Consider the following 56,981-nt stretch of genomic DNA (forward strand, 5'->3'; position numbering starts at 1 on the left):
GCGCGCGATCTGCTCGGCGGGCGACAGCTGCGCCTGGGGGGCCTGGTCGGCAGCAGGGGCAACCGCTTCGGTGCGGCTGCCGCAGCCGGCCATGACCGCGGCTGCGGTCAGGACTGCCAGTGCGGCGCGCGTGGCGATCATCAGGGGCGTGCGCTGCATCACTTGTCGCTCCCGCTATCCAGCACCAGGCCCGGCGTGCTGGTGATCACGTCCCTGACCGCCTCGTAGTAGCGCACGTAGCCGGTGCAGCGGCAGATGTGGCCGTCCAGCGCCCGGGTGATGGTGGCCTCGACCTGGTCCTTCGGCACCGGCTTGCGCCTGAGTTGCTCCACCAGGATGGTGGCGCCGTTGACGAAGCCCGGCGTGCAGTAGCCGCACTGGAAGCTGAAATGTTCCAGGAACTTCTGCTGCACCGGCGTCAGCTCGACCACCTCGCCTTGCTCGTTGCGCTTGCCGTGGCCTTCCACGGTGCGCACCTTGCGGCCGTTGAACCAGTGCGCGCCGGTGATGCAGCTGCGCACTTCCTCGCTGGTGCCGTCGGGCTTGTCGTGGATCACCACGCAGGCGTGGCAGATGCCCTGGCCGCAGCCCAGGCGCGAGCCGGTCAGGTCCAGGTACTCATGCAGGAAATCGATCATCATCAGGCCTTCGGGCACGTCGACCGGACCGACTTCCTTGCCGTTGAGGTTGAGCGTGATGGGCTGGGTGGCGATGCTCATGCCAGTACCTCCTGGATCTTGGCCGCCGTCACCGGCAGGTCGGTGAAGCGGTGGCCGATGGCATGCGCGATGCCGTTGACGATGGCGCCCACCACCGGGATCATCACCACCTCGGCGATGCCCTTGGGCGGGTCGGTTTCGGTGACCGGCGGCAGCACCGTGCCGGTCTGTCTCCACACGGCCACGTCGCTGGCGCGCGGCAGGTGGTAGCGGTTGAAGTTCCAGGTGCCGTTGCCGGGGCCGTCCTCGTAGAGCGGCAGGTATTCATGCAGCGCGTGGCCGATGCCCATGGCGATGCCGCCCTGCAGCTGGCCGGACACCAGCTGCGGCGACAGCTGCGTGCCGCATTCCATGATCGAGTGGTGCGACAGGATTTCCACCTTGCCGCTGGCTGCGTGCACCGACAGCTCGACGAAGGTGCCGACCGCGCTGTAGTAGGTCACCGCGGCGTTGTTGCGCTGCGTGGGCGCGATATGGACCTTGCTGCGATCGAGCACATGCCAGCCGCCCGGGCTGCGCATGCGCGCCTTGCGCGCTGCATCGGCGCCGTCGCCGTAGCGCACCGACAGGCCGTCGACCGGTAGCCGCGCGGCGTGCCCGTTGATGTCGAAATCGGCCTCGCTCCATTGCCAGCGGTTGAAAGCGTGCACGGTGGCGCCGGTCACCAGCCCCAGCTCGTGCGCCTTGGCCGCGAGCTGCTCCAGCGGCAGCGCCTGCAGGCCGCCGGCGCTGAGCTTGCCGTCGACCCAGCGCGCGTCTTCCACGCGCACCACCAGCGAGGCCGCCTGGCCGCCGCCGATGCCCTGGCTCCAGATTGCCATCGCCGCCGGCCACAGCCCGTGCAGGAACACCACGCGCGCGGCTTCGCGCGTGCTGTGGGTGAAGTAGTAGGCCGAGTTGGTGGCGCTGGCGGGCGAGGCATAGGCCGGCGACCAGCGCGGATTGGCCGACAGCCTGTCCTGCTCGGCCTGGCTCATCAGGTAGGGATCGCCGGAGGCGGTCACCGGCAGGTCGGTCCAGTCGGTGACGGAAGTGCGCACCTCGCGCGCCGGCTTGCCCAGCCAGCGCGCCACCGCGGCGGCCTGCGACGTCGACATGCCGGTGCCGATCTCGGCGCCGGAGTGATGCAGCACGATGCTGCCGTCGGCCTTCAGCTCGACCTTGGCGAACGACGCTTCCGCGCCGGTGCCGAAGTCCTTCTGCACGCACGCAAAGCCCACGCCATAGCGGCGGCCCGGGTGGGCGGCTTCGTACTCCGCCTTCTTGCTGGCGCGGTTGGTCCACAGCGGATAGGCCTTCGCTGCCTCCAGCACCTCGTCGACGCGGATCGCCCCGGCGGGGATCGCGCCCTGCGTGTTCTTCATGCCCGAGCGCAGCGCGTTCTTCAGCCGGAACTCGATCGGGTCGAGCTTGAGCTGCTCGGCGAACTCGTCGACCATCATCTCGGTCGCGGCCATGCTCTGCAGCGTGCCGTAGCCGCGCGCCGAGCCCGCGTCGATGGCGCGCGACGCGATCGCGACCGCGGTCAGGTCGTTGTTCGGGAAGTAGTAGATCGATTGCGCCGCGGTGGCGCCCACCATCGCCACCGACGGCGAGAAATTGGAGCGCCCGCCGCCGTTGGCTTCGAGGTCGCCCTGGAAAGCCTGGAACAGGCCGGTGTTGCGGTCCACCGCGATGCGGTAGCGCATCCTGAAGGCGTGGCGCTTGATCGAGGTCTGGAACTGCTCGTAGCGGTCGTTGGCCAGCCGCACCGGCTTGCCGTCGGCGTACAGCGCCGTGACCAGGCCATAGAAGGGGAAGTTGTAGTGGTCCTTGGAGCCGTAGCCGACCGTGTAGCACGGGTGCAGAAACACCTGCTTCACCGGGAATGCGCCTTTGGCCTTCGCCAGCATCTCGGCCACGCTTTCGGCGACCTCGTTCGGCCCTTGCGTCGGCACCACCATGTGCAGCGCCTGCGCGGCGGCGTCGTACCAGCAGTTGGCGTTGTCGGGCTCGAGCGCGGCGGTATCGGCCGACTGCGAGTTGTATTCGCGCTCGAGCACCAGCCAGTCGTCGGACGGCCTTGCCAGCTGCGCGCGGATCCGTGCGGCGTGGTGCATGCCCTGTTCGCCGAGCTGGCCGTGGTCCTTGCCGTCCGGCCAGACCGGCTGGTGCTTGCGCATCATGCTGGGGAACACCGGCGCATGCTTCAGGCTGGAGAACACGTCGTCCGCATAGGGCGTGGCGCCGCCCACGCGCACGAAGCGGAAGGTGCCCCACGGGTCGCGTTCCAGCGGGCCGGTCTTCGCGCCGTAGCGGATCACGTCGTCGCGGAACTTGAGCTTGTCCTTGGCAAAGCGGAAGCGCGCGAAGTCGTGGTAGATCAGGATCGCCACCGCGTGCCCCAGGTAGGCCGGGGTCTTGCCGGCGGGCAGCAGCATGTCGTCGCCGTAGAAGGCGGGGAAGGCGACGCCGTCGCGGGCCAGGTCGTCGGCGGTGACGACGCGGTCGGGCTTGAGCCCGTCGCCGAGCACGCCCAGGTCGAAGCCCTCATAGATGCGGTCGGCCCGGGCCACGCGCAGGATGAAGGCGTGCGACTGCTGCCGCGGCCAGTGCGGCATGTCGCGCGAGCGGATATCGCGCGCAAACACCTTGGCGCCGGTGACCTTGGCGATGCCGTCGATGCGGAACCTGGGGGCGCCGGCCCTGGCGTCCCACTGCACGGGGGTCAGGATCTTGTCTTCGAACAAGGCCGCGAAAGCCTTGCCGCCGATGGGTGCGATATAGACCGACACCCCGGCCACGACGCTGGCTTTGAGGAAGGTGCGCCGTGAAGGGTTGAAGCTGGGCATGGATTTCCTTGGGGGTTGCGCAAGATTGCGCGGCAAGGGCAGCCATCCGCGGGCCAGCCCGGGGGCTGGCGCGGATACGGTTCAGGTGTTCAGGGGACGCGGCCGCGATGGTGCGGCCGCTGCAGGGCATGGCGTGCCGCCAGTCACTACGGCTGCGGCGCGGGTGAATCGGGGCGGGGCATGGTTGTCATGGTCCTGGCGCTGAACGGCTGCGCTGACCCCGCGATTGTCGCCGTGGCCTAGGGTTTACCTCAAGGCAGGGCGTTGAATAACGGTTATCATCCGGCGCGAATATTACCCGCCGGCCCTCCGTTCAGGCCCTGGGCCTTGCCGAGGCCGGATCGTAGGCCGCGCGCAGGTGCACGCGCGCGGGCAGCAGGGCGCCGGCCAGGTCGACGTGGTAGCTGCCGGCTTCCAGCCACGCCGCATCGGCCGGCCCGTCCGCGCGCGCCAGCAGCGCCATGCCGACCGGGCAGCCCAGCGTATGCCCGAACGCGGCGGAACTGAGCGATCCCACCGCGCGCACGCTGCCGTCGGGGCCGGTGCGCAGCACGGCTTCGCCGCCCCACAGCATGGCGTCGCTGGCGCCGTCGACCGTCACCACCACCATGCGCCGCCTGGGCGCGCCCGCCTGGCGCAGCCGCAGCAGCGCTTCACGCCCGCGGAAATCGATGCCGCTGGCCAGCTTGCAGGCGAACGACAGTCCCGCCTCGAACGGATCGACCGACGGCGACAGCTCGCGGCCCCAGGCGCGGTAGCCCTTTTCCAGCCGCAGCGACTCGATCGCGTAATAGCCGGCATTGACCAGCCCGAGCGCGCGGCCGGCCTCATGCAGGGTCTCGTACACGCCCACCGCGAACTCCACCGGCACGTACAGTTCCCAGCCCAGCTCGCCCACGTAGGTCAGGCGCGTCGCACGCACGGTGGCATAGCCGAGGTCGATCTCGCGCGAGCTGCCGAACGGAAAGCCTTCATTGGAGAAATCCGCGCGCGATACCTTCTGCAGCAGCTCGCGCGAGCGCGGTCCCATCACCGCCAGCACCGCGTACTGGCCGGTGACGTCGACGATGACGCAGCGCTGGTCGGCGGGGATCTGCCGTTCGATATAGCTGAAGTCGCGCGTGGTCTGCGCCGACCCGGTCACCACCAGGTACTGGTCGTGCGCCAGCCGCGTCACGGTCAGGTCGGACTCATAGGTGCCGCGCTCGTTGAGCATCGCGGTGTAGACGGTCTGGCCGGGCGGCACCGCCACGTCGTTGCTCATCACGTACTGCAGCACCGCCTCGGCGTCGGCGCCCTTGACCAGGTACTTGGAGAACGAGCTCATGTCGAACAGCGCCACGCCCTCGCGACAGGCGCGGTGCTCGGCGCCGCTCCACGGCAGCCAGTTCTGCTGGCCGAAGGCGTATTCGATCTGTGGCGATGCACGCGGCGGCGCGAAGAAGTTGGGCCGTTCCCAGCCCATCTTGCTGCCGAAGCCGGCGCCGGCATCGCGCAACTGCGCATACAGGGGAGAGCGGCGAAACGGCCGCGCGCTCTCCAGTTCGCGGTTCGGCCACGGCATCGCGTAATGCAGCCCGAGCGTTTCCTTGACGCGGTCGTGCAGCCAGCACTGGTTGCCGTTGAAGCCGGCGAAGCGGCGGATATCGACCGGCCACAGGTCCATGGTGGGCTCGCCCGCGACGATCCATTCGGCCAGCGCCATGCCGGCGCCGCCGGCCGAGGCGATGCCCATCGAGTTGAAGCCCGCGCCGACGTAGAAGTTGCGCAGCTCCGGTGCCTCGCCCAGGATGAAGTTGTTATCCGGCGTGAACGATTCCGGGCCGTTGTAGAACTGCTTGACCTGCGCGGTTTCCAGCGCCGGCACGCGCACCAGCGCGTTTTCCATCAGGATCTGGAACTGGTCCCAGTCATCGGGCAGCAGCTGGAACTCGAACGGCTCGGGGATGCCCTGCATGCCCCACGGCTTGGCGTCCGGCTCGAAGCCGCCCATCACCAGCCCGCCCACTTCCTCCTTGAAGTAGATAAAGCCGTCGGGGTCGCGCATCACCGGCAGGTCGGGATGCACGCCGGCAATGCGCTCGGTGACGATGTAGTAGTGCTCGGCCGAATGCAGCGGCACGGTCACGCCGCACATCTGCCCCACCTGGCGCGCCCACTGGCCGGCGCAATTGACCACGATCTCGGCTTCGATGCGGCCTTCGTCGCCGGCCTTGTTGCGCCAGCTGACGCCGGTGGCGCGGCCATCGCGGGTGTGGAGCGCGGTGGTCTTGGTGTCCTGCGCGACCACCGCGCCGCGTGAGCGCGCGCCACGTGCCAGCGCCTGCGTGAGGTCCGTCGGGTTGGCCTTGCCGTCGCCCGGCAGCCACACTGCGCCAAGCAGATCGTCGGTGCGCATCACTGGCCACAGTTCGCCGGCCTGGGACGCAGAGATGACTTCGCATTCAACACCATAGGCCCGCGCCACCGCCGCGGTGCGGCGCAGTTGCGTCATGCGCTCAGCCGTGCGCGCCACCGACAGCGACCCGCATTGCTTCCAGCCGGTGCCAAGGCCGGTCTCCGCTTCCAGCTCGCTGTAGAGGCGGGTTGAGTAGCGGATCAGCTTGGTCATGCTCTCCTGCGCGCGCAACTGGCCGACCAGGCCCGCTGCGTGCCAGGTCGTGCCGCACGAGAGCTGCCCTTGCTCAAGCAGAACCACGTCTTTCCAGCCCAGCTTGGTCAGGTGGTAGGCCACGCTGCAGCCGATGATGCCGCCGCCGATGATGACGACGCGGGAGTGGGAGGGCAGTGGGGGCATGTAGGGCACCTTGGGAACGATGATCAGCGTGTGGCTGAATCTTATTCCACAAAATGCCAAACAACAACGCAAAATGCAACAGTGGCGCTCGCGAGGCCGCGCGGCAGTGTCAACTAAAGCGCCGGAGGTCAGAAGGGCCCTTTCACCTCAGGATCGCCATGTCCGGCGAACAGCTTCAGGGTCAGGCGCTGCGCAAGGTTGCCATACGGCGGAAGGAACAAGCCGATAGGAAAGAAGCGATGCCGCTTGAACACGGTGCGCGCGTGCGACAGCTCGCGGAACCCCTCCTCGCCGTGATAATTGCCCATCCCTGACTGGCCGACGCCGCCAAAGGGCGCATCGTGGTTGACTACGTGCCAGGCCCAGTCGTTGATGGTGACCCCGCCGGAATGCGTGCGCGCCAGCAGCTTCTCGCGTTCAGGCTTGTCATGGCTGAAGCAGTACAGCGCCAGCGGGCGTGCTTGCCGCTGCACCATTTCGATTGCTTGCTCGTGCGTGTCGTAGGGCACCACGGGCAAGACGGGGCCGAAGATTTCCTCGCGCATCAGGCGCATCTGCGGCGTGCAATGCGTGACGATATGGAGTGGCATGCGCCGCCCGCTGCCAACCTCGCCGCAGGCGATCACCGTCGCGCCCTTGGCGCGTGCATCGTCCAGCAGGTCCAGTATCCGCGCCGCGTGGCGGTCGGTGGCCAGCGCTGTGTAGTCGGCGTTGGTGTCAGTCAGCTTGCCGAACAGTTTCCCGAAACTCTGCTGCAATGCGTCGACGAAGGCGTCCACCTGCTCTCGCGGCACCAATGCATAGTCAGGTGCCACGCAGATCTGCCCGCAGTTGATCCCCTTGCCATGGGCGATGCTTCTGGCGGCCTCGCGCACCGGATAGTCGCGCAACACGATGGCAGGCGACTTGCCGCCGAGTTCCAGCGTGACCGGCGTGAGATTGCGCGCTGCCTGGGCCATGACAATGCGGCCCACCGCCGGCGAGCCGGTGAAGACAATGTGGTTGAAGGGCAGGGCGGTGAAGACGGCGGGATCTTCCAGCTCCTCGCCAATCAGCGCAACATGGTCCTCGGCGAAGACCTCGCTCAGCATCTTCCTGAGCGTGGCGTTGGTGGCCGGAGTGGTCTCCGGCATCCTGATCATGACGCGGTTGCCTGCCGCCAGCGCTGTCACCAGCGGCCCGAGCGACAGGTAGACCGGGAAATTCCAGGTGGCGATAACCCCGACCACGCCCTTGGGCTGGTATCTCACCTGGAGGCTGTTGGTCGCAAACAGCAGTTCGGGCCTGCGTCGGCTCGGGCGCATCCAGCGGCGCAGGTGCGAGATCGCGTGCCGGATTTCGAGCGTGGTCGGCAGGACTTCCAACATCTTGGTTTCGGCCACGGCCCGCTCGCCGAAGTCGCGCGAAATTGCCTCGGCCAGCACGTCCTGGTAGCGCAGCAGTTGCCGTTTGAGTGCGTGCAGGTGGTTCCGTCTTGTGCCGGCGTCCGGGCAGGTGTCCTGCAGGAAGGCTTGCTGCTGGGCAGCGAATAGCGCTTCCACGCGGGCATGCTCAATGGCCTGGCTGGCCTGCTGATCTGTCAGCGCGCGGTCATTCATGCCGACCTCCGCTGTTCGGTGGCCTGCGGCAGCGCATCGGATCGGGTTTCCTCTTCGGCATAGGCGCGGCCGCCAAAGCGCAGCGCGGAATGTTCGCGACGAGACTGGCACAGCGGGTAGAACATCTGGATGAACCAGCGCTCCTGGCCAAAGATCAGATCGTCCTGCAAGCCGACCCTGGCCGGGTACTTGCGCGTGATGTGGGCGGTGCCGAACAGGATGTCCCAGAAGAACAGGAGATTGCCGAAGTTGCCCTTGTAATGCCCGATGCCGTCCTCGTTGGTCAGCGCGTGATGGGCCCAGTGCGTGGCAGGCGTCGAGATGGTCCGTTCCAGCAGCCACATCAGCGGGCGCAGCACACGGATCCTGTACAAGGGCTCGTCCCAGCGCCATGCGCTATGCGCCCCGAGAATCACGGCGATCTTGATGACGAAGTAGACGCCGTAGACCTTGGCAAAGCCGAGGTAAAGCAACACACCCGCGAACCAGAGACCCGGCATCATCAGGTAATAGAAGAAGTTGTTGCGGTACGTGATGCGGATGCTCATGTATTGCGCGGTGTGGTGCGCGCGGTGCAATGGCCACAACAACGGGGTATGCGAGATCCGATGCCACCAGTACTGGGTCAGGTCATCGCAAACAAGCAGGATCGCGGCCATGGCCCACCACGGCAGGTCCGCCCAGGCGCCACGCTGTTCCGGAATCAGCCACGTGCAGAGCACGTTCGTGGCGAGCAAGAGCAGCGGCTGCACCACCGCCAGCAAGCTCAGGAACATGGCCAGTTCCAGCCGGGTGTCGTCCTGTGTAGCGTGAACGCTATCTTTGTAGCGCCGTGTGACGATCTCCAGCCCGGCAAAGCCAAGCATGAGTGTCACGATCAATATGTTCTGTAGTTGCGGACTCATGTGGGTGTCTCCGATCTCGCTTATGGGCTGTATGACGCCAGCGTCCCGATGACTGTAGGCTTGCCGTGCTAATGCGTCCAATGCATACTTCGCAATGTTCTAATGCGTTGAGAGCATTGAAATGATGGACCTCCGCCGCCTCAGTCATGTCCTGGCGCTTGCCGATGAGTTGCATTTCGCGCGGGCGGCGGAGCGTGTTCACCTTAGCCAGCCAGCCTTCAGTCGCAGCATCCAGGCCATTGAAGGCGACCTTGGCATCCGCCTGTTCGATCGCGACATCGGAGACGTGCGGCCAACCCCGGCCGGCGAATTCGTGATCGCGCGGGCGCGGCGGCTGCTGTTCGAGGCACGCTGCCTGCAGCGCGATGTCGATCTCTATCGCGACAGTCAGTTGGGCGACACGGCCTTCGGCATCGGGCCCTTCCCGGCCGCGACCCTCTTGCCGTTGGTGCTGACCGAATTGCGCCGACTGCATCCGGAGGTTGCCTTGCGCGTGGAGGAGAGCAACTGGCAGCAGTTGCTGGAACGCCTGCGCGCCGAGGATATCGAGTTCTTCGTCGCCGATGTGCGCGACCTGCCCGATGACGCGGCGCTGGATATCCGTCCCCTGGGAAAGCAGCGCGGCGACCTCTACGGCCGCGCCGCGCATCCGCTTGCCGGACGTGAATGCTCATTGAAGGACGCCTGGGCGTACGGCATCGCGGCGACGAAGCTGCCAAGCCCGGTGCGAGCTGCGCTGGCAAGGTTGCTTGGTTTACCTGCGGGCCAGGAACCCGTCCTTGCGCTGGAATGCGATGACATTGCCGTGCTCCGGCGCGTGGCGTTGTCCACCGACACGGTGCTTGCCGCGACGCAGGTGTCGATGCGGGCAGATGTTGAGTCAGGCGCGCTGTTGCCGCTGCAAATCCGCGGGCTGCCCTCGCTGTATTCCGAAATGGGAGTGGTGAGCCTTCGCAACCGGACGCCATCGCCGATGGCGCAGAATGCCATCGCCTGCTTCACGCGGGTAGCCCGCGAAATGAACCGCTAGCTGACGCGGATCGCCACGGGAAAATGATCCCTACCGCGCCATCTGCAGCGTCACAATGCCCGCAAGCACCAGCGCTGTGGCAATCAGCCGGCGCCGGTCGAACGCCTCGCGCAGCAGGAAGTGCCCCAGCAGCGCGGCGAAGATCACGCTCGACTCGCGCAGCGCCGCCAGCTTGGCCACCGGCGCCAGCGTCATGGCCCACAGCATCAGCGCATACGAGCCCACGCGGTTGATGCCGCCGATGCCGGCACGCTTCCATTCGGTGCGCAGCAGCGCCAGCAGTGACGTGCCGCGGCGGGCAAAAGCGTAGCCGGGCATGAACACGTGTGACATCGCCTGCAGCCAGACGATGTAGGTCAGCACCTCGCCATGGCGCTTGACCGCGGTGCCGTCGATCACGGTGCCGCCCGCCAGGCAGGCCCCGGCCAGCAGCGCGAAGCCGAGCAGGTCGGGCGCCTGCCGGCGCCAGTGCACCAGGCTGACCAGCCCGCAGCAGATCAGCGCGATGCCGGCATAGCCGCCCGGGCCCAGCCGTTCGCTGCCGGTCAGCAACAGCAGCATCGCCACCATCATCGGCGCCGAGCCGCGCATCAGCGGATAGGCCTGGCTGAAGTCGCCGCGGTTGTAGGCGGCCACCAGCGACAGCTTGTAGACCACCTCCAGCGCCACCGTGGCCAGCAGGAACGGCCATACCTGCGGTGCCGGCACGGGCACCACGAACAGGAACGGCAGCGCCACCAGCAGGCAGAAGGTGTCGATCAGCGCCATCGACGACAGGCGGTCGCCGCCGATCTTGACGATGGCGTTCCACGACGCATGCATCAGTGCCGACAGCATCACGGCGGCAAAGGCGAGGCCGTGGAAATCCGGGGGGAGGGACATGAAGGGGTGGTTGGTTCTTGTGGTTTGCTGGGTCGAGGCGTTTCGCGAACCCGCTTGTTTTCTCCCCTCTCCCGCTTGCGGGAGAGGGGAGCTTGCTGCCAACGATTGCGGAAGCTCAGTCTATTAAGCCGCCTCTGCCAGCCGCCCCTGCATCTCGATCCCCATCTCCCTTAGCACCTCGCCGATTGCCGTCACCACGTTGCGCATCTCGTTGTCGTCGATCGCGCCGATGCAGCCCACGCGGAAGGTTTCCACCTGGGTCAGCTTGCCCGGATACAGGATGTAGCCGCGCTCGCGCACCTTGGCGTAGAAGCTCTTGAAGTCATAGCGCGCATCCGCCGGCGCGTGGAAGGTGACGATGATCGGGGCCTGCACCGCCGCCGGCAGGAAGGCGCGGAAGCCCAGCGCCGCCATGCCCTTTACCAGCGTGTCGCAGTTGCGGCGATAGCGCGCGCCGCGCACCGGCTGGCCGCCTTCTTCCAGGAACTGGTCCAGCGCTGCGCGGAACGCGGCCACTACGTGCGTCGGCGGGGTGAAGCGCCACTGCGTGGTCTTCTGCATGTAGACGTACTGGTCGTAGAGGTCCAGCGCCAGTGAGTGGCTGTTGCCCTGGCTGGCTTCCAGCACGTCCTTTCTCACCAGCACGAAGCCCATGCCGGGCACGCCCTCGATGCACTTGCCGGTGGCGGCCACCAGCGCGTCGAAGGGCATGGTGCGCGCATCGATCTCGATCGCGCCGAACGAGCTCATGGCATCGACGATCAGGCCCTTGCCCAGCCGCTGGCACAGCAGCGCGATGTCCTGCAGCGGGTTGAGCACGCCGGCGCCGGTCTCGCAGTGCACCTGCGCCACGTGCGTGATCGACGGATCGCGCCGCAGCGCTTCCTCGATCAGCGCGGCGCTGGCGGGCTGGTCTTCCGGGATCGGCAGCTCCACGCTGGCGCGGCCGAGCACCTTGCAGATCTTCAGGATGCGCTGGCAATAGGCGCCGTTCTGCGGCACCAGCACCTTGCCGTCGCGCGGCACCACGTTGGCGATGGCGGCTTCCACCGAGAAGGTGCCGCTGCCCTGCATCGGTACGCAGACATGGGTGCCTTCGCCGTGGACGATGCGCACCAGGTCGTCGCACAGGCTGCGCGTGATGGTGTTGAAGGCGGCGTCCCACGAGCCCCAGTCGCGCAGCATGGCTTGCTTGGTGGCGAGCGAGGTGGTCAGGGGGCCGGGGGTCAGAAGGATCGGGTCGTTGCCGCGAATCATGTTGAACTCCTGATTGGGAAGGCTTGGAAAGGGAAAGTCAGTCGTTGCCCTGGCGCCAGGCCTGGGTCTTGCAATCGAGCACGCGTTGCAGCAGGTAATAGAGCAGGCAGGCGCCGGCCGAAGTCAGCACCACCAGCGTGGCCATGGCCGCGGCCGGGCCGATGTCGCCGGACTCGTCCAGGTTGACGATCTCGACCGAGGCCAGCTTGGTGTCGGCGCCGTACAGGAACACCACCGCCGAGACCGTGGTCATCGCGTTGATGAACAGGTAGCGCGAGATCTCCAGGACGGCGGGCAGGCAGGCCGGCACCGTGACCTTGAAGAAGGTCTTGTAGAACGGCACCTTGAGCGATGCCGACACGGCCTCGAACTCGCTGTCGAGCTGCTTGAGCGCGGTCACCGCGGTCAGGTGGCACGATGCGTAGTAGTGGACGATGGTCACCAGCACCAGGATGCCCAGGGTCTGGTACAGCCCGTGCAGCGGATTGGCCTGCGGCACGAAGAAGAAGATGTAGCCCAGCCCCAGCACCAGCCCCGGCACGCCCATCGGCAGCACCGCCATCAGCCGCGCGAAGCCGCGCAGCCAGTCCATGCCGCGGGTCTTCTCCAGCAGGTAGGCGGTGGCGAAGATGAACACCGGCCCGATCACCGCGGCCAGGCCCGCCATGCGCAGGCTGTTCAGGTAGGAATCGACCACGCCGCCCTCGACCAGCCCGACCCGGTAGTGGTTCAGCGACAGCGAGAAGTTGTACGGCCACAGCTTGACGAAGGACGCGTACACCGCCATGCCCATCACCGCCAGCATCAGCGCCGCCATCAGCCAGCAGAACACCGCCATGGCCAGGTCGAAGCGCGGGCTGCGGCGCGGCACGTAGGGCACCGAGCGCGCCGACATCAGCGCCATCTGGCGGCGCTGCACGCGCGCGTCGACGCAGTAGGTCACGGCCACCGGCACCAGCAGCATCAGCGACACCACCGCGCCCTGCGAGAAGTCCTGCATGCCGATCACCAGCTTGTAGATGTCGGTCGCCAGCATATGGAAGTTGCCGCCGATCACCTTGGGGATGCCGAAGTCCGAGATCGCATAGGTGAACACCACCATGGCGGCGCTGACCAGCCCGTAGCGCGCGCCCGGCACGGTGATGGTGAAGAACTTGCGCACGGTCGAGGTGCCCAGCGCATCGGCGGCTTCATACAGCCGCGCATCCGTCAGCGACAGCGCTGTGATCAGGATCATCAGCGCATGCGGAAAGGTGGCGAATACCAGCGACGCGACGATGCCGAGCGGCCCGTAGATCTGCGTGCTGCCCATCCACGGCTTGAACAGGCCCTGGTTGCCGAACCAGAAGATGAAGGAGATGGCTGCCAGCAGCGAGGGCGCCAGCAGCGGGATCAGCGCCAGGTTGCGCAGCAGCCCCTTGCAGGCGATGCGGCTGCGCGTGAGCGCATAGGCAAAGCCGAACGCCAGCGGCACCGTGATGCAGGTGGCCAGCGCCGACACCCACAGGCTGTTCCAGACCGAGCGCAGCAGCGCGGGCGATTCGAAGTAGGCGCGGAAGTGGGCGATGCCGGCCAGGGTGCCGTCGCGGTTCTGCACGCTCTTGGCCAGGATCATCACGATCGGCGCCAGCACGAAGCAGGCCAGCGCCAGCGCGGCCAGCGCCAGCAGCACGTGGGCGAGGCGGTCGGTCCAGTGCGCGCGCACCGCGCTGGCGACCAGCGCCGGCGAGGCCGGCGATGCGGGCAGCGGGGGCTGCGCGCCGGGGTTGGCGGGCCCCGCCGGCGCGCTGGCCGAGGCGGGGGCTAGGGTATCGGTAGCCGGCAGGGAGGCAGACGTGGTGGCCGGCGCCGCAGTGAGGCTCATGCGCATGCGTGGCGGAAGATGCGGATACGGTCAGCGGGAATGGCCAGGCGCAGCCGGTCGCCGGTGTGCGGGCGCAGCTCGTGCAGGTCATTGAGCGAGAGGTCGGCATAGAGCGCGCCGCCGGCCGCGGCCGCGGCACCCGCTGCCGCGGGCCCGGCATCGGGCAGCCGCAGCGTCAGCCGCGAGAAGGCGCCGAGGAACTCGATCTTGTCGACGGTGGCTTCCAGCACGTTGGGGCCATGCTGTTCGATGCCGCGCACGCAGACATCTTCGGGGCGGAAGAACACCTGCACGTCCTCGTCGGGGCAGCAGCCGGCCGGCGCGGCGCAGCGCATGCGCACGCCGCCCAGGTGCAGCTCGCCGTCGCCGCAGACGCGCGCGCCCAGCATGTTGGTCTTGCCGACGAAGTCCGCCGCGAACGGCGTGGCCGGGCGCTGGTAGACCTGCGCCGGGGTGCCGACCTGCTCGATCGCGCCCTGGTTCATCACCACGATGCGGTCCGCCATCGACAGCGCCTCTTCCTGGTCGTGCGTGACCAGGATGGTGGTGATGTTCAGGCGCTGCTGCAGCGCGCGGATCTCGCTGCGCAGCCGCACCCGCACGCGCGCGTCGAGCGCCGACAGCGGCTCGTCCAGCAACAGCAGGCCGGGCGAGGTGGCCAGCGCGCGCGCGATCGCCACGCGCTGCTGCTGGCCGCCCGACAGCTGCGCCGGGTACTGGTTGCCGCGATCGGGCAGCCCCACCAGCGTCAGCAGTTCCGCCACGCGCGCGCGGCGCTGGTCGCGCGGCATGCGCCGGTTGACCAGGCCGTAGGCGACGTTGTCGGCCACGGTCAGGTTGGGGAACAGCGCATAGGACTGGAACACGATGCCGTAGTCGCGCTCCATCGGCGGCAGCGTGGAGATATCGCGCCCGCCCTGGTGGATGGTGCCGGCGTTCTGCGATTCCAGCCCCGCGATGATGCGCAGCAGCGTGGTCTTGCCGCAGCCCGACGGGCCCAGGAAGCACAGCAGCTCGCCCTGGCGCACGTCGAGGTCGATGTTGTGCAGGGCGACGAAGGCGCCGCTGCTGCCGCCGAAGCGCTTGTGGATGCCTTTCAGGCTGAGATAGGTCTCGGCCGTGGATGTGGAGGTCTGCATGGCGTGGGGCCTGGTGTGTTCTGTTGGGGGACCCCGGCGCCGCCCGCCAGCGAGGCGGGCCGGCGGCGCCGGTACAAAACGGCGCTCAGGCGCTCAGGGCTGCTTCTCCGACTTGCTGGCGTAGCGCTTCTGCCATTCGGTCAGCACCCGCTCGCGGTTTTTGGCGATATAGCCGAAATCGTTCTTGACCAGCATCTGCTCGTAGTTGGCCGGGATGGTCTCGACCTTTCTCGCCACGCCGGGGTAGGCGACGATGGCCCAGTCCCTGGCGAACAGCTGGTTGGCTTCCTTGCTGGCGAGCCAGTCCAGGTAGCGTTGCGCGGCCTCCATCTTCTTCGTGCCCTTGACGATGCCGGCGGCCTCGATGTCGTAGCCCAGGCCCTCCTTGGGAAAGATCATCTCGATCGGCGCGCCCGCGGCCAGGGTCTTGTGCGCGCGCAGCTCGAACGAGATGCCGATCGGGAACTCGCCCGAGCCGGCCTGCTTGCAGGGCTTGGAGCCGGAATGCGTGTATTGCGCGATGTTCTCGTGCAGCGCGTCCATGTACTTCCAGCCTTCCTGCTCGCCGTAGAGCTGCAGCCAGGCGGTCACGTCGAGGAAGCCGGTGCCGGACGAGGCCGGGTTGGGCATCACGATGGTGCCCTTGTAGACCGGCTTGGCCAGGTCCTTCCAGGTCTCGGGGCGGGGCAGGTTGCGCTTCTTGGCCTCGATGGTGTTGAAGCAGATGGTCGCGCCCCACACATCCAGTCCCACCCATGACGGCGGCGTGGCCTTGTCGCTGTAGTCGCGCGTCAGCTTCTCGAAGCCCTTGGGGGTGTAGGGCGCGAGCATCCCTTCCTGCTTGAGCAGTTCCAGGCTCGACGCCGCCAGCCCGGCGATCACGTCGGCCTGCGGGTTGGCTTTCTCGGCCAGCGCCTTGGCGGTGATCACGCCGGTGGAATCGCGCACGTACTTCAGTTCGATATCGGGCGCCACCTTGGCGAAGCCCTCGGCATAGGGCTTGAGGGTCTCGGTCTCCCACGCCGTATAGACGGTGAGCGTGGTTTTCTGGGCCAGCGCGGTGCCGGAGGCGGCTAGCGCAAGCAGGGTGGCGGCGGTGCGCAGGGTGGTGGTGAAGGACGGTTGCATGGGGACTCCTTCCGGCATTGTAGGTGGAGAAATGTGTCAATGTGGTGAATCTGTTGCAATGCCACGGGGCACGCTGCACAACATAGAATCACCGTAAAACCCTTGTACTACAACACTTGCAAGACATGTGCCAAACTTTTGGCGCTTGCTTCGTCACCCCTCTGACTGCGCCGATGTCTTGATTGTTGACAATATACAAACCGCTTGCTTTAATGGCAATAAGGATTTTCGATACTGCTGAATCCGTCACAAACGGGAGTGTTCATGTCACGCCAAGCCCCGCTGGCGAGCGAAATCACCATCCTGCAGAGCCAGTCGCTGACCACCCTGGTGCAGCGCGAGCTGGAGCTGCGGATCATGTCCGGCGAACTGGCGCCCGGCGCCAAGCTCAATGAGATCGAAGTCGCCGGGCAGCTCAATGTGTCGCGCGGTCCGGTGCGCGAGGCGTTCCGGGCGCTGGAGCAGGCAGGCCTGCTACGCACCGAGAAGAACCGCGGCGTGTACGTGCGCGCCATCTCGGTGGAGGAAGCCGATGAGATCTATGAACTGCGCGCGGTGCTGGACGAATTCATCGGCCGGCAGCTGGCCGCGCGCATCACGCCCGAGAGCCTGCGCGAACTGCGCGCCCTGGTGGAGGCGCTCGACGCGGCGAGCCAGGCGCGCGATGTCGATGAATACACGCGGCTGAACCTGGCCTTCCACGACCGCATGGTCGAGCTGGCCGGCAACCGCAAGCTGCTGGAGACCTACCGGCGCCTGGTCAAGGAACTGACGCTGTTCCGGCGCGAGGCGCTGTCGCGCAGCCACGCCGCCATGCCCGATTCCACCCGCGAGCACCGCGCCATCGTCTCGGCGATTGCCGCGCGCGACGGCGAACTGGCCGCGCGCCTGATGCGCGAGCACGTCGAGCGCGGCCGCGCGCGCATGCATGCCGCGGTGGCCCCGTCGGCGACCAGCGACGGCGCCGATGCCGCGGCTTGACACTGATCCGGCCTGACCCAATCCAATTCAGCTACCGCCTTACCGACCGCGATCCCGCACAGGAACCGACCATGCCCGATACCAACGCCCGCACCATTACCGTCAACCAGCGCAGCTATCGCTGGATGCAGCAACCCGTCGTGGTGGTCTGCGTCGACGGCTGCGAGTTCGATTACCTGGAAGCCGCCGCGGCCAGCGGCGGCGCGCCTTACCTGAAGCGGCTGCTGGAAGCAGGCTCCGCCTTCCGCGGCGCCTGCGTGGTGCCCACTTTCACCAATCCCAACAACCTGTCCATCGTCTGCGGCGCGCCGCCCGCGGTGCACGGCATCTGCGGCAATTACTTCTTCGATCGCAGCGCCAATGGCGGGCGCGGCGAGGAAGTGATGATGAACGACCCGAAGTACCTGCGCGCCGGCACCATCCTGGCCGCCTTTGCCGAGGCCGGCGCCAGCGTGGCGGTGGTCACCGCCAAGGACAAGCTGCGCCGGCTGCTGGGCCACGGCATGCAGGGCATCTGCTTCTCGTCGGAGAAGGCCGACCAGGCCACGGTGGCGGAAAACGGCATCGACGGCGTGCTCGAACTGGTGGGCATGCCGGTGCCGGACGTCTACAGCGCCGAGCTGTCCGAGTTCGTCTTCGCCGCTGGCGTGCGCCTGATGGAAACGCGCCGCCCGGACCTGATGTACCTGTCCACCACCGACTATATCCAGCACAAGTTCGCGCCCGGCTCGGACGGTGCCAATGCCTTCTACGCAATGATGGACAAGTACCTGGCGCGGCTGGACCAACTCGGCTGCGTGGTGGCGCTGACCGCCGACCACGGCATGAACGCCAAGCATGACGACGCCACCAAGGCGCCCAACGTGATCTACCTGCAGGACCAGCTGGATGCCTGGCTGGGCCGCGGCGTGGAAGACGGCGGCGCGCGCGTGATCTTGCCGATCACCGACCCGTACGTGGTCCACCACGGCGCGCTGGGATCGTACGCCACCATCTACTTGCCCGACGATGCCGACGCTGCCGCGATCCAGGCGCGCCTGTCGGACCTGCAGGGCGTGGGAAGCGTGCTGACCAACGCCGACGCGTGCGCGCGCTTCGAGCTGCCGCCCGACCGCGTCGGCGACCTGGTGGTCACCAGCGACAAGCACGTGGTGCTGGGCACCAGCCGCAGCCGCCATGACCTGTCCGGCCTCGACGCGCCGCTGCGCTCGCATGGCGGCGTGTCGGAGCAGACCGTGCCGCTGGTGTTCAACCGCGCCACCGCCGGCATTCCCGGCAAAGCCGTGCTGCGCAATTTCGACATCTTCGATGTCGCGCTGAACCACCTGCACTGAACGCCCGCATCGTATCTGGCGGTTCGAGCCGCTGCCTGACCCGCATCTACCGGAGGAGACTCATGAACGCCCCCCAATTTCCCGCTGGCGCCGTCAGCCCCCATTTCCGCGCCGAAGCGCTGCGCATCGACGGCCAGAAGATCGTGCGCGAGCGCGTCATCGAAGTGCGCAACCCGTTTGACGGATCGCTGGTGGGCACCGTGCCCAAGGCCACGCTCGAGGACGTGCGCCGCGCCTTCGAGGTGGGCCAGGCCTACCGCGCCACGCTGACCCGCTACGAGCGCGCCGCCATCCTGAACCGCGCCGCGGCCTTGCTGCGCGAGCGCACCGAGGAGGCCTCGGACCTGATCACGCTCGAGTCCGGCCTGTCCAAGAAGGATTCCCTGTACGAGATCGGCCGCGTCGCCGACGTGCTGGGCTTTGCCGCCACCGAGGCGCTGCGCGACGACGGCCAGCTGTTCTCGTGCGACCTGACGCCGCACGGCAAGAAGCGCCGCGTGATGACGCAGCGCGAGCCGCTGATGGGCGTGATCAGCGCCATCACGCCGTTCAACCACCCGATGAACCAGGTCGCGCACAAGGTCGCGCCATCGATCGCCACCAACAACCGCATGGTGCTCAAGCCATCGGAAAAGGTGCCGCTGTCGGCGTTCTACCTCGCCGACCTGCTGTACGAAGCCGGCCTGCCGCCGCAGATGTTCCAGGTGGTCACCGGCGACCCGCGCGAGATCGCCGACGAGCTGATCACACACCCGGCAGTGGACCTGGTCACCTTCACCGGCGGCGTCGCGATCGGCAAGTACATCGCCAGCAAGGCCGGCTACAAGCGCGTGGTGCTGGAACTCGGCGGCAACGACCCGCTGATCGTGCTCGACGACGCCGACCTGGATCGTGCCTCCGACCTGGCGGTGCAGGGCTCGTACAAGAACTCCGGCCAGCGCTGCACCGCGGTCAAGCGCATGCTGGTGCACCAGGCCGTGGCGGCGCGCTTTACCGAACTGGTGGTGGAGAAGACCCGCGCCTGGAAGTACGGCGACCCGATGGACCGCGGTGTCGACATGGGCACCGTTATCGACGAGCAGGCCGCGCAGCTGTTCGAGGCCCGCGTCAACGAGGCGGTGGCGCAGGGCGCGCGGCTGCTGGTCGGCAACCAGCGCAACGGCGCCAGCTATGCGCCCACGGTGCTGGACCGCGTCGATCCGTCGATGACGGTGGTGCGCGAGGAAACCTTCGGTCCGGTTTCGCCCATCATCACCTTCCGCGATGTGGACGATGCCATCCGGATTTCCAACGGCACCGCGTTCGGGCTGTCGTCGGGGGTGTGCACCAACAATATCGAGGCCTTCACCAAAATCGCCAATGCGCTGCATGTGGGCACCGTCAACCTGTGGGAGGTGCCTGGCTACCGGATCGAACTGACGCCGTTCGGCGGGATCAAGGACTCGGGGCTGGGCTACAAGGAGGGGGTGCAGGAGGCGGCGAAGAGCTTTACCAATTTGAAGACGATTACGTTGCCGTGGGGGTGAATCAAGGCTGAAACCGCTGCGGGTTTGCTCCCCTCTTCCGCGCGCGGGAGAGGGGCCGGGGGTGAGGGCGGGCGGTGCAATAGCGAGGGCCTTTACTACGTGACGCTCCCGCCCTCACCCCAACCCTCTCCCGCAAGCGGGAGAGGGAGCACCCAGGCGGTTACGGGAAGGGCCGTCGCAGTTTCGCGCAAGGTCGCTCGGGGGGGCCCTGGCTGCGCTAGAATCAGCCCCCAAGTCCCCGACCCTTCCGGAGTCCCCGTGCTCGCCGAACAACGGCAGAAATATATCCTCGACCAGCTGTCCGCGACCGGCGCGCTGGCCATCAGCGAGCTGGTGAGCGAGCTTGACGTATCGCGCGAGACCATCCGCCGCGACCTCAATGCGCTGGCCACGCGCGGGCTGCTGGTGCTGACCCATGGCGGCGCGCTGGCGCCGGACCGGACCGAGCCCGATACCCAGACCCGCGCGCAGGTCAATGCCGAGGGCAAGCGCGCCATCGGCGTGCGCGCGGCCGAGCTGGTGCGCGACGGCGCCTCGCTGATCCTGGACTACGGCACCACCACGCATGCGGTGGCGCAGGCGCTGCACGGGCACCATAACCTGCTGGTCTACACCAACGACCTGGCCATCGCCCAGCTGCTGGGCCGGCGCAACGGCAACCGCGTGATCGTGCTGGGTGGCGAGCTGCAGGACAACGAAGACGCCACCCATGGCTGGGACACCATCGAGCAGCTGTCGCGCTACCACACGGACTTCGCCTTTATCGGCATCGGCGGCATCACGCCGCGCGGCGAGATCTGCGATTTCTCCCGCGCCGCGGCGGAGCTGCGCAGCCGCATGCTGCTGGCGGCCGACGTGGCCTGCGTGGTCGCCGACCACACCAAGTTCGGCCGCAACACCGGCGTCACCATCAAGCATGCCGAACTGGCCGCCTGGGTGATTACCGACATGGCGCCGGAGCCGGAGCTGGGCGCGGTTTTGAAGGAACGCGGGACGAAGCTGCTGATTGCCTGAGCTGCCGGTGCCTTGGCGCTCTGGAGATAATCCTCGCCTCACCGTTTGTGCGAAGGCAAGTGGGGCTTCTAATGCGTCAAGCGATTCCGGCAATTTCGTCCTGCCTGCACGCCATTCGATAGGCGGATGGCGTGACGCCGCAGATCTTCTTGAACTGCTTGGTGAACTGGGCATTGTCGCCAAAGCCGCAGGCTAGCGCCACATCTTCAATCGAAAGCTCGTCACGGCGCAAGGTGGCGCAGGCATATTCGATACGCTTATGCAAGACGTAGCGATAGGGCGGCAGGCCAGTGGCGTCCTTGAACACGCGAGTGAAATAGTAAGGGCTGAGCCCTGCCTGCCGGGCCAAGGCCTCCAAAGTTATCCGATGCGTGAGATGCGCTTCTATGTACTCATCCAGCCATTTCATGCGCGCGATAGTCAACGCCGGTATTCGGCCGCTACCGCGAGGTCCTTTGCCGTAGCATGTCACGATATGCGCTGCTACCAGGCGTGCATACGTCTCACCGATCAGCGCGCCGTGTGGATTGCCGTTACGCAGTTCCTGGTCGAGCGCCTCGAAGGCGTTGAGCACGAAGTTGTCCGGCGCCTGGGCAAAGGTTGGCACACCGGCAAAGCCTGTAACGCCTAGCTCGTCGGCGACTTCGCGCAGCGTGCAGTCATGCAGCGTCATGAGGCACAGGCTGCCTAGCGGACGCACATAGCGCACGCTGTGACCGCATCCGTTTGGCACATAGGCTGTGGAACCGCGACGCTGCACTTCAGTACGCAGCCTGCCGTCGATGCGGCGCTCCGCGATCGAGAGCGGATTGAGCTTGACCATCAGATAGTGCCCGTCAATGGCGTGCTCACCGGTCTGGAAAAGTGCATCGTCGCGCCGCTCGAAATACAACGCTTTCCAGTCGTACGTCGTGCTGCTGCGCACAGGCGCGACGGAAAATAGCGAGGCATGGTGGTCCGGATTGCGGAAATCGAGCTTGCGCACCGTCATCGGGACAGTCCTTTAGGTATGTGCTCGATTTTACCAACGCGCCAACAGTGCTCAATGGCCGTGAAGCGGGGAGATCCACTGGAAAATTCACGCTTTCAGGTATGAATTTTCAGTTTTTGAGCCTGCGCATTCCGAACGCCGAAATGGCCGAAGGCAGAGTGCCGTTGCAGGTAGCGCGCAGCGCCTGGGCCAGTCTGGAGGCGCCGATGTCAGCGGACTCGGCGTCGACGGTCGAGTACGACAAGCGCAGGGTATTACGTTCGGGAGTATCGGCAAAGAATGCGGCGCCCGGCACGAAGACTACGCCGGCTTGGATAGCGGCCTGCAGCACCCGGGCGGCGTCTACCTGCGGTGCGAATCGGGCCCACAGGAACATCCCGCCCTCCGGCGCGTTGAAATGGATAGCCTCGCCCAGGTGGCGGTGCAGTCCGGCAATCAGCGCGTCGCGTCGCTCACGGTAGGCGTTGCGCAGCAGCTCGAATCGAGGCTGCAATCGTCCGTTGGCCAGGTACTCCGCAATGAGCTGCTGGGAGAGGCTGCACGTGTGCAGGTCGATCGCCTGCTTAACCAGTGCAGCGTGGTCGAACACCGCCGGGGGTAATACCATCCAGCCGGCGCGCAGGCCAGGGGACAGGATCTTGGAAAACGACGATAGGTAAAGCACGCGACATTGCGCAGCACTTCCCGCAGCGAGCGCCACGATGCTGGCGACGGGTTTGCCGCAGAGTCGCAATTCGCCATAGGGATCGTCCTCGATGATGTAGGTTCCGTTGGAACCGGCAACGTGGGCGAGCCGCTGCCGCCGTTCCAGGGAGAGTGTGCGCCCGCTCGGATTGCCGAAATTCGGGACGACGTAAATGGCCTTGACCGGATGACGCGAGGCATAGGACTCGATCCAGTCCACATCGATGCCCGCTTCATCGGATGGCACGGAGACAATGTTGGCCTCGGCAAGGCCGAATGCCTGCAGCGCCGCCAGATACGATGGCCGTTCCACCAGCACCGTGTCGCCGGGGTTGAGCAGAGTACGCGCCGCGACATCCAGGCCTTGTTGCGAGCCAGATGTGACCAGGATGCCAGCCGGACTTGCGGCGATACCGCGATGCCGCAGCAGGTGCATGATCTGTTCGCGCAGTGCAGGTTCGCCTTCGGTCAGTCCGTACTGGAACGCGGACGTAGCGCCGCTGTCCACGACTGCGGCAAGCGATTCGCGTAGGCCTGCCGCATCGAACAGGTCCGACGCAGGGATGCCACCTGCAAGTGAGATAACGCCGGGAATCTTGCTGTACTTCAGCAGGTCCCGCACAGCGGAACTCTGCACCCTGCCTATGCGACTGGCGAAGCCCTCCGCATCGGGGAGTTTAGCGGAGGGGCGTAAATGGGCGTTCGGGAGGATCTCGGCGGCAACATTGGCAGTCTGTTTGGTGTCCATGTGGAGGGGAGTTTCGGAAGTCGCGGAAGGGGAAGGGATGAAGCGGCCGCTCCGGCTACGGCCATTGGCAGCAGGGTGTGGGAGTCGGCCATTGAACTCTCTCCTAGAGCGCGGTAAGCGAGTCGAACGTCGGCTCGCTGGCTGCAATCGGTGCGGCCCCATGGGCGAGATAGTCCACCGGGATCTCGCTCATGGGCCGCAGTGCGTTATTGACCGCCGCGCAGAACCCCCACGTCTCGCTATGCAGCGGACGATTCTGGGCGATCCATTCGGGTCGCACATAGAGTGTGTTGGTCCAGTCGCCGCGCGGGTTGCTGTGGTGATAATCATGTACGGGCATATCCCCTGGCACTACGAGCAGGCGCAGCGGCAGGAACCAGCACAGCATGCGTAGCCACCAGCCCACGCGTTGCAGTACAGGCCAGACGGCGCTTCCGCATCGACAGGGATAGGGACATCCCATGAAGCGTGCGGAGGTCTGCTGCTGCAGCCATGCGATTCTGCGATCGTCCGCCCCTTGCAGGCGGAACCACTTGTGCTCGCCGGCAAAGGTCAGCAGGGCCGCATTCTGGAAGCCGACTGTGAGCGGAATTGCCCATGCCACCAGAAAGACAGGCCAGAGGTTGAACCATGTCAACGCGCATCCGGCAGCGGCATAGACAAGGATGGCCGTCATGCGACGCAGCGGCCGCGCACCGACGAAGTTGGCGCGGGCACGCGCCAACGTGTAGCGCAAATGAAAGCGTGGTTTTACCAGCGCCCAGCCGACGGCCAGCCAAAGCGACTCCAATTGACGCCCGGGGCGAAGACCGATGCTGTAAAGCACATCGGCGTCGGGGTCCCCTTTGCCGGAGAAGTAGCGTGCATGGTGATCGATTGCGTGATCCTCGCGGAATTGCTCATATGGCAACGTCAATAGCAGCAACGACACGACGTCGACAAACATCCTGTTCACGCTTGCCCGACGAGAAAATGTCTCATGGATACCTGCATGGCAGATCACCAGGAAGAATTTGCGCGCAGCATGTACGGTCAGGAGCCAGCCTGGCAGCAGCGCGAGCCACGAAGCGCCGCCCCCGTGCGCCGCACCACGCGGCACTCGAGCGTCGGGAGCGCGATGCGCACCGGTTTCATGAAATCAATCGACAGGTGTACCGTTCCGCACGTGCGACCGCGAAACTGCAGGATGCCGGCGGTCGATATGCCACAGTCGATCATTCCAGCGATCACTGCACCGTTGAGCGCCGATGTGCCAAGCCCTCCCAAGTGAGAATCGAGTTGCCGCACCAGCCGGAGCCGGACGACGGCAGGATCGGCCAGATCAAGCTCCGCGCCTATGTGGCGCAGCACCGGCAGCGCGTTTAGGCGCTGCTGCCACTGCGCGCGATCCTTGGCGGCAACGGGCAGGCGCAGCCCTTGTGCCTGGGACTGCGAACGTTCCTGGCTGGCGACGAAGCTCATGTCAGAATTTCCTCGGAGGTGGATGCCGTTTGCCGGGGCGGAGGCACCGTGCCGGTACTTTTAGCTGACCTGTCCGCGGCCATTTGCCCTGGCGTCTTCCGATAAGGTGACCAAATGAACTGGCGCCAGTAAGACTCGGCGACCTCCACCCACGTGCGCAGGGTTTCCGTTGATGCCAGGGAGCACGCCAGGCTGACGATGAGCCAGCTGTAGACCGCCTGGCTGTCGCGGCAGCCTTCACAGTGGCCTGGGCAAGGAGCTCAGGCAAACGCTCGGCGATCAGATGCTTGCGTCGCTGGTGCAGCGAATCTGTTTCGCTCATGGCGTCTCCTCAGACAAACGCGCGGTTGGCCATCGAGTCCGGCACGTGCAAGCCCATCGCCGCCAGGCGCGGCACCGTCTTCTTGATGAACTGATTGCGCAAGGCCTCGTTGCTTGTCTTGCGTAGGCCCCACTTGAGGTAGAGCCGCGAGCGCTGGGAGTCGGAGCGCCCGAACAGATCGAGCAGGTGCGGCCACAGCCGGCTCAAGGCCTGCTGAGCGGCAATGCGACCTTCATCTGTCATGCAGGCGTCCTTGACAATGCGGTAGCCATGCGCGACGTGGGTATGCTCATCGCTGATGATTTGCTTGATGAAGATGTCGGCGAACGGCTTGTAGCTGCAGTCGGCAAATTCGAGGAGGTGCTCCAGCACGACTGCCTCGCCAATGAACGAGAAGATGCCGCGCTCCATCCAGTTCCTGACTCCTCGCACCAGCTCGTTCGGGTAGTAAGGACGCTCCAGAAAATGTTGGCGGAGCATGTAACTCGTGTCGACGCCGAGTTCGGCAAGCACGTCGGCACTAAGGCGGTAATGTTGGATCTCCTCGGATGCTCGCTCGCAGCAAACCTGCTTCTCGAAGGCATCCGGCGCCAGGTTGTAAAAGATCTGCGTATAGTCGTCCGCGCCCGTAAGCTCGCCTTCCGTATGCACGAGCATCAGCCGTTTGGCGAGCTCCTGATACTCTGACGGCATGTTGCGAAAGTCAGACGCATTCCGGACAGACCCCGGTCCGGCGAGTATCTCCATTTCATGCTGTGCGGTTGTTGCTGCCCTCATTTCTCCCTCTCGTTCTTTAGGTTGTGACGAGCGGAGTGTAGGGAGCAGTGACTAATGCCATGAGTGCAGGAATGCCACCTTTGTGCTTTATTGCCTTGATTATTTCGGAATACAGATTTAGGGGTGACTTAAGGGCTATGTCCGCTGATCGCACGCAAATCCGTGCGCCCTCGCACCAAATTGCGGCTTTGACGCCGCTGTCACAGGTGTTTTGACTGTCCTGTGCCCCATGGCGGTGCTAAAGTGCTGGGTTGTCGGACCGGCACGGTCAGCCGTGCCCGTCCGATAAACCGGAGGCGACCCACCTTCCATCGGCGCAACGCCACACGGCACCGCAGACCGGCATCCAGCCGGCAAGGCTGCCGCATCCTGCCACTCCAGCACAGCAAGAGACATCCGTGAATTCTCCTTCCCTTGAAGCATTTCTGGCGGGGGTTGCCCGCCGCGACCCCAATCAACCCGAATTCCTCCAGGCCGTGAAGGAAGTCATGATGACGCTGTGGCCGTTCGTCGAGCGCAATCCGCGCTACGCCGACCAGGCCCTGCTCGAGCGGCTGGTGGAGCCCGAGCGCGTGATCCAGTTCCGCGTGGCATGGACCGACGACCAGAACCGCGTGCAGGTCAACCGCGCCTTCCGCGTGCAGCACAGCTCGGCCATCGGCCCGTTCAAGGGCGGCATGCGCTTCCACCCCACCGTGAACCTGTCGGTGCTGAAGTTCCTGGGGTTCGAGCAGACCTTCAAGAACGCGCTGACCACGCTGCCCATGGGCGGCGGCAAGGGCGGCTCGGACTTCGATCCCAAGGGCAAGTCGGACGGTGAAGTGATGCGCTTCTGCCAGGCGCTGGTGACCGAGCTGTTCCGCCACCTGGGCCCGGATACCGACATCCCGGCCGGCGACATCGGCGTGGGCGCGCGCGAGGTCGGCTTCATGGCCGGCATGATGAAGAAGCTGTCGAACCAGTCGGCCTGCGTGTTTACCGGCAAGGGCCTGGCCTACGGCGGCAGCCTGATGCGCCCCGAGGCGACGGGCTACGGCACGGTCTACTTCGCGCAGGAAATGCTGCACCGTCGCGGGCGTGGCTTCGACGGGCTGCGCGTGCTGATCTCCGGCTCGGGCAATGTGGCGCAGTACGCGGCCGAGAAGGCGATCGAGCTCGGCGCCAAGGTGCTGACGCTGTCCGATTCCGGCGGCGTGCTGCACTACCCGCAGGGCATGACCACCGAGCAACTGGCCGAAGTCATGGCCTTCAAGAATGAAGAGCGCGGCCGCCTGTCGGACTTTGCCGCCCGCCACGGCATGAGCTTCGAAGCCGGCCGCACCCCGTGGCACGTGCCCGCCGACGTGGCGCTGCCGTGCGCCACCCAGAACGAACTCGACGGCAACGATGCCGAGACCCTGCTGGGCAATGGCGTGATCTGCGTGGCCGAAGGCGCCAACATGCCGTCGACGCTGGAGGCGGTGGACCGCTTTGTCGACGCCAGGATCCTGTACGCGCCGGGCAAGGCCAGCAACGCCGGCGGCGTCGCGACTTCGGGCCTGGAGATGTCGCAGAACGCGATGCGCCTGTCCTGGCACCATGCCGAGGTCGACGAGAAGCTGCACGCGATCATGAAGGACATCCACCAGAATTGCATCCACCACGGCCAGAAGGCGGATGGCTACATCAACTACGTGGAAGGCGCGAACATCGCCGGCTTCGTCAAGGTGGCCGACGCCATGCTGGCGCAAGGCGTGATCTGACCTGAAGCAGCGGCCGGCGCCATGCCGGCCGCGCGGAATCCGGCTACGATGGCGGTCCCGAACCGCTCATCCAGAAAAGGAGCCATGCGCCATGCTGGAACTCAGACCAGGCTGCGAACACTGCAACAAGCCCCTGCCGCCGGATTCCGCCGAAGCGCGCATCTGCTCGTTCGAATGCACCTTCTGCGCGGGCTGCGTCGAACTGCTCGGCAATGTCTGCCCGAACTGCGGGGGTGGTTTCGCGCCCCGGCCGGTGCGACCGGCGCGCGACTGGAAGAACGGCAACTACCTGGGCAACAACCCGGCCAGTACCAAGGTCAAGCACCGGCCGGTGGACCTGGCCGCGCATGCCCGCCTGGTCGAGGCGGTGGGGCAGGTCCCGCCTGAGCGGCGCTAGCCGCGGGGTTTGGTTTTCGGCTGGAGAATTTCCCCGGCCTCCTTCACGTTCTGTTCGGCGCGCTTGCTGATCACGGCAAGCGCCTCGGCTTGCGCCTTCTGCGCGGTCTCGGCCAGCGCGCGCATGTTCTCCAGCGCCTGGTGCAGCTGCTGCTGCACGAACTCGCTGTGCCTGGCCATGGCCTCTGCCGGATTGCTCGCCGTGCCGTACTGCTGGGCGGCCGCCTGCAACTGCTGCATGGTCTGGGCGAAAATTTCCTGCTGCTTCCTCACGATGGCCTGCATGCCTTCATAGGCCAGCCGGTTGGCCTCGGCCAGGGCTTCGATGTCCTTGCGGCGCGCTTCGACCACCGCGCTCATGTCCACGCCCGGCAGGCGGAACTGTTCCATCATCCTGGTGAAATCGGCAAAGGGATTGGGAGGCGTGGTGGCCATGCTGGGTCTCCTGGTGGAAGGACTGGCAGGTCGGCCGGCGGCGGGGACGGCGTGTCCCTTTTGGCCGGGATCCTGTCCACTATAGCCGGTATCCGCACACTTCTGGCCGTCAATCGAGGAAGACCCTAAAGTTACCGCCGCCCCTGCCGTTGGCATCCATAGCCCGCCTGTGCGTCGGCCCGACCCGGCCCGCCCGCGGACGATGAGAGCGAAGAGCGCTGCGCCGACCCAGGCCGTGCGCGGCAGCACTTCGCCATGACCAATGCTAATCAGGTAGAAGAAATGAAGAATCTAGGTATCGGGGTTCGCCTCGGCATCGGTTTTGGGGTGGTATTGCTGCTTGCGGCGCTGATGACGGGCTTGGGCATGCTGCGGCTGCAGCAGGTGGCCGAGCGCACCCACGCGATGATGCAGCAGCCGCTGACCAAGGAGCGGCTGGTCAGCGACTGGTACCGCCTCATGCATACCAGCGTGCGCCGCACCACCGCGGTGGCGCGCAGCGCCGACCCGTCGCTGGGCCAGTTCTTTGCCGCCGAGACCAAGGCCTCGATCGAAGGCATTGCCCAGTTGCGCGACAAGCTGCAGCCGATGCTCAGCTCGGAGCAGGAAAAGGCCGCGTTCCAGAAGATCCTGAGCGTGCGCGACCCGTACAACAGCGGGCGCGACAAGATCACGAAGCTCAAGCAGGAAGGTTTGACCGAGGAAGCCAACCAGGTGCTGGAGAAAGAGTTCGTGCCCGCCGGCGACGCCTACCTGGCCGAGATCCAGAAGCTGCTCGACATCCAGCGCGCCAGCATCGACGCCACCGCGCGCGAGATCAACGCCATCTACGTCAACGCGCGCAACAGCCTGATCGGGCTGGGCGTGGTGGTGCTGGGCATCGGCATTGGGTTCGCGTTCTGGCTCACCATCGGCATTACGCGTCCGCTGCATCGCGCCGTGGCGGTGGCGCGCACGGTGGCGTCGGGCGACCTGACCAGCCGCATCGACGTCGACAGCCGCGACGAAACCGGCCAGCTGCTGCAGGCACTGGCGGACATGAACGCCAATATCCTGCGTATCGTGCGCCAGGTGCGCGCCGGCACCGAGTCGATCGTGTCGGGCACCAGCCAGATCGCCGCCGGCAACACCGACCTGTCGCAGCGCACCGAGGAACAGGCCTCGTCGCTGCAGCAGACCGCGGCCAGCATGGAAGAGCTGACCAGCATCGTGCGCCAGAACGCCGACAACGCGCGCCAGGCCAGCACGCTCGCGGTCAACGCCTCCGATATCGCGGCCAAGGGCGGCGAAGTCGCGGGCAAGGTGGCCGAGACCATGGAAGAGATCAACGGCGCGTCGAGGAAGGTGGTCGACATCATCGCCGTGATCGAGGGCATTGCGTTCCAGACCAATATCCTGGCGCTGAACGCCGCGGTGGAAGCCGCGCGCGCCGGCGAGCAGGGCCGCGGCTTTGCCGTGGTGGCGGGCGAAGTGCGCACGCTGGCGCAACGCAGCGCGACCGCGGCCAAGGAGATCAAGGCGCTGATCGGCGATTCGGTCGACCGCGTCGAAAAGGGCTCGATGCTGGTGACGCAGTCGGGCCAGACCATGGAAGAGATCGTCGCGGCCGTCAAGCGCGTGACCGACATCATGGGCGAGATCAGCGCGGCGTCGGCCGAGCAGAGCTCGGGCATCGAGCAGGTGAACCAGGCGGTGACGCAGATGGATACGGTGACGCAGCAGAACGCGGCACTGGTGGAAGAGGCCGCGGCGGCGGCGGGTTCGCTCGAGGAGCAGGCGCAGCGGCTGAAGGAGGCGGTGGCGACGTTCAGGCTGGCGGCCTGAGGGGCTTGCTGCAGTTTTCCCCTCTCCCCTCAGCGGAGAGGGGCGCGCCCTCCGAGCGGATGTGATCCGTCGGTGGCACTTGCCGGCCACCCGGCAGCGGATTCCTGTCCCCATTTTTTGAGGCGCGGCCCGGACGGCACCGTTCAGGTGCAATGGACGCCATCCGACTGCACAAGCCCGTGATCAGCCCAATTTTCTGCCCGATTGCCGCCCCGGATGCGGTGGTTTTCAGATTCCTGAAAGCAAACTGAGGCAAAATTCTACTTTTCGCCTAGTTTGTTGCCCTGACCGTGACCCGGCAGGCAGAAGTCCCACCCACCGATAGAGGATCTGAGAGAAGCAATGAGTACCCAGCAACCCACCATCATCTACACGCTGACCGACGAAGCCCCGCTGCTGGCGACCAGTGCGTTCCTCCCGATCATCCAGACCTTCACCAAGCCGGCCGGCATCAACGTGACCACCAGCGATATCTCGGTGGCGGGCCGTATCCTGGGCGAGTTCCCCGAATTCCTGACCGAAGCGCAGCGCGTGCCGGACAACCTGGCCGAGCTGGGCAAGCTGACGCAGCTGCCGGACACCAACATCATCAAGCTGCCCAACATCAGCGCCTCGGTGCACCAGCTGGTCAGCGCCATCCGCGAACTGCAGGGCAAGGGCTACAAGGTGCCCGACTACCCCGAAGACCCGAAGACTGACGAAGAAAAGGCGATCCAGAAGCGCTATTCCAAGTGCCTGGGCTCGGCCGTGAACCCGGTCCTGCGCGAAGGCAACTCCGATCGCCGCGCCCCGGCCGCGGTCAAGAACTACGCGCGCAAGCACCCGCACAGCATGGGCGAGTGGAGCATGGCCTCGCGCACGCACGTGGCCCACATGAAGCACGGCGACTTCTACCACGGCGAGAAGTCGCTGACGCTGGACAAGGCCCGCGACGTCAAGATGGAGCTGATCACCAAGAGCGGCAAGACCATCGTGCTCAAGCCCAAGGTTTCGCTGCAGGACGGCGAGATCATCGACAGCATGTTCATGAGCAAGAAGGCCCTGTGCGCCTTCTATGAAGAGCAGTTCGAAGACGCGCGCAAGACCGGCGTGATGCTGTCGCTGCACGTCAAGGCGACCATGATGAAGGTGTCGCACCCGATCGTGTTCGGCCACGCCGTCAAGATCTTCTACAAGGAAGCCTTCGCCAAGCACGGCGCGCTGTTCGACGAACTGGGCGTCAACGTCAACAACGGCCTGGTCAACCTGTACGAGAAGATCGAGTCGCTGCCCAGCTCCAAGCGCGAAGAAATCATCCGCGACCTGCACGCCTGCCACGAGCATCGCCCGGAACTGGCGATGGTGGACTCGGCCAAGGGCATCTCGAACCTGCACGCGCCGAACGACGTGATCGTCGATGCCTCGATGCCGGCCATGATCCGCATCGGCGGCAAGATGTGGGGCGCGGACGGCCGTCCGAAGGACACCAAGGCGGTGATCCCGGAAAGCACCTTCGCCCGCATCTACCAGGAGATCATCAACTTCTGCAAGACCAACGGCAACTTCGACCCGACCACCATGGGCACCGTGCCCAACGTCGGCCTGATGGCGCAGAAGGCCGAGGAATACGGCTCGCACGACAAGACCTTCGAGATCGCCGAAGACGGCGTTGCCAACATCGTCGACCTGGCCACCGGTGAAGTGCTGCTGACGCAGAACGTCGAGCAGGGCGATATCTGGCGCATGTGCCAGGTCAAGGACGCGCCGATCCGCGACTGGGTCAAGCTGGCCGTCACGCGCGCACGCAACTCGGGCATGCCGGCGGTGTTCTGGCTGGACCCGTACCGTCCGCACGAGGCCGAGCTGATCAAGAAGGTGGAAACGTACCTGAAGGACCACGACACCAGCGGCCTGGACATCCAGATCATGTCGCAGGTGCGCGCCATGCGTTATACGCTGGAACGCGTGATCCGAGGCCTGGACACCATCTCGGTGACCGGCAACATCCTGCGCGACTACCTGACCGACCTGTTCCCGATCATGGAACTGGGCACCAGCGCCAAGATGCTGTCGATCGTGCCGCTGATGGCCGGCGGCGGCATGTATGAAACCGGTGCAGGCGGTTCGGCGCCCAAGCACGTCAAGCAGCTGGTCGAAGAAAACCACCTGCGCTGGGATTCGCTGGGCGAGTTCCTGGCGCTGGCGGTGTCGCTGGAAGATGTCGGCATCAAGACCGGCAACGCCCGTGCCAAGATCCTGGCCAAGACGCTGGATGCCGCCACCGGCAAGCTGCTCGACAACAACAAGAGCCCGTCGCCCAAGACCGGCGAGCTGGACAACCGCGGCAGCCAGTTCTACCTGGCGATGTACTGGGCCCAGGAACTGGCCGCGCAGTCGGACGACGCGGAGCTGGCCGCCAGGTTCGCACCGCTGGCCAGGACGCTGACCGACAACGAGCAGAAGATCGTCGGCGAACTCGCAGCGGTGCAGGGCCAGCCGGTCGACATCGGCGGCTACTACCAGCCGGACGCCGCCAAGCTCAGCGCCGCGATGCGCCCGAGCCAGACGCTGAACGCCGCGCTGGCTGCGGTGGCTGCCTGAGCGCGGTCGGCCCGCGTTGCGGGCCGCGCGTGAGCAAAACCCCGGACCCTGGTCCGGGGTTTTTTCTTTGCATCGCCGCTCCGCTTACGGCTGCGGCGTTTCGGCGGGCAGGTCCCACCCTTGTTCCGGGCCGCTTTTCTGGTCGCGGTAGGTCCATGCGGCACCGCAATCCTGGCAGACGAAGCTGCTGATGGTGACGGCCGCCGAGCGCGGAGGCTTGATGCGTCGGGTGTCGGTGATGCGCAGCGCGGCGTGCCCGGGGGCGCCGCGCACATGGCGTTCGATGGCCTGGCAGGCAGTGCAGAGTGTCATCCGTAGCGTTCCGTTCGATGGGCCACTGTAGCATGCATGCCGCGTGCAGGACGGGAAGACCTTCACCCCGCACTTTGCGTGCCGATTCACCATCGATCCGGCGAAGTTGATTGACACGGCAAGGGCTGGCGTGTACAAGGGTCGGTGCAGGATCTTTCAAGCAGCAACCTAGAAGTCCAGGTGCTTGCCCACACGGCGCCACTTTTTCTCCTTGTGTCTTCCTTGATCGTCATGCCTTGCCGGCGCTTTTGCCGGTGAGAAAAACTTATTGAGGAATCCAGCATGGAAACCGGTACCGTCAAGTGGTTCAACGATTCGAAGGGTTTTGGCTTCATTACGCCTGATGCAGGCGGCAACGACCTGTTCGCGCACTTCTCCGAAATTCAGGGCAGCGGCTTCAAGTCGCTGCAAGAAGGCCAGAAGGTGCGTTATGTCGCCGGCGTCGGCCAGAAGGGCCCGGCCGCGACCAAGATCGAGCCGATCTGAGCGCGTCGAACCGATTTGAGCTGAGCGCCCCGGCGCCAGTTTGATAAGAAAAGCTCCGCTGCGGCGGAGCTTTTTCATTTTGCCCGGCATGATGCCGGCCGATGGCGAAATAAAGCCACTGCGCGGCCCGCAACAGGCGTAGAGTGGGGGCAACACCATCATTGCGCGGGAGGCTGCCATGGATATCTATCCAGCTGCGACATACAAGGGGTACGACCTCTATCCCCTGGTCTACAAGCACACCATCACGCGCGTGTGGCCAGAGCCGCGGCCCGACCGCTCGTTCGATGCGGCGGTGGTGATCTGCCTCGAGGGCGAGTCGCCGGAAGGCGCGCAGGCGCGCACGTTCCGCCTGGATGCCACGCCGTGGGACAACGTCGGCGGCGCCCGCCGTGGTGCGCTGCGCTATGCCGAAGCGATCATCAACGGCGCGGTGCCCGGGGTATCGGTGACCTCGTCCGGATTGCCGGCGTCCTGAGCGAAGGCCGGCGCCGTTCCCGCATTTCTCTTCCCATCAACGCGGCGCCATGCCGCATGGAGCCGTCGTGAGCGACAGCAGTCCCAGCCGTAGTCCCGGCAACAATGTTCCCGGCACCACACCCTTTGCCAGCTACAAGGGTTTTGACCTGTACCCGCTGGTCTACCGCAACCGGCCCGGGCAGGCCTGGCCGCGTACGCGGCCCGACAACAGTTTCCAGGCTTCGATCGTGATCTGCCGCGAAGGCTATCGCCCGGGCGAGGACCATGCACGCGTGTTCCCGCTGGGCCAGTCGCGCTGGGAGAACATCGGCTCAGCGCGCCGTGGCGCGCTGCAGTTCGGCGAAGACATCATCAACGGGCTGGTTGCCGGCGAATCCGTGGCGTCGCTGTAGGGCGTCACTGCAGGGCGTCGCTTCAGGGCGCGGGTGTTTGCAGCGTGCCGGCAGATCCGGCCGGTTGCGCAACCGGAGGCGCGCGGCGTCATCCGTCAGACTGCAAGGAGTCCGTTCATGGACATACGTACGGGATCATCCGGTTTTCTGTGCACGTTGCCCGGCGAGGGCAAAGGCACCACCTATCACGTGGCCATCTGCTTTATCGATGCCGAGCGTCCCACCGGCGTGCTGTTCACCAGCTTCGTGGGCGTAGGGCGGCGTTCGTTCGGCGTGCTGACCGACCCGGCTGCCTTGCGCGGCCAGCTTGCCACCAGTGGCGAGGCGTTGTGCCGCCTGGCCATCGGCCAGGTGGTGCGCGACCAGCTGCACGACAAGGCGCGCGAGGGCGACTATGTGCTGGACCTGTCCGCCGCCCCGTGGGACGGCGAGTTGCGCACGGTCGGCGCCGGGCTCAGGACGGCCCGGCCGCATGTGCGCGTGCTTGGCTGACGAGTCAGTGCGCCAGCGGCAACGGTAGGCGGCTGCGCGGAACGCCGCCTGGCGTCAGATCCGGAACACGGGGTCGCCGTGGCGCTCCAGCAGCGCTTCGATTAGCGCCATGTCCGTGATCTCCGGCGTACGGTCCTCCACCGCGCGCGACGGACCGCAATAGGTGGCCGTCACATGGCGCCTGACGGTCAGCACGCCCGCCGCGGGCGGTGCGATTTCCACGGCTTGCCAGGGCGCGTGCCGGTAGCTGCCCGGCTGCCAGCCTTCCGGCGTCAGGTGCAGGGCTTCCCATTCTTCGATGACGGACATGTCGATTCTCCTTGATTGAGGGATAGAGCATTGCGGGACGGCACGCGCCGGCGCGGCGCATGCCATGGCGAAGGGGTGCCGGCTAGGACTTGTGCCGGTAGTTGATGCGGCCCTTGGTCAGGTCATAGGGCGACATCTCCAGCGTGACACGGTCGCCCGCCAGCACGCGGATGCGGTTCTTCTTCAGCCGCCCGGACGAATACGCCCAGACTTCGAAGCCGTTTTCCAGGGTCACGCGAAAGCGGTTGTCGGGCAGCACTTCCGACACCTTGCCGCCAAATTCGACCAGTTCTTCTTTTGCCAAGGGAGCTCCTTGATGTAGCCGCGCGGCTTGCGCGCGCGCCGTGGTGGCGGCCAGCCGGATAGCGGCAAGCCGATGGGAGGGGACTGACGAAGCAGCTTGCGGCGCGGCCTACTGCTGGCGCAGGCGCGCCGCGGCATGTTCGCCCGCGCGGCGCGCTGCCTGCCGGGCGCGGGCTTCGGAGCGGTGGGTGTCATGGCGCATGGCCACGTTGGCCACGATGCGTTCGGCGCCGTTGCGGTATTCCGCAATCATGTAGGTCGCGAACCAGAGGCCGGGTTCCTGCTCGATCGGATAGACGGAAACGGTATAAGGGCTGTGCTGGATGGATTTGACTCGATTCAATGTGTTACCTGTTCTTGGGCGCGGCCGTCGGCAGCGTGGGCATCGGCATGCCGATGCGGCGCGTGGCGCGGTGGCGGCCGTCAGCCGTTGCGATGTGCCAGCATCGGGCCCGCGCGCAAGCACGGGCGTTGCATCTGGCGTGAAGTGGACCATGCCTGCGCAAGCCGAGGCGCCGGCGTACCGGGGGAGGGTACGGGCGATCGTCGCGGAGCGGACCAGCCGCTGGTCGGAAAAGGGTGATGGGCTGTGGGCCCGAGGACGCAGAGGGTGTCGACCCGGGTTTGCGCCTGATATGCCGCTACTGAAGTGCTTACAAGCAGAGAGTGTCTGCGGCAGATGCACAGAAGGCGGGCGTTGCCGATCCGGTCTGTACATGGGAACGTGGATGATACCACTTCCGGGCCACGGCCGCCCGCGTGATGGCCACTGCCCCTGGCGCGGGGCGCGCCGCCGCTCTCAGGATTCGTTGATCTGCGCGAAGCGCTGCGACAGGAAATCGATCAGCTCGCGCACCGACGGCAGCAGCCCGCGCCGCGACGGAAACACGGCGTGGATCACGCCGCCCTTGACCGACCATTCCGGCAGCACCTTGACCAGGCGGCCATCGCGCAACTCGTCGGTCATCATCATCACCGGCAGCTGCACGACGCCGGCGCCGGCCATCGCCGCGGTGCGCAGCATGATCATGTCGTCGGTGACCAGCCGGGGCTTGTGGTGCAGGTCGGCGCTGGCGCCGCCGGGCCCGTGCAGCGACCAGGTGTGCGACGGGCGCGGCGGCCCCAGGTCCAGCGTGGGAAGGGCGTTCAGGTCCGCCGGGGCCAGCAGCGGTCCGTGCCTGGCCAGCAGCGCCGGGCTGGCGACAAAGCACCAGGCGCGCTGCGCCAGCACCCGCATCACCAGGTCGCTGTCTTCCAGCGGCGGCACGCGCACGCGCACGGCCAGGTCGATGCCCTCGGCGACCACGTCGACGCGCCGGTTGGTGGCCTCCAGGTGCACGATGACCTTGGGATTGGCCGCCATGAAGTCGGCCACCATCTCGCCCACGTGCGCATGCAGCAGGGCCACCGGGCAGGTCATGCGCACCAGCCCGCTGGGCTCGGCGCGGCTTTGCTCGATCGCGCTCTCGGCGGCCTCGGCCTCGACCAGCATGGCCTTGCAGTGGGCGTAATAGGTCTGTCCCAGCTCGGTCACCGAGAAGCGCCGCGTCGAGCGCTGGATCAGGCGCACCCCCAGGCGCTCTTCCAGCAGGGCCACGCGCCGGCTGAGCTTGGACTTGGGGATGCCCAGCACGCGGCCGGCCGGGGCAAAGCCCTGGTGGTCGACCACCTGCGCGAAGTAGTACAGGTCATTGAGGTCCGGGTGCAAACGCCGCTCCTGTCGTCCTGCCAGTAGGACGCTGAGGGCAGATTTTCCGGTCTACCGGGCACATTTGCCAAGTCCTATGCTTCCGCAACACGGTCGGTTCCGGATGGTCCGGTCCGCCGGTTTTGCCAACTGCATAGGAGAATGCCCAATGACCACACCCGCCAATTTCAACGGCAAGCGTCCGGCCATCAATCCCGCCGATACGGCAATGCTGCTGATCGACCACCAGAGTGGCCTGTTCCAGACCGTGGGCGACATGCCGATGCCCGAGCTGCGCCTGCGCGCCGCCGCGCTGGCCAGGATGGCGACGCTATGCAAGCTGCCGGTGATCACCACCGCGTCGGTGCCGCAAGGCCCCAACGGCCCGCTGATCCCCGAGATCCATGAAAACGCCCCGCATGCCAAATACGTCGCGCGCAAGGGCGAGATCAACGCCTGGGACAACCCCGACTTCGTCGCCGCCGTGCGTGAAACCGGCAAGAAGACCCTGATCATCGCCGGCACCATCACCAGCGTGTGCATGGCGTTCCCGTCGATCAGCGCGGTCGCTGATGGCTACAAGGTCTTTGCGGTGGTCGACGCCTCCGGCACCTATTCCAAGATGGCACAGGAAATCACGCTGGCGCGCATCGTCCAGGCCGGCGTGGTGCCGATGGACACCGCCGCGGTGGCGTCGGAGCTGCAGCAAACGTGGAACCGCCCGGACGCCCAGCAATGGGCCGAGGTCTACACCAGGATCTTCCCGGCCTACCAGCTGCTGATCGAAAGCTACATGAAGGCGCAGGAAGTCGAGAAGAAGCACGAGGTACTGGACTCCCAGCGTTAACGTCCTAACCTGTAGGCACTGCCTCTCAACGCGGGCGCTGCAAGGGATCCTTTGCAGCGCCCGCAATTTCTCCACAGGAGCGTGCCATGAGTAAGCCCTACAAGCGCCTGGACAAGACCCAGGCCGCCGTGCTGATGGTCGACCACCAGGCCGGCCTGCTGTCGCTGGTGCGGGACATCGAGCCCGACAAGTTCAAGAACAACGTGCTGGCGCTGGCCGACCTGGCCAAGTATTTCAAGCTGCCGACCGTGCTGACCACCAGCTTCGAGGATGGCCCCAACGGACCACTGGTGCCCGAACTCAAGGCCATGTTCCCGGATGCGCCGTTCATTCCACGCCCGGGCCAGATCAATGCCTGGGACAACGAAGACTTCGTCGCGGCCGTGCGCGCCACCGGCAAGAAGCAACTGCTGATTGCCGGCGTGGTCACGGAAGTATGCGTGGCATTCCCGGCGCTGTCGGCGATCGAAGAGGGCTTTGAAGTGTTCGTCGTGACCGATGCCTCGGGCACCTTCAACGAAATCACGCGCGATTCGGCCTGGCACCGGATGGCGGAAGCCGGCGCGCAGCTGATGACGTGGTTCGGCGTGGCGTGCGAGCTGCACCGCGACTGGCGCAACGACATCGAAGGCCTGGGCACGCTGTTCTCGAACCATATCCCGGACTACCGCAACCTGATCACGGCCTATACGACTGTGAAGGGCGGGAAGTAGGAATACCCTTTGCGAAGCTGCCGGTTTGCTCCCTTCTCCCGCTTGCGGGAGAGGGAGCAAACAATGGGCATGCGTGAGGACTCAAGTCACAAGCAATTTCCCTCAGGCCTCCCGCACCGCCGCCCGCACCGGCGCAGCGACTTCCGCCTGCGCCGAGGCCGACTTGCGGTGATTGATCATCGACACCGCACCCGCCGCGATCACCGCCGGGATTGCCATCGCCATGAAGTTCTGCTGCAGCGGCAGCGACATCCCCACCAGCACGCCGATCACGATCGGGGCCAGGATGGCGCCGCTGCGGCCCACGCCGGAGGCCCAGCCGATGCCGGTGCCGCGCACCGCCATCGGGTAGAACTGGCCCGCGTAGGCGTAGGTGACGATCTGCGTGCCGATGGTGGACGCGCCCGCCAGGCCCACCACCACGAACAGCGCGGCGCTCGGCATCGGATAGCCCAGCAGCGTGATCGACACCGCCGCCAGCGCATACATGCCGACCAGCACGTGCTTGATCGGCAGCCGGTCGGCCAGCCAGCCGCCGCCGATGGCGCCCAGCATCGCGCCGAAGTTCAGCACCAGCACGAAGGTCAGCGCCGAGCCCAGGCTGTAGCCCGCGCCCGCCATCAGCTTGGCCAGCCACGAGCTGAGCGCGTACACCATGAACAGGCACATGAAGAACGCCACCCAGAACATCATCGTGCTGACGCCGCGGCCGTCCTGGAACAGGCGGCGGATCGGCGTGCTGCCGGCCTTGTCGTCCGCAGCCAGCATAAAGACATCGCCGGCCTGCGGGCGATGCGACGGCGCCAGCCGCGATACCACGGCATGCAGGGCATCGGTCTGGCCGGTGCGGATCAGGTAGGGCATTGACTCCGGCAGCGCGCGCAGCACCAGCGGGATCAGCACCACCGGCAGGCCGGCGGCAAGGAACACCGACTGCCAGCCGTAGCTTTCGATCAGGCCCTTGCCCAGCAGCGCTGCCAGCATGCCGCCGACCGAATAGCCGCTGAACATCAGCGTCACCAGCGTGCCGCGCAGCTTGCGCGGCGAGTATTCCGTCATCTGCGCCACCACGTTGGGCATGACCCCGCCGATGCCCAGCCCCGCCAGGAAGCGCGTCACGCTGAAGCTGACGGGGTCGCTGGTCAGGCCCGCCGCCGCGGTGAACACGCTGAACAGCGCGATGCAGATGGCGATGGCGCGCCGGCGTCCGATGCGGTCGGCCACGGTGCCGAGAAAGATCGCGCCGAACATCATGCCGAACAGCGCCGAGCTGACCATGAAGCCCGCGCTGGTGGCGCTCACGCCCATCTCCTTCATGATCGACGGCAGCGCGATGCCGGCGACGGCCAGGTCATAGCCGTCGAAGATGATGATCAGCGCGCACCAGAACAGGATGAGCGCATGGAAGCGGTTGAAGCGGGCCGTGTCGGCCAGCTGGTGGACATCGATCTGACGCATGGTTTGTCTCCGGATATGGTTGGGGTGCGGCGGTGGGCGGCGTTGCCGCTCACGCCACCGCGGCGGCACGCTCTGCGGCGGCCTGCAGTTCTCGTTCGCGCAGCATGAAGCGCTGGATCTTGCCGGTAGCGGTCTTGGGCAGCGCCTCGACGAAGGCGATCGCGCGCGGGTACTTGAAGGCGGCCAGCCGTTCCTTGACGAAGGCCTTCAGTTCGTCCTCGTCCAGCTGCGCGCCGGCCTTCAGCACCACGAAGGCCTTGGTCTTGACCAGACCGTCCTGGTCGGGCACGCCGATTACCGCGGCTTCGAGCACCGCGGGGTGTTGCACCAGCGTGGCCTCGACCTCGAACGGAGACACATAGATGCCGCTGACCTTGAGCATGTCGTCGCTGCGTCCGGCGTAGCTGTAGCTGCCGTCGGCGTTGCGCACGTACTTGTCGCCGCTCTTGGTCCAGCCGCCGCGGAAGGTCTCGCGCGACTTCTCGCGGTTGGCCCAGTACATCATCGCCGCGCTGGGGCCCTGGATATACAGGTCGCCGATCTCGCCGTCGGGCACCGGGCGGCCGTCCTCGTCGCGCAGCTCGATGGTGTAGCCCGGCACCGGCCAGCCGGTGGTGCCGTAGCGCACCTGGCCGGGACGGTTGGACAGGAAGATATGCAGCATTTCGGTGGAGCCGATGCCGTCGATAATCTCGCAGCCGAAATGCGCGGTGAAACGCTCGCCGAGGTCCGCCGGCAGCGCTTCGCCGGCCGACGAGCACAGCCGCAGCGCGACCTCGGCCCGGGCCGGCAGCGCCGGCGAGGCCAGCAGGCCGGCGTATCCGGTCGGCGCGCCGAAGAATACCGTGGGCTGGTGCTGCAGCCAGCGCCGGAACGTGGCATCGGGCGTGGGCCGCTCGGCCATCAGCACCACCGTGGCGCCGACGCTGAGCGGAAAGCTGAGCCCGTTGCCCAGGCCGTAAGCGAAATACAGCTTGGCCGCGGAGAAGCACACATCCTGCTCGGTCAGGCCGAGCACCGGCCCGGCGTAGAGCGCAGCGGTCCAGTACGGGTTGCCGTGGCTGTGCACCACGCCCTTGGGCTGGCCGGTCGAGCCCGACGAATAGAGCCAGAAGCCGGGATCGTCACAACCGGTGGCGGCGGGCGCCGGCAGCGGCGCCTGCGCGGCCAGCGCAGTTTCCAGCGTCGCCATGCCATCGGGCAATGCTGCTTGCGCACGCGATACCAGCACCTGCCGCACCTCATGCCCCGGTCGTGCCAGCGCGTCCCGCAACACCGGCACCAGCGCGGCCGACACCATCACTGCCTGCGCGCGGCTGTGCTGCAGCATGTAGGCGTAGTCGTCGGCGGTCAGCAAGGTGTTGACGGCAACGGGGACGATGCCGGCGTACATCGCGCCGAGAAAGCACACCGGCCAGTCGGTGCAGTCGTGCATCAGCAGCAGCACGCGCTCTTCGCGGCGGATGCCGGCGCCGAGCAGCGCCGCGGCCAGGCGCCGCACGCGCTGGTCGAGTTCGCCATAGGTGAGCTGACCGTCGTCGTCGACATAGGCCACCTTGCCGGCGCGCGCGGCATTGCCCTCGAGCAGGTGCGCGGCGAAGTTGAAGGGGGTGCCGGGTGGCCGGACCGGTGGCGCTGCGGGCGTGGCGTTCATGGGTTGTCTCCCCTGTTGCTGGTGTACGGTGTGCCGCGCGCCGCCATGCGGATGTGGCGGCGCGGGAAAGCGGTGAGCCGGATCGCTCAGGCCAAGGTCAGGCCAGGCTGCCGAGCACCGCGGTGCTGGCCTGGATAGCGCAGCGGCGGTGATAGAAGTGCAGGGCGCGCAGGCCGCCCAGCTCTTCGCCGCCGCCGGCGCGGCCCGGGCCGCCGTGCAGCGATTGCGGCATGACGTTGCCGTGGCCGGTGTGCAGCTGCGCCACCTCGGGCGAAATCACATGCACGCGCCCATGGCTGTCTGCCAGCTCCAGCGCGGCGGCGCCGAGCGCGGCCGCGTCGCTGCCATAGAGCGAGGCCACCAGCGACCCCTGGCCACGGCGCACCAGGTCGAGGGCATGGGCCGTATCCCGGTAGGGCAGCAGCGTGGCGACCGGGCCGAACACTTCGGTGTCGTGCACCACGGCGGCCGCGTCGGCATCGCTCACGCCCAGCAGCGTCGGGCCGATGCAGCAGGCCAGCGCCGGGTCGGCATCGACCAGCGGCTGGCGCGCGCCGTCATGCAGCACCCGCGCGTGCGAGCGCAACTCGGCCAGCCCCGCCTGCACGGCGTCGAACTGCGCGCGGCTGACCAGTGCGCCCATGCGTACCGAATCGTGGCGCGGATTGCCCACGGTTACCTTGGACAGCCGCGCGCCGATGGCCTCGGCGGCCTGGGCGTACAGCGCCTCGGGCACGAAGACGCGCCGGATCGCGGTGCATTTCTGGCCGGACTTGACCGTCATCTCGCGCACGACTTCCTTCGCCAGCAGGTCGAAGGCAGCACTGCCGGCGCCGTCCTGCGGCAGCAGCACGGCCGAATTGATGCTGTCCGCTTCGATGTTCACGCGCACCGAGCGCCGGGCGATGGCCGGATGCGAGCGGATCACCGCGGCGGTATCGGCCGAACCGGTGAACGAGACCACGTCGAACGGCTGCAGCGCGTCCAGCAGCCCCGCGGCGCTGCCGCACACCACCGACAGCGCGCCGGCTGGCAGGATGCCGGCCTCGACCACGTCGCGCACCATGCGCTGCGTCAGCCAGGCGGTTGCGGTGGCGGGTTTGACGATCACCGGCACGCCCGCCAGCAGCGCCGGCGCGGCTTTTTCCCACAGTCCCCAGGCCGGGAAGTTGAAGGCATTGATAAACAGCGCCACGCCGCGCGTCGGCACCAGCACATGCTGCGACTGGAACAGCGGATCCTTGCCCAGCCGCGCCGCTTCGCCGTCCGGCAGGTAATGCCGGTCGCCGAGCGTATCGCCCAGCCTGGCGTAGGTGCCCAGCGTGAAGATGGCACCATCGATGTCGACCGCGGAGTCGTTGCGCACGGTGCCGCTGTTGGCGGTGGCAATGTCGTAATACGCATCGCGGTTGGCCTGCAGCACCTTCACCACCTCGGCCAGCAGCGCGGCCCGTTGCCGGTAGGTCAGTGCGCGCAGCGCGGCGCCGCCCTGCTCGCGGGCGAACGCGAAGCCGGCCGCCAGGTCCAGGCCGGTGGCATCGACGCGCACCAGTTCGTTGCCGAGCACCGGGTCGAACAGCGCGGTGCCGCCACCGCTGCCGTGCTGCCAGGTGCCGCCAAGGTAATTGGAAAGGAGTTCGGTCATGATGGCTCTCAGCGCGTGAAGTCGATGCGGCCTTGCGGCAGCAGGTACAGCACCAGCGCGCGGCCGTTGCTGACGGTGGGGCGGTGGGCGCTGCCCGGCGGGCACACCAGCCAGCCGGCGGGGCGGCCGTCGAAGCGCGCGTCGCGGTCGAGCGGCATGATCAGGTCGATCTCGCCCTCGGGATGGGTGTGGTGGGGTCCGGCGATGTCGTGCATGTCGACCACGTCGACCGAAAAGCCGTGCAGGTCGTCGGCGGGCTTGAAGACGCGGCCGTAGCGGATGCCGCCGCCTTCGCGGTCGCACAGCCAGCCTTCGGCCACGCCGGCCTGACATGACGCCATCAATTGCTGGTAGATGGGGCTGCCCGCGCCGTGCTCGGCATTCAGCCATGCATCGAGCGCGGTATCGAGCGGGCGGCCTGCCAGTTGCGCGGTGAGGCGCGCGATCTGGCTGCGGAATTCTGTTGGGGACATAGGGGAGGGGCTCCGTCTGATGCGCCGGTTGCCTTCACCGGCATCATGCATTATTGTGCATGTATGAAAAATAGAGCCGCAGGGAAATCATGTCAAGCACTATATTGCATGAACCTGGGTTAACCCCGGATACGGAACTGCAGCATGGTTCTAGCGGGGCGGCCGCCAACGGGGCGGAGAAAAACCCCTTGCTGGTGTCCCTGGGCGAGCGCGTGCGCCAGCAGCGGGCCTGCCGGGGCCTGACCCGCAAGGCCGCCGCGCAGGCGGCGGGTGTCTCCGAGCGCCACCTCGCCAACCTGGAATACGGCAGCGGCAACGCCTCCATCCTGGTGCTGCAGCATGTGGCCGACGCGCTGCAGTGCTCGCTGGCCGGGCTGCTGGGCGACGTCACCACGTCGTCGCCGGAATGGATCCTGCTGCGCGAGCTGCTGGAACACCGCGACGAAGCCACGCTGCGGCGCGTGCGTATTGCCGTGGGCGAGCTGCTCGGTACCGGCGGCGAGAACGCGGCGCAGTCCGCGCGCAGTCCGCGCGTGGCGCTGATCGGCTTGCGCGGCGCGGGCAAGACCACGCTGGGCGGGATGCTGGCCGAAGACCTGGATTTCCCGTTCGTGGAGCTGAGCCGCGAGATCGAGAAATTCGCCGGCTGCAGCATCTCCGAGATCCAGGGCCTGTACGGCATGAACGCCTATCGCCGCTACGAGCGGCGCGCGCTGGAGGAGGCCATCCAGATCTATCCCGAGGCCGTGCTCGCAACGCCCGGCGGCCTGGTGTCGGACCCGGCCACCTTCAACCTGCTGCTGGCCCACTGCACCACGGTGTGGCTGCAGGCCGAGCCGGAACACCATATGGAACGGGTGCGGGCGCAGGGTGACTTCCGTCCGATGGCCGCCAGCAAGGAGGCCATGGAAGACCTGCGCCAGATCCTGGCCGGCCGCGCCGCCTTCTATTCCAAGGCGGAATTCTCGCTGGACACCAGCGCGCAGCCGCTCGACGCTACCTTTGCCGGCCTGCGCGGGCTGGTGCGGGAGGCGTTGCGCATGCCGGTGTGACGGCGCTGCCTCAGTCAGCGGGGGTGGAGAGCATCCCGTGTCACGCCTCTGAAAATCTGCACAATAGTGCTTGCGGAAGATCTGATTGATGAACTATAGTTCGTCTAAACCAGATACCCGTTGATGCACGATAGTGCAGTTTCGCTGAGGAGACCCCGCCGTGACCACCGCCCCCCGCGTCGACTACCAGACCGATCCTTCCCAATACAAGCACCTGAAGCTGGCTTTCGAAGGCCCCGTCGCCACGCTGGCGGTGGATATCGACGAGAACGCCGGCCTGCGCCCCGGCTACAAGCTCAAGCTCAACAGCTACGACCTCGGCGTCGACATCGAGTTGAACGACGCGCTCAACCGCATCCGCTTCGAGCATCCGGAAGTGCGCACCGTGGTCATCACCAGTGGCAAGGACAAGGTGTTCTGCTCGGGCGCCAATATCTTCATGCTCGGCGTCAGCAGCCATGCGTGGAAGGTCAACTTCTGCAAGTTCACCAACGAGACCCGCAACGGCATCGAGGACTCCTCGGCACACAGCGGCCTGAAGTTCCTGGCCGCGGTCAACGGCGCCTGCGCCGGCGGCGGCTATGAGCTGGCGCTGGCCTGCGACGAGATCCTGCTGGTGGACGACCGCTCGTCGGCGGTGAGCCTGCCGGAAGTGCCGCTGCTGGGCGTGCTGCCGGGCACCGGCGGCCTGACCCGCGTGACCGACAAGCGCCATGTGCGCCATGACCTCGCCGATATCTTCTGCACCACCACCGAAGGCGTGCGCGGCCAGCGCGCCAAGGACTGGCGCCTGGTCGACGATATCGCCAAGCCCGCGGTGTTTGCGCAGAAGGTGCGGGAACGCGCGCTGGCGCTGGCCGCGCAGAGCGACCGCCCGGCCGATGCGCAAGGCGTCGCGCTCGCCCCGATCGAGCGCGTGATCGAAGCGGATGCGCTGCGCTATACGCACGTCACGGTCGAGATCGACCGCGCCGGCCGCACCGCCACCTTCACGGTGAAGGCACCGACGGGCGCGCAGCCGCAGGACATCGACGCGATCGTGCAGGCCGGCGCCGGCTGGTACCCGCTGCAACTGGCGCGCGAGCTGGAAGACGCGATCCTGTCGATGCGCACCAATGAGCTGGATATCGGCACCTGGCTGATCAAGACTGCCGGCGACGCCGCCGCGGTGCTGGCCAACGACGCCACGCTGCTGGCGCATCAGGACCACTGGCTGGTGCGCGAGACCATCGGCCTGCTGCGCCGCACGCTGAGCCGGCTGGACGTGTCGTCGCGCAGCCTTTTCGCGCTGATCGAACCGGATTCGTGCTTTGCCGGCACCTTCCTGGAACTGGCGCTGGCGTGCGACCGCAGCTACCACCTGGCGCTGCCCGACGACGAGGCGCGCGCGCCGAAGATCACCGTGGCCGATGTCAACTTCGGCCTGTACCCGATGGCCACCGGCCAGAGCCGCCTGGGACGGCGCTTCTACGACGAGCAGCCCGCGCTCGATGCCGTGCGCGCCAGGGCAGGGCAGCCGCTCGATGCCGATGCCGCCTACGCGCTGGGCCTGGTCACCGCCAACCCGGACGACATCGACTGGACCGACGAAGTGCGCATCGCGCTGGAAGAGCGCGTGGCGATGTCGCCCGATGCGCTCACCGGCATGGAAGCCAACCTGCGCTTCAACGGCCAGGAAAACATGTTCACCCGCATCTTCGGCCGCCTGACCGCGTGGCAGAACTGGATCTTCCAGCGCCCCAACGCGGTCGGCGACAAGGGCGCGCTCAAGGTCTACGGCAAGGGCGACAAGGCCGCCTTCGACTGGAACCGGGTCTGACCGCCCGCCGAACCCATACCGAATCGCCCGCATAACGGAAACGGAGACCACCATGTCCGGCATCAACTACAGCGACAAGATCCCCAACAACGTCAACCTGAGCGAAGACCGCACCCTGCAGCGCGCGCTCGAGCAGTGGCAGCCCAACTACCTGAGCTGGTGGAACGACATGGGTCCGGAAGGCTCGCACACCCATGACATCTACCTGCGCACCGCGATCAGCGTCGATCCGCAGGGCTGGGCCCACTTCGGCCACGTCAAGATGCCGGACTACCGCTGGGGCATCTTCCTGAACCCGGCCGAGGCCAACCGCAAGATCCATTTCGGCGACCACAAGGGCGAGGACGCGTGGCAGGACATTCCCGGCGAGTATCGCGCCAACCTGCGCCGCATCATCGTGACGCAGGGCGATACCGAGCCGGCATCGGTGGAGCAGCAGCGCCATCTCGGCCTGACCGCGCCCAGCATGTACGACCTGCGCAACCTGTTCCAGGTGAACGTGGAAGAGGGCCGCCACCTGTGGGCGATGGTCTACCTGCTGCACAAGTACTTCGGCCGCGACGGCCGGGAAGAGGGCGAGGCGTTGCTGGAACGCCGCAGCGGCCAGCAGGACAACCCGCGCATCCTGCAGGCGTTCAACGAACAGACGCCCGACTGGCTGTCGTTCTTCATGTTCACCTACTTCACCGACCGCGACGGCAAGTTCCAGCTGTGCGCGCTGGCCGAGAGCGCCTTCGACCCGCTGGCGCGGACCACCAAGTTCATGCTGACCGAGGAAGCGCACCACATGTTCGTCGGCGAGTCCGGCGTGTCGCGCGTGATCCAGCGCACCTGCCAGGTGATGAACGAGCTGAAGACCGATGACCCGGCGAAGCTGCGCGCCGCCGGCGTGATCGACCTGCCGACGCTGCAGCGCTACCTGAACTTCCACTACAGCGTCACCATCGACCTGTTCGGTGCCGACGAGTCGAGCAACGCCGCCACCTTCTACAGCACCGGCCTGAAAGGCCGCTACGAAGAGGGCAAGCGCATGGACGACCACGTGCTAAAGGGGCAGACCTACCGCATCCTGCAGGCGCAGAACGGCCAGCTGACCGAGAAAGAGGTGCCGATGCTGAACGCGCTCAACGAGGTGCTGCGCGACGACTACATCAAGGACAGCATGGCCGGCATCGAGCGCTGGAACAAGGTCATCGACAAGGCTGGCATCCCGTTCCGCCTGAAGGTGCCGCACAAGGCCTTCCACCGCAATATCGGCGCGCTCGCCGGGGTCAAGGTCTCGCCCGACGGCCGTGTGATCTCCGACGCTGAATGGCGCGACTTCCGCGACCAGTGGCTGCCCACCGACGGCGACCGCGCCTTTGTCGCCAGCCTGATGGGCCGCGTGGTCGAGCCGGGCAAGTTCGCCAACTGGATCGCGCCGCCGGTGATGGGTATCAACCGGCAGCCGGTGGATTTCGAGTACGTGCGGTTTAACTGAGGCGAGCCTTCCTGCGGGTTTGCTCCCCTCTCCCGCATGCGGGAGAGGGGCGGCGGGGGTGAGGGCGGGAGCTTCAACGAAGCGCCGGTGCTTAAACCACCCCTCACCCTGCCCTCGCCCCTGAGGGGAGAGGGGAACACCGCGGGCACGGCCTATACGCCCTGGAAGCCCTCTGATTTCTGGAGACCGCCATGGACATGGCAGAAATTCAAGTCATCAAGCAGCACCTGATCGATCCCGAGATCTGCATCCGCTGCAACACCTGCGAAGCCACCTGCCCGGTGGGCGCGATCACCCATGACTCGCGCAACTACGTGGTCGATGCCGACAAGTGCAACCTGTGCATGGCTTGCATTGCCCCGTGTCCGACCGGATCGATCGACAACTGGCGCGACGTGCCGAAGCTGCGCGCCTATAGCGTCGACGAGCAGCTGACCTGGGACGCGCTGCCGGATGAACTGTCGCCGGAGCAGCTCGCCGACATGGCCCCTGGCGCCGGCCTGCAGCCGGCAGCGCCGGAGGTTCCCACGGCATCGCCGCTGGCCGGCAGCGCCGAGGAGGCCTTCAACAGCGCCCGCTACGGCGCCACCGTGCCGCCGTGGTCCGCCGCGCATGCCTACACCAACCTGTATGGCGCCAAGGCGCCCACCAAGACCATCACCGCCACCGTCACCGGCAACGTGCGCGTGACCGAGGTCGGCCGCGACTACGACACCCACCACATCGTGCTGGACTTCGGCACCACGCCGTTCCCGGTGCTGGAAGGCCAGTCGATCGGCATCGTGCCGCCGGGCACCGACGCCGGCGGCCGACCGCACCATGCCCGCCAGTATTCGGTCGCCAGTCCGCGCAACGGCGAGCGCCCCGGCTACAACAACCTGTCGCTGACCATCAAGCGCGTGCTGCAGGACCACGACGGCAATCCCGTGCGCGGTGTCGGCTCGAACTATATGTGCGACCTGAAGGTGGGCGACAAGGTCGAGGTGATCGGCCCGTTCGGCGCCAGCTTCCTGATGCCCAACCATCCGCGCTCTAACATCGTGATGATCTGCACTGGTACCGGCAGCGCACCGATGCGGGCGATGACCGAATGGCGCCGGCGCCTGCGCAAGGCGGGCAAGTTCGACGGCGGCAAGCTGATGCTGTTCTTCGGCGCGCGCACGCAGGAGGAACTGCCTTATTTCGGTCCGCTGCAGAAGCTGCCCAAGGATTTCATCGACATCAACCTGGCGTTCTCGCGCACGGCGGGGCAGCCGAAGCGCTACGTGCAGGACCTGATGCGCGAGCGCGCGGCGGACCTGGCGGCACTGCTGGCCAGCCCTGACACGTACTTCTATGTGTGCGGGCTGAAGAGCATGGAAGAGGGCGTGGTGCTGGCGCTGCGCGATGTGGCGCAGCAGGCGGGGTTGAATTGGGAGGGGGTGGCTGAGCGGTTGAAGCGGGAGGGGCGCTTGCATCTGGAGACGTATTGAACTTGCTTTGTCTCCCGCCAACCGCTTGTGTATTCCCTCTCCCGCTTGGGGGAGAGGGAGCACACCCGCGGCATTGTGCGCGTAAATCTTCGGCGTAATGCCTTCAGTCCGTATCCGGCTGCGCCTTGTGCCGCGCCGCCATCTTCTCCTGCTGCGCGGGCGGCACGTTGTCGTAGTGGCTGAACTGGATGGTGTAGCTGCCATGCCCGCCGGTGATGCTGTTCAGCCGTGACTGGTAGTCGTTCAGCTCCGACAGCGGCACCTGCCCGGCGACGATCACCGTATTGCCGGCCGCGGTGCGCGTGCCATGGACCTGACCGCGCTTGGTCGACAGGTCGCCGATGATATCGCCCATGGCGCTGCCAGGCGCCGTGACCTCGATGTCGACGATCGGCTCGAGCACGCTCGGCCTGGCCTTGAGCACCGCATCGATAAAGGCCTTGCGTCCGGCGGTCGCGAACGCGACTTCCTTGGAATCGACCGGATGACTCTTGCCGTCGTACACGGTCACGCGTACATCCTGCATCGGAAAGCCCGCCAGCGGACCGCTGTCCAGCGCCTGGCGGATGCCTTTCTCGACCGCCGGAATAAACTGCCCGGGGATCGCGCCGCCCTTGACCGCATCGACGAAATCGAAGCCCGCGCCGCGCGCCAGCGGCTCGATGCGCAGCATCACCTCGCCAAACTGTCCCGCGCCGCCGGTCTGCTTTTTGTGCCGGTGATGGCCTTCGGCCCTGGCGCCAATGGTTTCGCGGTAGGCGATCTTGGGCGGGCGCGTTGCCACTTCAAGCTTGTACTGCTCGGTCAGCCGCTCCAGCGCGCAGCGCAGGTGGAACTCGCCCAGGCCGAACACCACGGTCTCGTTGGTGCCGGCCGGATGCTCGACGCGCAGGCAGGGGTCTTCCGCGCTGAGCTTGTGCAGCACTTCTGCCAGGCGCTGCTCGTTGCCGCGCCGCGCCGGCTCGATCGCCAGGCCATAGATGGGGGTGGGAAATTCCAGCGGCGTCAGGTGGATGTTGCCGTCCTCGGTGGCGTCGTGCAGCACCGCGTCGAAGCCCAGTTCATCGACCTTGGCCACCGCGCAGATATCGCCGGGGCCGGCACGCGGCACTTCCTGGGTCTCCTTGCCCTGCAGCCGCAGCAGGTGCGCCACCTTGAACGGCTGGCGCCCTTCGCCGATATAGAGCTGGCTGTCGCGCGTGACCGTGCCCTGGTGGATGCGGAAGATCGCCAGCTTGCCGACATAGGGGTCGATCACCACCTTGAACACATGCGCCAGCACATGCTTGTCCGGCACCGGTTCGGCGCGCACCGCCTGGCGCTGTTCGGTGCCCTCGGCATCCGCGCCGGTGGAGCGGTAGAACAGCGGCGGGTTGCCTTCGGTGGGATTGGGCAGCAGCCGCACGAACACGTCCAGCAATGCCTCGATGCCGGCGCCGGTGACGGCCGAGGTAAAGCAGATCGGCACCAGGTGGCCTTCGCGCAGCGCGCGCTCGAACGGCGCGTGCAGTTGCTCGGGGGTGATGGCCTCGCCCTGCTCCAGGTACAGCTCCATCAGCTCGGGGTCGATCTCGATCACCTGGTCGATCAGCGCGTCGTGGGCGGACGCCACCGATAAAAAATCCGACTCGCCGGCCGGATTGAAGAAGCAGTCGACCACCTTGCCGCCGTGGTCGGCCGGCAGGTTGATGGGCAGGCATTCCTTGCCGAAGGCCTCCTGTATCTGCGCCAGCAGCGCGGGCAGGTCGACCTTCTCGCCGTCGATACCGTTGATGATGATCATCCGGCACAGCTGGCGCGCCTGCGCCCACGCCATGGCACGGCGCGTGGTCATTTCGATGCCGGTCTGCGCATTGATGACGATGGCCGCGGTTTCGACCGCGGCCAGCGCGCTGATGGCGTGCCCGGAGAAATCCGGGTAGCCCGGGGTGTCGATCAGGTAGATGCGGGTGTCGCGGTAGTCCAGGTGGGCGACCGCGGCGCTGAGCGAGCGCTTGTACTTGCGCTCGAGCGGATCGTTGTCGCACACGGTGGACCCGCGTTCGACGCTGCCAGGCGTGTGCACCGCACCGCCCTTGTGCAGCAGCGCCTCGGCGAGCGAGGTCTTGCCGCTTCCTGCGTGCCCGAGCAGGGCGACAGTGCGGATGGCATCGGGACTCTCGTGCATGGTGGCTCTCGGTTCGTCCGGCAATGACTCTCAGGGCATTATTGGCGAAATTTGGCGGAAGCGACATATATGCGTGCCGATACCGTGCAATGCCCGACGCAAGGGCGACTTCAAGTGAAGAGGCCGGCGCTCGGCCGGCGTCTTCTGGAGACGCACAGGCTTGGCTGCAGTGCAGCAAACCGTGTGGCGTGTGGCGCGGGCTCAGCCGCGCGCGTCGGCGTGGTCGGTCGAAACCGCCAGCGCATGCCACGCGGCCAGCTCGCCTTCCACCTTGCGGTGCTTGTCGGCGATGCGCGCGACCGTGTCGGAACCCAGCGGCAGCCGCACCGGCGGGTTATCGCTGTCGGCCAGCGCGAGCAGGGCGGTGGCCAGGCGGGCAGGATCGCCGGGCTGCTGGTGGTTGGCCGAGGCCATGTGCGCGCGCATCGCGCCGACCGTCTCCGCGTACTCGCCGATCTCCGTGCCGACGCGCACCAGCGAGCTGGCATCGAGGAAATCGGTGCGGAAGAAGCCCGGTTCGACCACCGTGGCACGGACGCCCAGCGGCGCCAGCTCGGCCGACAGCGCTTCGGTCAGCCCTTCGACCGCGAACTTGGTGGCACCGTACACGCCCCAGCCCGGATACGCGGCATAGCCGCCGATCGACGAGATGTTGACGATATGGCCGCTGCGCTGGCGGCGCATCTGCGGCAGCACCGCGCGTGTCACTGCCAGCACGCCGAACACATTGGTGGCGAACTGCTGCTCGACCTCCCTGGCCGAGGCCTCTTCCACCGCGCCCAGCAGGCCGTAGCCAGCGTTGTTGACCAGCACGTCGATGCGGCCGAAGCGCGCCACCGCGGCCTCGGCAGCAGCGATCGCCTGGTCTTCGCTGGTGACATCGAGCGCCACCGCGAGCAGGTGTTCATGCTCGCCCACGGCGCCGATGACGGCCTGCGGATTGCGCGCCGTGGCAACGACCCGGTCGCCGCGGGCCAGCGCGGCGCGGGTCAGCTCGAGGCCGAAGCCGCGCGAGGCGCCGGTGATGAACCAGACCTTGGCGCCGGCGCCGGCGGGGTGGGTGGGGATGGCTTGGGTTTGGATGGCGGACATGGTGAATCTCCTTTGCGGTTGCGTGGTGTTGGACTGCGATGTCGGATGGCGGGGGCCACGGAGACAAATTTAGGCGGACCACGCAGGCAACACTAGCCACCACAATGGCGTTTCAATGGCAACCGTGAGTTGCCAATGGATTTGCGTCCGCCTCGATTGAGCAAACCTCAACCGTATGGCAGACTCGCCGGCATGGACAAACTGCCCCCACTGAACGCGTTGCGCGCCTTCGAGGCGGCTGCGCGGCATCTCAGCATCACCGTCGCGGCCGAAGAGCTGCACGTCACGCCTGGCGCCGTCAGCCGGCAGATCCGCGCGCTCGAACAGGGCCTGGGCGTGCAGTTGCTGCATCGCGGCCACCGCCAGATCTCGCTGACCCGCACCGGCGAGGACTACTACCGCGCCGTGACCCGGGCGATGGATGACCTGCGCGAAGCCACGCGCCGGCTGGGCAAGCGCGCCCGGCGCAGGCAGCTCAAGGTGCGCGCCTATACCACCTTTGCCATGCGCTGGCTGATCCCGCGCCTGTCGAGCTTCCATGCCGCCAATCCCGGCATCGAGGTGCTGCTGACGGCCTCGCTCGATCCGGTCGACTTCCGCAGGGAAGATATCGATGGCGCCATCCGGCTGGGCGACGGCAGGTGGCACGGCGTCAACGCCTACCGGCTGGTGTCGAACATCCTGGTGCCGGTGTGCAGCCCGGCGCTGCTGGACGCGGGGCCGAAGGTGAAGCGCGCCGCCGACCTGCAGCACCAGACCTTGCTGCATTCGATCGCGCGGCCCGATGACTGGAGCCACTGGCTCAAAGCCGCGCGCGCCGACAAGGCGGTCGACGCGCGCAGCGGCATGACCTTCCAGAGCTCGGCCATGGCCTATGCGGCGGCGGTCGAAGGCCAGGGCTTTGCGATGGCGCAGCGCTTCCTGGTGGCGGCCGACCTCGATGCGGGCCGGCTGGTGGCGCCGTTCCGCCAGACCGTGGACATGGGCGATTTCACCTACTACCTGCTGACGCCGGCGGAGCGCAAGGAGAGCCCGAGCATGGCGGTGTTCCGGCAGTGGCTGCTGGCGCAGTTCGAAGCGCAGGGTTGAGGCGCAGGGCTGAAACGGCGCAGGAGGGCTGAAGCGGCGCAGGCTTACGCGGTCGCGGTCGCGGTCGCCGGCGGGGCTGCCTGCGTTCGCGCCGCCGCCACGCCGCAGTGGACCGCGCCCGCTGCCGACAGGGCCGCAATCTCGTCGCGGCTGTAGCCAAGTGTGGCCAGCACGGCCTCGGTGTGCTGGCCGAGCGCCGGCGCCGGCCGTGCCGGCAGCGCGTTCTCCTGCGCGCTGTTGATGGGGAAGCCCGGCATGCGGAGTTCGCCCAGCGTGTCGTGCTGCACGCTTTGCATCATGCGGTTGGCCGCCACCTGCGGATGCGCCAGGACCTGCTCGTAGTTCGCCACCGGCGCGCACAGGATGTCGGCCTCGTGCAGCAACGCCAGCCAGCACTCGGTGGAGTGCTTCACGAAGGCGGCGGTCAGCGCTGCCACCATGGCGGCGCGATTGGCCACGCGCAGCGCCGGGGTGGCAAAGCGCGGGTCGTCGGCGAGGCCTGGCTGGCCCAGCACATCGCACAGCCGGCGCCAGCGCTCGGGCATGTAGGCCGCCACCATAATCCAGCCGTCGGCGGTCCGGAAGGCCTGGTTGGGCGCGGAGTAGGGGGCGGCGCTGCCGATGCGCTGCGGCAACTGCCCGTCGGCGCCATAGCTGGTCAGGGACGACTGCTGCAGCGCCAGCGCCGCATTGAACAGGCTGACGTCGAGATGTCCGCCCAGACCGTCGCGCGCGCGCTGCGCCAGCTTGGCCAGCACGCCCATGCAGGCCACATAGCCGGTCATGACGTCGACCACCGGCGCCTGCACCTTGCAGGGTTCGCCGTCGGGCGTGCCGGTCAGGCTCATCAGGCCGGCATCGGCCTGCAGGATGCCGTCGACGCCGGCGCGCTGCGCATAGGGTCCGTGCTGGCCGTAGGCCGAGATCGAGCAGTAGATCAGCCGTGGATGGTCGGCCGCCAGTTGCGCATGATCGAGGCCGAGGCGCGCCATCACTCCGGGACGCATGCTCTCGACCACGATGTCGGCGGTCGCGACCAGGCGGCGCGCCACCGCCACGCCGTCGGCGGACTTCAGGTCGAGCGCCACGCCCAGCTTGTTGCGGTTGAAACCGTGGAACAGCGCACTGTCGTCGCCGATCCATGCGGGGCCCAGGCCGCGGCCGAGTTCGCCGCCGGGCGGCTCCACCTTGATGACCCTGGCGCCCATGTCGGCCAGCAGCATGGTGCAGGTCGGCCCGGCGCCGATCTGCGTGAAGTCGATCACGGTCAGGCCGTCCAGGGCGTTGCGCAGCGTGGGTTGCGCCGTGGCGGCAAGGGCGGGCGCGTTCATAGCGCCACCTTGATGCCGTTGTCCTGGATCAGCCGCTGCCAGCGCGCCAGGTCCTTGCCGATATGGGCCTTCAGCTCGGCCGGCGACGAGGCCTGCGGCTCGAAGCCTTGCCTGGCCATCTGCTCGGCGATGTCGGGGGACTTCAGCGCGGCGACCAGCGCGGCGTTGAGCTTGTCGACCACCGCGCCAGGCGTGCGCGCCGGCGCCAGCAGGCTGTACCACAGCTCGGCGTCGTAGCCGACTACGCCGGCCTCGGCAAAGGTGGGCAGGTCGGGCATCAGCGCCGTGCGCTTGTTGCCGGCAATGCCCAGCGCGCGCAGCTTGCCGGCGCGCACATACTGGATTGCCGACGCAATGGTTGCAAACGAGACCTGCACCTGGCCACCCATCAGGTCGGTGATCGATGGCCCCGTACCGCGATACGGGATGTGCAGCAGTTCGGTGCGATTGAGCTTGGCAAAGACTTCGCCGGCCAGGTGCTGCGGCGTGCCGTTGCCCGGGCTGCTGTAGCTGAGCTTGCCGGGGTTGGCGCGGCTGTACTGGATGAAGTCCTGCAGGGTGCGGAACGGCTGCTCCGGATTGGCCACCAGCATGATCGGCACCGCGGCGATGCGCCCCACCGGCGCGAAGTCGCGCTCGATATTGAAAGGCACCTTGGTGCCGAGAAAGGGGTTCATCGTGACCTGGCTAGAGGCGATCACCAGCGTATAGCCATCGGGTGCCGCGTGAGCGACGAAATCGGTGCCGAGGTTACCGCCGGCGCCCGGCTTGTTCTCGATCACGATGGTCTGGCCCAGCAGCTTGCCCATTTTGGGCGCGATCAGCCGCGCCAGGATATCGTTGCCGCCGCCCGGGGCGAACGGTACCACCAGCGTGATCGGCTTCTGCGCGGGGAAGGGCGCCTGCGCCGCCGCGCCCAGCGCCGTGGCCGACAGCATGGCGGCCAGCGCCATGCGTGCGAATCGGGTCATGCCAGTCATGTTCTGTCTCCTTTCGATGGGTTCTCGAACGCTCAACGCCCGCTGAAACGGGGCTGGCGTTTCTCGGCGAAAGCCTGTCGGCCCTCGGTACGGTCGGCGGTATCGCGCAGCACGCCCCAGTAGAGCTCGGTGAGCTGCTGCGCGTCGGCTTCGCCAAGGTGGCTGGTCTGGCGCGACAGCCGCTTGACCGCCTGCACCGCCAGCGGCGCATTGGCGGCGATGCGCGCGGCGATCGCCAGCGCGCGGTCGAGCAATACGTCCGGCGCCACCGTCTCGCTGACCA

At 66.8% G+C, this 56,981-nt stretch carries 51 protein-coding genes (2 of these 51 only partly in view); 20 read left to right on the top strand and 31 right to left on the bottom strand.

The window, feature by feature from the left end; translation table 11 throughout:
- The 6 genes from U9J39_RS12890 to U9J39_RS12915 all read right to left on the bottom strand — a co-directional run.
- A protein-coding gene (locus U9J39_RS12890; RefSeq protein ID WP_326347223.1) for a c-type cytochrome crosses the window boundary here: on the bottom strand, nt 1-159 show its 5' portion. 1,125 nt of this gene lie to the left of the window's left edge; 159 of the gene's 1,284 nt are visible here — the first part of the coding sequence; the start codon lies at nt 157-159; its stop codon lies beyond the left edge, outside the window.
- Nucleotides 159-719: a (2Fe-2S)-binding protein gene (locus U9J39_RS12895; RefSeq protein ID WP_115712867.1), complete on the bottom strand. Its 561-nt coding sequence runs from the start codon at nt 717-719 to the stop codon at nt 159-161. The genes U9J39_RS12890 and U9J39_RS12895 overlap by 1 nt, the downstream gene beginning before the upstream one ends.
- On the bottom strand, nt 716-3,550 hold the full coding sequence (locus U9J39_RS12900; protein ID WP_326347224.1) for a xanthine dehydrogenase family protein molybdopterin-binding subunit: 2,835 nt from the start codon (nt 3,548-3,550) through the stop codon (nt 716-718). Before U9J39_RS12900 ends, U9J39_RS12895 begins: the two co-directional genes overlap by 4 nt.
- A gap of 313 nt (nt 3,551-3,863) precedes the next feature.
- Nucleotides 3,864-6,347 carry a GcvT family protein gene (locus U9J39_RS12905; protein WP_326347225.1) on the bottom strand — a complete coding sequence of 828 codons (2,484 nt, stop codon included), beginning with the start codon at nt 6,345-6,347 and terminating at the stop codon, nt 3,864-3,866.
- A 128-nt stretch (nt 6,348-6,475) separates the two neighbouring features.
- Complete coding sequence (locus U9J39_RS12910) at nt 6,476-7,945, bottom strand: coniferyl aldehyde dehydrogenase (RefSeq protein WP_326347226.1); 1,470 nt, start codon at nt 7,943-7,945, stop codon at nt 6,476-6,478.
- Nucleotides 7,942-8,850 carry a sterol desaturase family protein gene (locus U9J39_RS12915; protein ID WP_326347227.1) on the bottom strand — a complete coding sequence of 303 codons (909 nt, stop codon included), beginning with the start codon at nt 8,848-8,850 and terminating at the stop codon, nt 7,942-7,944. The genes U9J39_RS12910 and U9J39_RS12915 overlap by 4 nt, the downstream gene beginning before the upstream one ends.
- Nucleotides 8,851-8,971: 121 nt before the next feature.
- Here U9J39_RS12915 and U9J39_RS12920 point away from each other — a divergent pair, with 121 nt between their 5' ends.
- Nucleotides 8,972-9,880, top strand: a complete 909-nt coding sequence (locus U9J39_RS12920; protein ID WP_326347228.1) for a LysR family transcriptional regulator — start codon at nt 8,972-8,974, stop codon at nt 9,878-9,880.
- Between the two features lie 30 nt (nt 9,881-9,910).
- Here U9J39_RS12920 and U9J39_RS12925 read toward each other — a convergent pair whose 3' ends face one another.
- The 5 genes from U9J39_RS12925 to U9J39_RS12945 form a co-directional block, all read right to left on the bottom strand.
- Entirely contained in the window at nt 9,911-10,762 is an 852-nt protein-coding gene (locus U9J39_RS12925; RefSeq protein WP_326347229.1) for an EamA family transporter, read from the bottom strand.
- 123 nt (nt 10,763-10,885) lie between these two features.
- Complete coding sequence (locus tag U9J39_RS12930; RefSeq protein ID WP_326347230.1) at nt 10,886-12,019, bottom strand: 2-aminoethylphosphonate--pyruvate transaminase; 1,134 nt, start codon at nt 12,017-12,019, stop codon at nt 10,886-10,888.
- 37 nt (nt 12,020-12,056) lie between these two features.
- Entirely contained in the window at nt 12,057-13,889 is a 1,833-nt protein-coding gene (locus tag U9J39_RS12935; protein WP_326347231.1) for a putative 2-aminoethylphosphonate ABC transporter permease subunit, read from the bottom strand.
- On the bottom strand, nt 13,880-15,022 hold the full coding sequence (locus U9J39_RS12940) for a putative 2-aminoethylphosphonate ABC transporter ATP-binding protein (protein WP_115712880.1): 1,143 nt from the start codon (nt 15,020-15,022) through the stop codon (nt 13,880-13,882). The genes U9J39_RS12935 and U9J39_RS12940 overlap by 10 nt, the downstream gene beginning before the upstream one ends.
- Before the next feature lie 93 nt (nt 15,023-15,115).
- Entirely contained in the window at nt 15,116-16,150 is a 1,035-nt protein-coding gene (locus U9J39_RS12945) for a putative 2-aminoethylphosphonate ABC transporter substrate-binding protein (RefSeq protein WP_116380007.1), read from the bottom strand.
- A gap of 264 nt (nt 16,151-16,414) precedes the next feature.
- Here U9J39_RS12945 and U9J39_RS12950 point away from each other — a divergent pair, with 264 nt between their 5' ends.
- The 4 genes from U9J39_RS12950 to U9J39_RS12965 all read left to right on the top strand — a co-directional run bounded on the left by U9J39_RS12950 (nt 16,415) and on the right by U9J39_RS12965 (nt 21,005).
- Nucleotides 16,415-17,131: a phosphonate utilization associated transcriptional regulator gene (locus U9J39_RS12950; protein ID WP_115714214.1), complete on the top strand. Its 717-nt coding sequence runs from the start codon at nt 16,415-16,417 to the stop codon at nt 17,129-17,131.
- Between the two features lie 71 nt (nt 17,132-17,202).
- Entirely contained in the window at nt 17,203-18,465 is a 1,263-nt protein-coding gene (gene phnA, locus U9J39_RS12955; protein ID WP_326347232.1) for a phosphonoacetate hydrolase, read from the top strand.
- Nucleotides 18,466-18,527: 62 nt separating this feature from the next.
- Complete coding sequence (gene phnY / locus U9J39_RS12960; protein WP_116314652.1) at nt 18,528-19,991, top strand: phosphonoacetaldehyde dehydrogenase; 1,464 nt, start codon at nt 18,528-18,530, stop codon at nt 19,989-19,991.
- Nucleotides 19,992-20,249: 258 nt separating this feature from the next.
- Nucleotides 20,250-21,005, top strand: coding sequence for a DeoR/GlpR family DNA-binding transcription regulator (locus U9J39_RS12965; protein WP_116314651.1), 756 nt, complete (start codon nt 20,250-20,252; stop codon nt 21,003-21,005).
- Nucleotides 21,006-21,081: 76 nt separating this feature from the next.
- Here U9J39_RS12965 and U9J39_RS12970 read toward each other — a convergent pair whose 3' ends face one another.
- The 5 genes from U9J39_RS12970 to U9J39_RS12990 form a co-directional block, all read right to left on the bottom strand.
- Nucleotides 21,082-21,996: an AraC family transcriptional regulator gene (locus U9J39_RS12970; protein ID WP_326347233.1), complete on the bottom strand. Its 915-nt coding sequence runs from the start codon at nt 21,994-21,996 to the stop codon at nt 21,082-21,084.
- Nucleotides 21,997-22,105: 109 nt separating this feature from the next.
- Nucleotides 22,106-23,428: an aminotransferase-like domain-containing protein gene (locus U9J39_RS12975; protein WP_115712890.1), complete on the bottom strand. Its 1,323-nt coding sequence runs from the start codon at nt 23,426-23,428 to the stop codon at nt 22,106-22,108.
- 103 nt (nt 23,429-23,531) lie between these two features.
- Nucleotides 23,532-24,527 (bottom strand): fatty acid desaturase, encoded by a 996-nt coding sequence (locus U9J39_RS12980; RefSeq protein ID WP_326347234.1) that lies wholly within the window; start codon nt 24,525-24,527, stop codon nt 23,532-23,534.
- Nucleotides 24,461-24,889, bottom strand: coding sequence for a PaaI family thioesterase (locus tag U9J39_RS12985; RefSeq protein ID WP_326347235.1), 429 nt, complete (start codon nt 24,887-24,889; stop codon nt 24,461-24,463). Before U9J39_RS12985 ends, U9J39_RS12980 begins: the two co-directional genes overlap by 67 nt.
- A 331-nt stretch (nt 24,890-25,220) precedes the next feature.
- On the bottom strand, nt 25,221-25,958 hold the full coding sequence (locus U9J39_RS12990) for a Phenylacetic acid catabolic protein (RefSeq protein ID WP_240991315.1): 738 nt from the start codon (nt 25,956-25,958) through the stop codon (nt 25,221-25,223).
- 428 nt (nt 25,959-26,386) lie between these two features.
- Between U9J39_RS12990 and gdhA the strand changes: the two genes are divergently transcribed.
- Together gdhA and U9J39_RS13000 are read left to right on the top strand one after the other, a co-directional pair.
- Nucleotides 26,387-27,730, top strand: a complete 1,344-nt coding sequence (gene gdhA / locus U9J39_RS12995; RefSeq protein ID WP_116314646.1) for an NADP-specific glutamate dehydrogenase — start codon at nt 26,387-26,389, stop codon at nt 27,728-27,730.
- Nucleotides 27,731-27,821: 91 nt separating this feature from the next.
- Nucleotides 27,822-28,127 (top strand): DUF1272 domain-containing protein, encoded by a 306-nt coding sequence (locus U9J39_RS13000; RefSeq protein ID WP_115712902.1) that lies wholly within the window; start codon nt 27,822-27,824, stop codon nt 28,125-28,127.
- On the opposite strand, the gene U9J39_RS13005 is transcribed toward U9J39_RS13000, so the two are convergent.
- Entirely contained in the window at nt 28,124-28,561 is a 438-nt protein-coding gene (locus tag U9J39_RS13005) for a phasin family protein (RefSeq protein ID WP_115682821.1), read from the bottom strand. The two genes, U9J39_RS13000 and U9J39_RS13005, sit on opposite strands and share 4 nt — an antisense overlap.
- A gap of 282 nt (nt 28,562-28,843) precedes the next feature.
- Between U9J39_RS13005 and U9J39_RS13010 the strand changes: the two genes are divergently transcribed.
- A complete protein-coding gene (locus U9J39_RS13010; protein WP_326347316.1) occupies nt 28,844-30,385 on the top strand; it encodes a methyl-accepting chemotaxis protein in 1,542 nt (513 codons plus the stop codon).
- 342 nt (nt 30,386-30,727) lie between these two features.
- The gene (locus U9J39_RS13015; RefSeq protein WP_326347237.1) at nt 30,728-32,965 is read left to right on the top strand and encodes an NADP-dependent isocitrate dehydrogenase; all 2,238 of its coding nucleotides are present in this window, start codon (nt 30,728-30,730) and stop codon (nt 32,963-32,965) included.
- 84 nt (nt 32,966-33,049) lie between these two features.
- Here the strand turns inward: U9J39_RS13015 and U9J39_RS13020 are convergent, their stop codons facing one another.
- On the bottom strand, nt 33,050-33,277 hold the full coding sequence (locus U9J39_RS13020; protein WP_115682818.1) for a hypothetical protein: 228 nt from the start codon (nt 33,275-33,277) through the stop codon (nt 33,050-33,052).
- A 282-nt stretch (nt 33,278-33,559) separates the two neighbouring features.
- Between U9J39_RS13020 and U9J39_RS13025 the strand changes: the two genes are divergently transcribed.
- From U9J39_RS13025 to U9J39_RS13040, 4 genes are all read left to right on the top strand, one after another.
- On the top strand, nt 33,560-33,763 hold the full coding sequence (locus U9J39_RS13025) for a cold-shock protein (RefSeq protein WP_020202065.1): 204 nt from the start codon (nt 33,560-33,562) through the stop codon (nt 33,761-33,763).
- A gap of 178 nt (nt 33,764-33,941) precedes the next feature.
- A complete protein-coding gene (locus U9J39_RS13030; protein WP_115712909.1) occupies nt 33,942-34,241 on the top strand; it encodes a hypothetical protein in 300 nt (99 codons plus the stop codon).
- Between the two features lie 67 nt (nt 34,242-34,308).
- On the top strand, nt 34,309-34,635 hold the full coding sequence (locus tag U9J39_RS13035) for a hypothetical protein (protein ID WP_115714215.1): 327 nt from the start codon (nt 34,309-34,311) through the stop codon (nt 34,633-34,635).
- A 117-nt stretch (nt 34,636-34,752) separates the two neighbouring features.
- Entirely contained in the window at nt 34,753-35,127 is a 375-nt protein-coding gene (locus tag U9J39_RS13040; protein ID WP_115712911.1) for a hypothetical protein, read from the top strand.
- A 54-nt stretch (nt 35,128-35,181) separates the two neighbouring features.
- On the opposite strand, the gene U9J39_RS13045 is transcribed toward U9J39_RS13040, so the two are convergent.
- From U9J39_RS13045 to U9J39_RS13060, 4 genes are all read right to left on the bottom strand, one after another.
- A complete protein-coding gene (locus U9J39_RS13045) occupies nt 35,182-35,436 on the bottom strand; it encodes a hypothetical protein (protein WP_018008446.1) in 255 nt (84 codons plus the stop codon).
- Nucleotides 35,437-35,518: 82 nt separating this feature from the next.
- On the bottom strand, nt 35,519-35,740 hold the full coding sequence (infA, locus tag U9J39_RS13050; RefSeq protein ID WP_115682815.1) for a translation initiation factor IF-1: 222 nt from the start codon (nt 35,738-35,740) through the stop codon (nt 35,519-35,521).
- Nucleotides 35,741-35,848: 108 nt separating this feature from the next.
- Nucleotides 35,849-36,082, bottom strand: coding sequence for an isochorismatase (locus tag U9J39_RS13055; protein ID WP_115712913.1), 234 nt, complete (start codon nt 36,080-36,082; stop codon nt 35,849-35,851).
- Between the two features lie 456 nt (nt 36,083-36,538).
- Nucleotides 36,539-37,447 (bottom strand): LysR family transcriptional regulator, encoded by a 909-nt coding sequence (locus tag U9J39_RS13060; protein WP_115712914.1) that lies wholly within the window; start codon nt 37,445-37,447, stop codon nt 36,539-36,541.
- A 148-nt stretch (nt 37,448-37,595) separates the two neighbouring features.
- Here U9J39_RS13060 and U9J39_RS13065 point away from each other — a divergent pair, with 148 nt between their 5' ends.
- Complete coding sequence (locus U9J39_RS13065; protein WP_326347238.1) at nt 37,596-38,273, top strand: isochorismatase family protein; 678 nt, start codon at nt 37,596-37,598, stop codon at nt 38,271-38,273.
- Nucleotides 38,274-38,359: 86 nt separating this feature from the next.
- Nucleotides 38,360-38,986, top strand: coding sequence for an isochorismate family cysteine hydrolase YcaC (ycaC, locus tag U9J39_RS13070; RefSeq protein ID WP_115712916.1), 627 nt, complete (start codon nt 38,360-38,362; stop codon nt 38,984-38,986).
- Nucleotides 38,987-39,088: 102 nt separating this feature from the next.
- Here ycaC and U9J39_RS13075 read toward each other — a convergent pair whose 3' ends face one another.
- The 4 genes from U9J39_RS13075 to U9J39_RS13090 form a co-directional block, all read right to left on the bottom strand.
- Entirely contained in the window at nt 39,089-40,444 is a 1,356-nt protein-coding gene (locus U9J39_RS13075; RefSeq protein WP_326347239.1) for an MFS transporter, read from the bottom strand.
- A gap of 49 nt (nt 40,445-40,493) precedes the next feature.
- Nucleotides 40,494-42,098, bottom strand: coding sequence for a benzoate-CoA ligase family protein (locus tag U9J39_RS13080; RefSeq protein WP_116314642.1), 1,605 nt, complete (start codon nt 42,096-42,098; stop codon nt 40,494-40,496).
- 97 nt (nt 42,099-42,195) lie between these two features.
- Nucleotides 42,196-43,743, bottom strand: a complete 1,548-nt coding sequence (locus U9J39_RS13085) for a 3,4-dehydroadipyl-CoA semialdehyde dehydrogenase (protein WP_116314641.1) — start codon at nt 43,741-43,743, stop codon at nt 42,196-42,198.
- An 8-nt stretch (nt 43,744-43,751) separates the two neighbouring features.
- Nucleotides 43,752-44,216, bottom strand: coding sequence for a DUF4863 family protein (locus U9J39_RS13090; protein WP_115712920.1), 465 nt, complete (start codon nt 44,214-44,216; stop codon nt 43,752-43,754).
- A gap of 89 nt (nt 44,217-44,305) precedes the next feature.
- On the opposite strand from U9J39_RS13090, the gene U9J39_RS13095 reads away from it, so the two are divergent.
- From U9J39_RS13095 to boxA, 4 genes are all read left to right on the top strand, one after another.
- Nucleotides 44,306-45,268 carry a helix-turn-helix transcriptional regulator gene (locus U9J39_RS13095; protein WP_326347240.1) on the top strand — a complete coding sequence of 321 codons (963 nt, stop codon included), beginning with the start codon at nt 44,306-44,308 and terminating at the stop codon, nt 45,266-45,268.
- A gap of 160 nt (nt 45,269-45,428) precedes the next feature.
- Nucleotides 45,429-47,087: a 2,3-epoxybenzoyl-CoA dihydrolase gene (gene boxC / locus U9J39_RS13100; RefSeq protein ID WP_115712922.1), complete on the top strand. Its 1,659-nt coding sequence runs from the start codon at nt 45,429-45,431 to the stop codon at nt 47,085-47,087.
- A 52-nt stretch (nt 47,088-47,139) separates the two neighbouring features.
- On the top strand, nt 47,140-48,567 hold the full coding sequence (boxB, locus tag U9J39_RS13105; protein ID WP_115712923.1) for a benzoyl-CoA 2,3-epoxidase subunit BoxB: 1,428 nt from the start codon (nt 47,140-47,142) through the stop codon (nt 48,565-48,567).
- Nucleotides 48,568-48,758: 191 nt separating this feature from the next.
- Complete coding sequence (gene boxA / locus U9J39_RS13110; RefSeq protein WP_116314638.1) at nt 48,759-50,039, top strand: benzoyl-CoA 2,3-epoxidase subunit BoxA; 1,281 nt, start codon at nt 48,759-48,761, stop codon at nt 50,037-50,039.
- A gap of 103 nt (nt 50,040-50,142) precedes the next feature.
- On the opposite strand, the gene fusA is transcribed toward boxA, so the two are convergent.
- Both fusA and U9J39_RS13120 read right to left on the bottom strand, forming a co-directional pair.
- A complete protein-coding gene (fusA, locus tag U9J39_RS13115) occupies nt 50,143-52,206 on the bottom strand; it encodes an elongation factor G (RefSeq protein WP_116314637.1) in 2,064 nt (687 codons plus the stop codon).
- A gap of 201 nt (nt 52,207-52,407) precedes the next feature.
- Nucleotides 52,408-53,298 carry an oxidoreductase gene (locus U9J39_RS13120; protein ID WP_115712926.1) on the bottom strand — a complete coding sequence of 297 codons (891 nt, stop codon included), beginning with the start codon at nt 53,296-53,298 and terminating at the stop codon, nt 52,408-52,410.
- Between the two features lie 192 nt (nt 53,299-53,490).
- On the opposite strand from U9J39_RS13120, the gene gcvA reads away from it, so the two are divergent.
- Entirely contained in the window at nt 53,491-54,387 is an 897-nt protein-coding gene (gcvA, locus tag U9J39_RS13125; RefSeq protein ID WP_115712927.1) for a transcriptional regulator GcvA, read from the top strand.
- Nucleotides 54,388-54,431: 44 nt separating this feature from the next.
- Here gcvA and U9J39_RS13130 read toward each other — a convergent pair whose 3' ends face one another.
- The 3 genes in view from U9J39_RS13130 to U9J39_RS13140 are tightly spaced (at most 41 nt apart) and all read right to left on the bottom strand, a layout consistent with a single transcriptional unit that may run on beyond the window.
- Entirely contained in the window at nt 54,432-55,718 is a 1,287-nt protein-coding gene (locus tag U9J39_RS13130; protein ID WP_326347241.1) for a CaiB/BaiF CoA transferase family protein, read from the bottom strand.
- A complete protein-coding gene (locus tag U9J39_RS13135; protein ID WP_240987849.1) occupies nt 55,715-56,689 on the bottom strand; it encodes a tripartite tricarboxylate transporter substrate binding protein in 975 nt (324 codons plus the stop codon). The genes U9J39_RS13130 and U9J39_RS13135 overlap by 4 nt, the downstream gene beginning before the upstream one ends.
- Nucleotides 56,690-56,730: 41 nt before the next feature.
- Nucleotides 56,731-56,981 carry the final stretch of an enoyl-CoA hydratase/isomerase family protein gene (locus tag U9J39_RS13140; protein ID WP_326347242.1) on the bottom strand. It continues 553 nt past the right edge of the window, so 251 of the gene's 804 nt are visible here — the last part of the coding sequence; its start codon lies off the right edge, out of view; its stop codon occupies nt 56,731-56,733.

Origin of the sequence: Cupriavidus sp. SS-3 (genome assembly GCF_035818815.1) — a bacterium.
In the GTDB taxonomy this organism is placed as follows: domain Bacteria; phylum Pseudomonadota; class Gammaproteobacteria; order Burkholderiales; family Burkholderiaceae; genus Cupriavidus; species Cupriavidus taiwanensis_C.

Excerpts from the sequence above, each read along its gene's own strand:
- U9J39_RS12895 (WP_115712867.1), bottom strand. The coding sequence starts at position 719 with ATGAGCATCGCCACCCAGCCCATCACGCTCAACCTCAACGGCAAGGAA.
- U9J39_RS12900 (WP_326347224.1), bottom strand. The coding sequence starts at position 3,550 with ATGCCCAGCTTCAACCCTTCACGGCGCACCTTCCTCAAAGCCAGCGTC.
- U9J39_RS12905 (WP_326347225.1), bottom strand. The coding sequence starts at position 6,347 with ATGCCCCCACTGCCCTCCCACTCCCGCGTCGTCATCATCGGCGGCGGC.
- U9J39_RS12910 (WP_326347226.1), bottom strand. The coding sequence starts at position 7,945 with ATGAATGACCGCGCGCTGACAGATCAGCAGGCCAGCCAGGCCATTGAG.
- U9J39_RS12915 (WP_326347227.1), bottom strand. The coding sequence starts at position 8,850 with ATGAGTCCGCAACTACAGAACATATTGATCGTGACACTCATGCTTGGC.
- U9J39_RS12920 (WP_326347228.1), top strand. The coding sequence starts at position 8,972 with ATGATGGACCTCCGCCGCCTCAGTCATGTCCTGGCGCTTGCCGATGAG.
- U9J39_RS12925 (WP_326347229.1), bottom strand. The coding sequence starts at position 10,762 with ATGTCCCTCCCCCCGGATTTCCACGGCCTCGCCTTTGCCGCCGTGATG.
- U9J39_RS12930 (WP_326347230.1), bottom strand. The coding sequence starts at position 12,019 with ATGATTCGCGGCAACGACCCGATCCTTCTGACCCCCGGCCCCCTGACC.
- U9J39_RS12935 (WP_326347231.1), bottom strand. The coding sequence starts at position 13,889 with ATGCGCATGAGCCTCACTGCGGCGCCGGCCACCACGTCTGCCTCCCTG.
- U9J39_RS12940 (WP_115712880.1), bottom strand. The coding sequence starts at position 15,022 with ATGCAGACCTCCACATCCACGGCCGAGACCTATCTCAGCCTGAAAGGC.
- U9J39_RS12945 (WP_116380007.1), bottom strand. The coding sequence starts at position 16,150 with ATGCAACCGTCCTTCACCACCACCCTGCGCACCGCCGCCACCCTGCTT.
- U9J39_RS12950 (WP_115714214.1), top strand. The coding sequence starts at position 16,415 with ATGTCACGCCAAGCCCCGCTGGCGAGCGAAATCACCATCCTGCAGAGC.
- phnA (WP_326347232.1), top strand. The coding sequence starts at position 17,203 with ATGCCCGATACCAACGCCCGCACCATTACCGTCAACCAGCGCAGCTAT.
- phnY (WP_116314652.1), top strand. The coding sequence starts at position 18,528 with ATGAACGCCCCCCAATTTCCCGCTGGCGCCGTCAGCCCCCATTTCCGC.
- U9J39_RS12970 (WP_326347233.1), bottom strand. The coding sequence starts at position 21,996 with ATGACGGTGCGCAAGCTCGATTTCCGCAATCCGGACCACCATGCCTCG.
- U9J39_RS12975 (WP_115712890.1), bottom strand. The coding sequence starts at position 23,428 with ATGGACACCAAACAGACTGCCAATGTTGCCGCCGAGATCCTCCCGAAC.
- U9J39_RS12985 (WP_326347235.1), bottom strand. The coding sequence starts at position 24,889 with ATGAGCTTCGTCGCCAGCCAGGAACGTTCGCAGTCCCAGGCACAAGGG.
- U9J39_RS12990 (WP_240991315.1), bottom strand. The coding sequence starts at position 25,958 with ATGGAGATACTCGCCGGACCGGGGTCTGTCCGGAATGCGTCTGACTTT.
- U9J39_RS13000 (WP_115712902.1), top strand. The coding sequence starts at position 27,822 with ATGCTGGAACTCAGACCAGGCTGCGAACACTGCAACAAGCCCCTGCCG.
- U9J39_RS13005 (WP_115682821.1), bottom strand. The coding sequence starts at position 28,561 with ATGGCCACCACGCCTCCCAATCCCTTTGCCGATTTCACCAGGATGATG.
- U9J39_RS13010 (WP_326347316.1), top strand. The coding sequence starts at position 28,844 with ATGAAGAATCTAGGTATCGGGGTTCGCCTCGGCATCGGTTTTGGGGTG.
- U9J39_RS13015 (WP_326347237.1), top strand. The coding sequence starts at position 30,728 with ATGAGTACCCAGCAACCCACCATCATCTACACGCTGACCGACGAAGCC.
- U9J39_RS13020 (WP_115682818.1), bottom strand. The coding sequence starts at position 33,277 with ATGACACTCTGCACTGCCTGCCAGGCCATCGAACGCCATGTGCGCGGC.
- U9J39_RS13025 (WP_020202065.1), top strand. The coding sequence starts at position 33,560 with ATGGAAACCGGTACCGTCAAGTGGTTCAACGATTCGAAGGGTTTTGGC.
- U9J39_RS13030 (WP_115712909.1), top strand. The coding sequence starts at position 33,942 with ATGGATATCTATCCAGCTGCGACATACAAGGGGTACGACCTCTATCCC.
- U9J39_RS13040 (WP_115712911.1), top strand. The coding sequence starts at position 34,753 with ATGGACATACGTACGGGATCATCCGGTTTTCTGTGCACGTTGCCCGGC.
- U9J39_RS13045 (WP_018008446.1), bottom strand. The coding sequence starts at position 35,436 with ATGTCCGTCATCGAAGAATGGGAAGCCCTGCACCTGACGCCGGAAGGC.
- U9J39_RS13065 (WP_326347238.1), top strand. The coding sequence starts at position 37,596 with ATGACCACACCCGCCAATTTCAACGGCAAGCGTCCGGCCATCAATCCC.
- ycaC (WP_115712916.1), top strand. The coding sequence starts at position 38,360 with ATGAGTAAGCCCTACAAGCGCCTGGACAAGACCCAGGCCGCCGTGCTG.
- U9J39_RS13075 (WP_326347239.1), bottom strand. The coding sequence starts at position 40,444 with ATGCGTCAGATCGATGTCCACCAGCTGGCCGACACGGCCCGCTTCAAC.
- U9J39_RS13080 (WP_116314642.1), bottom strand. The coding sequence starts at position 42,098 with ATGAACGCCACGCCCGCAGCGCCACCGGTCCGGCCACCCGGCACCCCC.
- U9J39_RS13085 (WP_116314641.1), bottom strand. The coding sequence starts at position 43,743 with ATGACCGAACTCCTTTCCAATTACCTTGGCGGCACCTGGCAGCACGGC.
- U9J39_RS13090 (WP_115712920.1), bottom strand. The coding sequence starts at position 44,216 with ATGTCCCCAACAGAATTCCGCAGCCAGATCGCGCGCCTCACCGCGCAA.
- U9J39_RS13095 (WP_326347240.1), top strand. The coding sequence starts at position 44,306 with ATGTCAAGCACTATATTGCATGAACCTGGGTTAACCCCGGATACGGAA.
- boxB (WP_115712923.1), top strand. The coding sequence starts at position 47,140 with ATGTCCGGCATCAACTACAGCGACAAGATCCCCAACAACGTCAACCTG.
- boxA (WP_116314638.1), top strand. The coding sequence starts at position 48,759 with ATGGACATGGCAGAAATTCAAGTCATCAAGCAGCACCTGATCGATCCC.
- fusA (WP_116314637.1), bottom strand. The coding sequence starts at position 52,206 with ATGCACGAGAGTCCCGATGCCATCCGCACTGTCGCCCTGCTCGGGCAC.
- U9J39_RS13120 (WP_115712926.1), bottom strand. The coding sequence starts at position 53,298 with ATGTCCGCCATCCAAACCCAAGCCATCCCCACCCACCCCGCCGGCGCC.
- gcvA (WP_115712927.1), top strand. The coding sequence starts at position 53,491 with ATGGACAAACTGCCCCCACTGAACGCGTTGCGCGCCTTCGAGGCGGCT.
- U9J39_RS13130 (WP_326347241.1), bottom strand. The coding sequence starts at position 55,718 with ATGAACGCGCCCGCCCTTGCCGCCACGGCGCAACCCACGCTGCGCAAC.
- U9J39_RS13135 (WP_240987849.1), bottom strand. The coding sequence starts at position 56,689 with ATGACCCGATTCGCACGCATGGCGCTGGCCGCCATGCTGTCGGCCACG.